General features: G+C 72.8%; 48 protein-coding genes (2 of these 48 cut by a window edge). 18 read left to right on the top strand and 30 right to left on the bottom strand.

Going from position 1 to position 57,671, the window contains the following annotated elements:
- Positions 1-207, bottom strand: the beginning of a protein-coding gene (locus tag ACIA3K_RS15575; protein ID WP_396801647.1) for a 3-isopropylmalate dehydrogenase. The gene continues 825 nt to the left of window position 1, outside the view; 207 of the gene's 1,032 nt are visible here — the first part of the coding sequence; the start codon lies at positions 205-207; its stop codon lies beyond the left edge, outside the window.
- A 224-nt stretch (positions 208-431) separates the two neighbouring features.
- On the opposite strand from ACIA3K_RS15575, the gene ACIA3K_RS15570 reads away from it, so the two are divergent.
- Positions 432-1,274: an FAD:protein FMN transferase gene (locus ACIA3K_RS15570; protein ID WP_396801646.1), complete on the top strand. Its 843-nt coding sequence runs from the start codon at positions 432-434 to the stop codon at positions 1,272-1,274.
- A gap of 5 nt (positions 1,275-1,279) precedes the next feature.
- On the opposite strand, the gene ACIA3K_RS15565 is transcribed toward ACIA3K_RS15570, so the two are convergent.
- Positions 1,280-2,227, bottom strand: a complete 948-nt coding sequence (locus ACIA3K_RS15565; protein ID WP_396801645.1) for a hypothetical protein — start codon at positions 2,225-2,227, stop codon at positions 1,280-1,282.
- Positions 2,228-2,651: 424 nt separating this feature from the next.
- Here ACIA3K_RS15565 and ACIA3K_RS15560 point away from each other — a divergent pair, with 424 nt between their 5' ends.
- Entirely contained in the window at positions 2,652-3,008 is a 357-nt protein-coding gene (locus ACIA3K_RS15560) for a hypothetical protein (RefSeq protein ID WP_357127353.1), read from the top strand.
- Between the two features lie 113 nt (positions 3,009-3,121).
- Here the strand turns inward: ACIA3K_RS15560 and serA are convergent, their stop codons facing one another.
- From serA to ACIA3K_RS15535, 5 genes are all read right to left on the bottom strand, one after another.
- Positions 3,122-4,720: a phosphoglycerate dehydrogenase gene (gene serA, locus ACIA3K_RS15555; protein WP_396801644.1), complete on the bottom strand. Its 1,599-nt coding sequence runs from the start codon at positions 4,718-4,720 to the stop codon at positions 3,122-3,124.
- 398 nt (positions 4,721-5,118) lie between these two features.
- Positions 5,119-6,132, bottom strand: a complete 1,014-nt coding sequence (gene ilvC, locus ACIA3K_RS15550) for a ketol-acid reductoisomerase (RefSeq protein ID WP_355052171.1) — start codon at positions 6,130-6,132, stop codon at positions 5,119-5,121.
- A 56-nt stretch (positions 6,133-6,188) separates the two neighbouring features.
- Positions 6,189-6,704: an acetolactate synthase small subunit gene (ilvN, locus tag ACIA3K_RS15545; protein WP_355052170.1), complete on the bottom strand. Its 516-nt coding sequence runs from the start codon at positions 6,702-6,704 to the stop codon at positions 6,189-6,191.
- A 67-nt stretch (positions 6,705-6,771) separates the two neighbouring features.
- A complete protein-coding gene (locus tag ACIA3K_RS15540) occupies positions 6,772-8,652 on the bottom strand; it encodes an acetolactate synthase large subunit (protein WP_396801641.1) in 1,881 nt (626 codons plus the stop codon).
- Between the two features lie 188 nt (positions 8,653-8,840).
- A complete protein-coding gene (locus tag ACIA3K_RS15535) occupies positions 8,841-11,195 on the bottom strand; it encodes a putative bifunctional diguanylate cyclase/phosphodiesterase (RefSeq protein WP_396801761.1) in 2,355 nt (784 codons plus the stop codon).
- Positions 11,196-11,325: 130 nt separating this feature from the next.
- Here ACIA3K_RS15535 and ilvD point away from each other — a divergent pair, with 130 nt between their 5' ends.
- On the top strand, positions 11,326-13,173 hold the full coding sequence (gene ilvD / locus ACIA3K_RS15530) for a dihydroxy-acid dehydratase (RefSeq protein WP_396801640.1): 1,848 nt from the start codon (positions 11,326-11,328) through the stop codon (positions 13,171-13,173).
- Positions 13,174-13,495: 322 nt separating this feature from the next.
- On the opposite strand, the gene ACIA3K_RS15525 is transcribed toward ilvD, so the two are convergent.
- A complete protein-coding gene (locus ACIA3K_RS15525; RefSeq protein ID WP_396801760.1) occupies positions 13,496-15,925 on the bottom strand; it encodes a glycoside hydrolase family 2 protein in 2,430 nt (809 codons plus the stop codon).
- A 152-nt stretch (positions 15,926-16,077) separates the two neighbouring features.
- Here ACIA3K_RS15525 and ACIA3K_RS15520 point away from each other — a divergent pair, with 152 nt between their 5' ends.
- Entirely contained in the window at positions 16,078-17,097 is a 1,020-nt protein-coding gene (locus tag ACIA3K_RS15520) for a LacI family DNA-binding transcriptional regulator (protein ID WP_396801638.1), read from the top strand.
- A 9-nt stretch (positions 17,098-17,106) separates the two neighbouring features.
- Here ACIA3K_RS15520 and ACIA3K_RS15515 read toward each other — a convergent pair whose 3' ends face one another.
- On the bottom strand, positions 17,107-19,452 hold the full coding sequence (locus tag ACIA3K_RS15515; protein WP_396801637.1) for an EAL domain-containing protein: 2,346 nt from the start codon (positions 19,450-19,452) through the stop codon (positions 17,107-17,109).
- 243 nt (positions 19,453-19,695) lie between these two features.
- On the opposite strand from ACIA3K_RS15515, the gene ACIA3K_RS15510 reads away from it, so the two are divergent.
- A complete protein-coding gene (locus ACIA3K_RS15510; RefSeq protein ID WP_396801635.1) occupies positions 19,696-20,088 on the top strand; it encodes a PH domain-containing protein in 393 nt (130 codons plus the stop codon).
- Between the two features lie 22 nt (positions 20,089-20,110).
- Here ACIA3K_RS15510 and ACIA3K_RS15505 read toward each other — a convergent pair whose 3' ends face one another.
- On the bottom strand, positions 20,111-21,037 hold the full coding sequence (locus ACIA3K_RS15505) for a 2-hydroxyacid dehydrogenase (protein ID WP_396801633.1): 927 nt from the start codon (positions 21,035-21,037) through the stop codon (positions 20,111-20,113).
- A 159-nt stretch (positions 21,038-21,196) separates the two neighbouring features.
- Between ACIA3K_RS15505 and ACIA3K_RS15500 the strand changes: the two genes are divergently transcribed.
- The 3 genes from ACIA3K_RS15500 (at position 21,197) to ACIA3K_RS15490 (ending at position 25,867) form a co-directional block, all read left to right on the top strand.
- On the top strand, positions 21,197-23,014 hold the full coding sequence (locus ACIA3K_RS15500) for a SpoIIE family protein phosphatase (RefSeq protein WP_396801631.1): 1,818 nt from the start codon (positions 21,197-21,199) through the stop codon (positions 23,012-23,014).
- A 47-nt stretch (positions 23,015-23,061) separates the two neighbouring features.
- Positions 23,062-24,234 carry a PQQ-dependent sugar dehydrogenase gene (locus ACIA3K_RS15495; RefSeq protein ID WP_396801630.1) on the top strand — a complete coding sequence of 391 codons (1,173 nt, stop codon included), beginning with the start codon at positions 23,062-23,064 and terminating at the stop codon, positions 24,232-24,234.
- Positions 24,235-24,295: 61 nt separating this feature from the next.
- Positions 24,296-25,867 (top strand): metallophosphoesterase, encoded by a 1,572-nt coding sequence (locus ACIA3K_RS15490; protein WP_396801628.1) that lies wholly within the window; start codon positions 24,296-24,298, stop codon positions 25,865-25,867.
- Positions 25,868-26,280: 413 nt separating this feature from the next.
- On the opposite strand, the gene ACIA3K_RS15485 is transcribed toward ACIA3K_RS15490, so the two are convergent.
- The 6 genes from ACIA3K_RS15485 to ligA all read right to left on the bottom strand — a co-directional run bounded on the left by ACIA3K_RS15485 (position 26,281) and on the right by ligA (position 37,270).
- Complete coding sequence (locus ACIA3K_RS15485) at positions 26,281-28,638, bottom strand: transketolase-like TK C-terminal-containing protein (protein WP_396801627.1); 2,358 nt, start codon at positions 28,636-28,638, stop codon at positions 26,281-26,283.
- Between the two features lie 123 nt (positions 28,639-28,761).
- Positions 28,762-30,261 carry an Asp-tRNA(Asn)/Glu-tRNA(Gln) amidotransferase subunit GatB gene (gene gatB, locus ACIA3K_RS15480; RefSeq protein WP_396801626.1) on the bottom strand — a complete coding sequence of 500 codons (1,500 nt, stop codon included), beginning with the start codon at positions 30,259-30,261 and terminating at the stop codon, positions 28,762-28,764.
- A gap of 13 nt (positions 30,262-30,274) precedes the next feature.
- Entirely contained in the window at positions 30,275-31,750 is a 1,476-nt protein-coding gene (gene gatA / locus ACIA3K_RS15475) for an Asp-tRNA(Asn)/Glu-tRNA(Gln) amidotransferase subunit GatA (protein ID WP_396801624.1), read from the bottom strand.
- Positions 31,747-32,052: an Asp-tRNA(Asn)/Glu-tRNA(Gln) amidotransferase subunit GatC gene (gene gatC, locus ACIA3K_RS15470; protein WP_355052147.1), complete on the bottom strand. Its 306-nt coding sequence runs from the start codon at positions 32,050-32,052 to the stop codon at positions 31,747-31,749. Before gatC ends, gatA begins: the two co-directional genes overlap by 4 nt.
- A 123-nt stretch (positions 32,053-32,175) precedes the next feature.
- Positions 32,176-34,980: an EAL domain-containing protein gene (locus ACIA3K_RS15465; RefSeq protein WP_396801622.1), complete on the bottom strand. Its 2,805-nt coding sequence runs from the start codon at positions 34,978-34,980 to the stop codon at positions 32,176-32,178.
- A 154-nt stretch (positions 34,981-35,134) separates the two neighbouring features.
- Complete coding sequence (gene ligA, locus ACIA3K_RS15460) at positions 35,135-37,270, bottom strand: NAD-dependent DNA ligase LigA (RefSeq protein WP_396801621.1); 2,136 nt, start codon at positions 37,268-37,270, stop codon at positions 35,135-35,137.
- A gap of 699 nt (positions 37,271-37,969) precedes the next feature.
- On the opposite strand from ligA, the gene ACIA3K_RS15455 reads away from it, so the two are divergent.
- Positions 37,970-38,515 (top strand): type II toxin-antitoxin system PemK/MazF family toxin, encoded by a 546-nt coding sequence (locus ACIA3K_RS15455; protein ID WP_396801620.1) that lies wholly within the window; start codon positions 37,970-37,972, stop codon positions 38,513-38,515.
- Positions 38,516-38,662: 147 nt separating this feature from the next.
- On the opposite strand, the gene ACIA3K_RS15450 is transcribed toward ACIA3K_RS15455, so the two are convergent.
- The 7 genes from ACIA3K_RS15450 to ACIA3K_RS15420 all read right to left on the bottom strand — a co-directional run bounded on the left by ACIA3K_RS15450 (position 38,663) and on the right by ACIA3K_RS15420 (position 45,369).
- Complete coding sequence (locus ACIA3K_RS15450) at positions 38,663-39,673, bottom strand: ADP-ribosylglycohydrolase family protein (protein ID WP_396801758.1); 1,011 nt, start codon at positions 39,671-39,673, stop codon at positions 38,663-38,665.
- Positions 39,674-39,782: 109 nt separating this feature from the next.
- Positions 39,783-40,151 (bottom strand): VOC family protein, encoded by a 369-nt coding sequence (locus ACIA3K_RS15445; RefSeq protein ID WP_396801618.1) that lies wholly within the window; start codon positions 40,149-40,151, stop codon positions 39,783-39,785.
- Between the two features lie 37 nt (positions 40,152-40,188).
- On the bottom strand, positions 40,189-41,193 hold the full coding sequence (locus ACIA3K_RS15440; protein ID WP_396801617.1) for a methionine synthase: 1,005 nt from the start codon (positions 41,191-41,193) through the stop codon (positions 40,189-40,191).
- A gap of 143 nt (positions 41,194-41,336) precedes the next feature.
- A complete protein-coding gene (gene mnmA, locus ACIA3K_RS15435) occupies positions 41,337-42,410 on the bottom strand; it encodes a tRNA 2-thiouridine(34) synthase MnmA (protein ID WP_396801615.1) in 1,074 nt (357 codons plus the stop codon).
- A gap of 198 nt (positions 42,411-42,608) precedes the next feature.
- Complete coding sequence (locus ACIA3K_RS15430; RefSeq protein WP_396801613.1) at positions 42,609-43,784, bottom strand: cysteine desulfurase family protein; 1,176 nt, start codon at positions 43,782-43,784, stop codon at positions 42,609-42,611.
- Positions 43,785-43,891: 107 nt separating this feature from the next.
- Complete coding sequence (locus ACIA3K_RS15425; protein WP_396801612.1) at positions 43,892-44,542, bottom strand: class F sortase; 651 nt, start codon at positions 44,540-44,542, stop codon at positions 43,892-43,894.
- Positions 44,539-45,369 (bottom strand): DUF4397 domain-containing protein, encoded by an 831-nt coding sequence (locus ACIA3K_RS15420; RefSeq protein ID WP_396801611.1) that lies wholly within the window; start codon positions 45,367-45,369, stop codon positions 44,539-44,541. The genes ACIA3K_RS15425 and ACIA3K_RS15420 overlap by 4 nt, the downstream gene beginning before the upstream one ends.
- A 230-nt stretch (positions 45,370-45,599) precedes the next feature.
- Between ACIA3K_RS15420 and ACIA3K_RS15415 the strand changes: the two genes are divergently transcribed.
- Entirely contained in the window at positions 45,600-46,202 is a 603-nt protein-coding gene (locus ACIA3K_RS15415; protein ID WP_396801610.1) for an RNA polymerase sigma factor, read from the top strand.
- Positions 46,156-46,956 carry an anti-sigma factor gene (locus ACIA3K_RS15410; protein WP_396801757.1) on the top strand — a complete coding sequence of 267 codons (801 nt, stop codon included), beginning with the start codon at positions 46,156-46,158 and terminating at the stop codon, positions 46,954-46,956. The genes ACIA3K_RS15415 and ACIA3K_RS15410 overlap by 47 nt, the downstream gene beginning before the upstream one ends.
- A gap of 95 nt (positions 46,957-47,051) precedes the next feature.
- Here the strand turns inward: ACIA3K_RS15410 and ACIA3K_RS15405 are convergent, their stop codons facing one another.
- The 4 genes from ACIA3K_RS15405 to ACIA3K_RS15390 all read right to left on the bottom strand — a co-directional run bounded on the left by ACIA3K_RS15405 (position 47,052) and on the right by ACIA3K_RS15390 (position 50,201).
- A complete protein-coding gene (locus tag ACIA3K_RS15405; RefSeq protein ID WP_396801609.1) occupies positions 47,052-48,011 on the bottom strand; it encodes an electron transfer flavoprotein subunit alpha/FixB family protein in 960 nt (319 codons plus the stop codon).
- Between the two features lie 15 nt (positions 48,012-48,026).
- Positions 48,027-48,806 (bottom strand): electron transfer flavoprotein subunit beta/FixA family protein, encoded by a 780-nt coding sequence (locus tag ACIA3K_RS15400; RefSeq protein WP_396801607.1) that lies wholly within the window; start codon positions 48,804-48,806, stop codon positions 48,027-48,029.
- Between the two features lie 187 nt (positions 48,807-48,993).
- A complete protein-coding gene (locus tag ACIA3K_RS15395; protein WP_396801606.1) occupies positions 48,994-49,407 on the bottom strand; it encodes a hypothetical protein in 414 nt (137 codons plus the stop codon).
- Positions 49,404-50,201 carry a GNAT family N-acetyltransferase gene (locus ACIA3K_RS15390; protein WP_396801605.1) on the bottom strand — a complete coding sequence of 266 codons (798 nt, stop codon included), beginning with the start codon at positions 50,199-50,201 and terminating at the stop codon, positions 49,404-49,406. Before ACIA3K_RS15390 ends, ACIA3K_RS15395 begins: the two co-directional genes overlap by 4 nt.
- A 42-nt stretch (positions 50,202-50,243) precedes the next feature.
- Between ACIA3K_RS15390 and ACIA3K_RS15385 the strand changes: the two genes are divergently transcribed.
- From ACIA3K_RS15385 to ACIA3K_RS15375, 3 genes are read left to right on the top strand one after another with little or no spacing between them, the layout of a single operon-like run.
- The gene (locus ACIA3K_RS15385) at positions 50,244-50,636 is read left to right on the top strand and encodes a YidH family protein (protein ID WP_396801604.1); all 393 of its coding nucleotides are present in this window, start codon (positions 50,244-50,246) and stop codon (positions 50,634-50,636) included.
- A complete protein-coding gene (locus ACIA3K_RS15380; RefSeq protein WP_396801603.1) occupies positions 50,633-50,938 on the top strand; it encodes a DUF202 domain-containing protein in 306 nt (101 codons plus the stop codon). The genes ACIA3K_RS15385 and ACIA3K_RS15380 overlap by 4 nt, the downstream gene beginning before the upstream one ends.
- 27 nt (positions 50,939-50,965) lie before the next feature.
- The gene (locus ACIA3K_RS15375; protein ID WP_396801602.1) at positions 50,966-51,382 is read left to right on the top strand and encodes a PLD nuclease N-terminal domain-containing protein; all 417 of its coding nucleotides are present in this window, start codon (positions 50,966-50,968) and stop codon (positions 51,380-51,382) included.
- Positions 51,383-51,433: 51 nt separating this feature from the next.
- On the opposite strand, the gene ACIA3K_RS15370 is transcribed toward ACIA3K_RS15375, so the two are convergent.
- Complete coding sequence (locus tag ACIA3K_RS15370) at positions 51,434-53,056, bottom strand: acetolactate synthase (protein WP_396801601.1); 1,623 nt, start codon at positions 53,054-53,056, stop codon at positions 51,434-51,436.
- Positions 53,057-53,149: 93 nt separating this feature from the next.
- Positions 53,150-53,923 (bottom strand): enoyl-CoA hydratase/isomerase family protein, encoded by a 774-nt coding sequence (locus tag ACIA3K_RS15365; RefSeq protein ID WP_396801600.1) that lies wholly within the window; start codon positions 53,921-53,923, stop codon positions 53,150-53,152.
- 98 nt (positions 53,924-54,021) lie between these two features.
- On the opposite strand from ACIA3K_RS15365, the gene ACIA3K_RS15360 reads away from it, so the two are divergent.
- The 3 genes from ACIA3K_RS15360 to ACIA3K_RS15350 all read left to right on the top strand — a co-directional run bounded on the left by ACIA3K_RS15360 (position 54,022) and on the right by ACIA3K_RS15350 (position 55,509).
- Entirely contained in the window at positions 54,022-54,501 is a 480-nt protein-coding gene (locus ACIA3K_RS15360; RefSeq protein WP_396801599.1) for a DUF6232 family protein, read from the top strand.
- Positions 54,502-54,658: 157 nt separating this feature from the next.
- Positions 54,659-55,141 carry a DUF6232 family protein gene (locus tag ACIA3K_RS15355; protein ID WP_355052125.1) on the top strand — a complete coding sequence of 161 codons (483 nt, stop codon included), beginning with the start codon at positions 54,659-54,661 and terminating at the stop codon, positions 55,139-55,141.
- Complete coding sequence (locus tag ACIA3K_RS15350; protein ID WP_396801598.1) at positions 55,138-55,509, top strand: hypothetical protein; 372 nt, start codon at positions 55,138-55,140, stop codon at positions 55,507-55,509. Before ACIA3K_RS15355 ends, ACIA3K_RS15350 begins: the two co-directional genes overlap by 4 nt.
- Before the next feature lie 12 nt (positions 55,510-55,521).
- Here the strand turns inward: ACIA3K_RS15350 and ACIA3K_RS15345 are convergent, their stop codons facing one another.
- Positions 55,522-57,048, bottom strand: coding sequence for an alpha/beta hydrolase (locus ACIA3K_RS15345; protein ID WP_396801597.1), 1,527 nt, complete (start codon positions 57,046-57,048; stop codon positions 55,522-55,524).
- A gap of 90 nt (positions 57,049-57,138) precedes the next feature.
- Between ACIA3K_RS15345 and ACIA3K_RS15340 the strand changes: the two genes are divergently transcribed.
- Positions 57,139-57,671, top strand: the 5' portion of a protein-coding gene (locus tag ACIA3K_RS15340; RefSeq protein ID WP_357127484.1) for a hypothetical protein. Its footprint extends 196 nt past the window's final position; 533 of the gene's 729 nt are visible here — the first part of the coding sequence; it begins with the start codon at positions 57,139-57,141; its stop codon lies beyond the right edge, outside the window.

The following is a 57,671-nucleotide window of genomic DNA, read 5'->3' as shown; positions in this document are numbered from 1 at the left end:
CACCGCGCCGAGCAGGATTGCGTCGTGCCCGGCCAGCTCGGTCAGCACCGAGTCGGGCAGGACCTCTCCGGTACGGTGCCAGCGGGCGGCGCCGAGGTCGTACTCGGTGGCCTGCACACCGGGAAGCACCGCGTCGAGGACCTTGCGAGCCTGCGCGACCACCTCGGGCCCGATGCCGTCCCCGGCCACCACCGCGATCCGCGCCACGCCCGCTCTCCCCACGCTCGACTGCCCTGTCCGGCAACGGTACGTCGCCGTCCCGACTCCCGGTACGAAGCTTCCAGAATCTGAGACGAGAGGATGCACAGGCGTCTCTCAGCTGGGATTCATGTAGCGATCATGTGCGCTGCCTACGGTAAGGGACAGCGGGTCAGGGGGCCCGCGAACGGTGGTCGTGACGACGCGACGTCAACTGCGAGGGGGCAGGCGCCATGCGCATCGACGAGCAGCCTCGGACCCGCTGGCCGGACCTGTCGGCGTTCCGGCACCGCCGGCCCGACCTCCGCCTCGGCAGCCGCCGTCGCCGCTTCGACCCGGCCGCCGCCACCCAGGGCCGCATCGCCGTGCAGCACACCGTCCGCACCGCCACGGCGGAGTACACCCTGCTGCTCAACGCCCCCGAGTGGCTCGGCCGCCGGGGCGTCGGCGAGGCGCTGCGGGACAGCGTCGCCGAACTGCGCGCAATCGACCTGACCTACGGCCCGAACCGCCCGGAGAGCCTGGTCTCCAGGCTGCGCCGGGGCGAGATCAGCCCCGGGTCGTACGCCCCGCTGGCCGACCTGGTGGACCGTTGCACGGCCATGCGCGCCGCCACCGACGGCTGGTTCGACGCCTGGGCGGTGCCCGGCGGCTTCGACCCGGGCGGCCTGCTGGGCGGCTGGGCCGTGGAACGCGTCGCCGCCCGGCTGCGCGCGGCGGGCGTGCACGACTACGCCGTACTCACCGGCGCCGACCTCGTGGTCCGGGGCCGCGCGCCGCACGGCGGACCGTGGCGGGTCGCCGTACACCACCCGACGGCGCCGGACCGCGCGCCACTGATGCTGGAGATGACCTCGGGCGCGGTCGGCACCTCCGGGGTGTCCGGACGGCGGGGACACGTCGTCGACCCGCACACCGGTGAGCCGGCCAACCACCTCGTCGCCGCGACCGTCGTCGGCCCCGACCTGACGGTCGCCGACGCGTACGCCACCGCGCTCTACGCCGCTGGCCCCACCGGCCTGGCCTGGTTCCGGGGTGGTTCCGAGTATCGGGCGCTCTTCGCCCACCGGCGCTGAAGGCCCTAGCGTCCCGTGCTGGGGTCCGGCACGGTCACCCGCGCCGGGGTCCGTGCCCCGAAGACGGTGGCGACCAGATCGCTCACCGCGTGCACCCCAACATCGATCCCCTTGCCGGGTGGCAGTTGGTACATGATGGCGACGACGTAGCGCTGGTCGTCGCCGGCGAACCCCACGGTGTTGGTGACCCAGTGCTCCCCGCCCGGGTCCGGCTCGATCGACCAGCCGTCCTTGGTGCCGGGGTGCATGCCGGTGCCGGCCGCCCAGACACCCCAACGCTGGATCGAGCCGACCGAACGCATCGCGCCGACGAGGTAGGCCCGGTCGGTCGGGTCGAGGTCGTCCAGCACGTACGACATCAACCGCTGCAGATCCTCGGCCGTGCACTTGAGGTGACCCCAGAAGCGCGCGTAACCGGCGACGGTGGTCAGCCCGGTCATGCCGTAGCGCTGCTGGAAGCGTTTGAGCTGTCCGTCACGGCCGTAGCGGTTCCACAGCGCGGTGGCCGCGTCGTCGGACGAGAAGTTCAGCATGTCGGCGATCTGTCGACGCGCGACGCTGTCGAGCGTGATCTCGCCCGCACGTGAGCGCTCCAGCAGCCCGACGGCCATCGCGAGCTTGATGGTGGAGGCCGTCCAGATCGGATGGTCGGTGGTCCCCGCCCGCCAGGAAGTGCCGGTGCGCCGGTCCCGTACCAGGATTCCGAGGACCCCCGGCTTGCTCTTCAGGAGGGTGGCCGCCGCCGCGAAACGGCGGCGTTGGGCCTCGTCCGCGCTGACCGTGCCCGGTTGCCGGCCCCCGGCCGGGCCCAGCCCACTCGTCGACCGCGGCTCGGTGGCCCCCGGAGACGACGGCGAGTCGCGCGAAGCGGGCGAGCCGGTCGGATCGGGCGAACAGCCGGCCAGCACGAGCACCGCCACCAGGGCCGCGAGGAGCCGCGCCGACGATCCCACCGCTCGTCGTGGCGGCGCAGGTCGCCGCGGCCGGGCGAACCGGCGGCCATTCTGGGCGCTTGTCACGGCGGCCGATCATAGCCGGGTCGCACGTCAGAGGGGGCGACCCGCAGAGCGCCTGAATTGCGATCGGCCCCCACGGCCTCGGCAACGGCTGTGGGGGCCGATCAGCGACGAGTGCGCGTGGCTCGCACAATCGAGGGGTGCGGGACCGGTCGGGCCGGACGTCGGCCGCGCCACCCGAAGACGGGCCGGCGCCACGGCCTGGCGGCCAGTAACCGCAGTCGTACGCTAGCGAATCGACGCAACTCGACGCAAGAGTCTCCACAGCGGACGCCTTCGGACGACACCCGCACGGGTTCGGCGATTGGCCTGCGGCGAGGCAGTTTCGACATGGTGAACGACGGATGGCACGCTGTCCGCCGTGAGTTTCGATCTGAGTGTGTGGGCCCTGGAGGACGGGGCGACGCCCGAGGACGTGCGGGCAGCGGTCGAGGGTTGCCGGCAGGGGCGGCACGTCGACCGATACCCGGACCCGCGCGTCGTCGGCTTCTACCGGGCGATCACCGCGTCCTATCCGGACCGTCACCCCGGCCCGGACAGCCCGTGGGCGGTCGCGCCGCTGCACGCCGCCCACGACCACGTCGAGCTGAACCTGCACCCGACCTGCCCGGACCAGGTGCTGCTCGACATCGAGCGGCTGGCCGGCGAGCACGGGCTGATGCTCTTCGACGCCCAGGACGGTTCGGTCTACCCGCCCCCGGTCCGGCTGCCGAACTGACCGCTCCCCCGGGCGGAACACCTCCCGGCGTACGACGAAGGGGCCCGGCGCTGTCGCCGGGCCCCCCGTGGTGCTGTCGTCAGTGCCGCCACCTGTCGCGTGGCGGCCGCCCGCTACTCGTCGCGCAGGTCGGCCGCGCTGGCGGCGGTCGCGCCGATCGAGTCGGCCGCCGAGGTCAGCAGATCGGCGCCGAGCGCCTGGTCGACGGTGAGGGTCATCAGCGTCTCGCCGCCCGCCTCGCGCCGGGCCACCTGCATCGCGGCGATGTTGATGCCCGACTCGCCGAGCAGCGTACCGACGGTGCCGACGACGCCCGGGCGGTCCGCGTACCGCAGGAACAGCAGGATGCCCTCCGCGGCGATCTCCACGTCGAAGCCGTCCACTTCGGTCAGCCGCGGGACGTCGCGGCTGCCCGCGTGGGTGACCGTCCCGGAGACGCTCACCGCCCGGCCGTCCGGCAGGGCACCGCGCACCGTGACCAGGAGAGGCTGGTCGGCGGTCTCGACCTGACTGTCCAGGGTGACCTCGACGCCGCGCTCGGCGGCCAGGTGCGGGGCGTTGACGTAGGTGACCTGATCCTCGACCACCGAGCTGAACAGGCCCTTCGTCGCGGCCAGCTTGAGCACCGACACGTCGTGGCCGACGACCTCACCGCGAACCTCGACGGTGACGCTGGCCGCGACCCCACCGGCGACGGCGGTGAAGGCCCGGCCCAGCTTCTCGGCCAGCGGCAGCAGCGGGCGGACGTCCTCGGCGACCACGCCGCCGGCCTGGACGTTCACGGCATCCGGCACGAACTCGCCCTGCAGCGCCAGCTTCACGCTCTTGGCAACCGCCAGACCGGCCTTGTCCTGCGCCTCGTGGGTCGAGGCGCCCAGGTGCGGGGTGGCCACCACGTTATCGAAGGCGAAGAGCGGCGAGGAGGTGCAGGGCTCCTTGGAGTACACGTCGACGCCGGCACCGGCGACCCGTCCCTCGGCGATGGCGTCGGCGAGCGCCTGCTCGTCGACCAGGCCACCACGGGCGGCGTTCACGATGCGGACGCTGGGCTTGACGAGCGCCAGCTCCTTCTCACCGATCAGACCGACCGTCTCCGGCGTCTTCGGGAGGTGGATCGAGATGAAGTCGCTCTCGCGCAGCAACTCCTCCAGCCCGACCAGCCGTACGCCGAGCTGCGCCGCCCGAGCCGGCTGGATGTACGGGTCGTACGCGATCAGCCGGGTGCCGAACGCGGCGATGCGCTGCGCGAAGAGCACCCCGATACGGCCGAGCCCAACCACACCGACGGTCTTGCCCTGCACCTCGACGCCCGTGTACTTGGACCGCTTCCACTCGCCCGCCTTGAGCGCCGCGCTGGCGCTGGCGGTGTTGCGGGCGACGGCGAGCAGCAGTGCGACGGCCTGCTCGGCGGCGGAGACGATGTTCGACGTGGGTGCGTTGACGACCATCACGCCCCGCGCGGTGGCCGCCGGCACCTCGACGTTGTCGAGCCCGACGCCCGCACGGGCGACCACCTTGAGTCGCGGCGCGGCGGCGACCGCCTCGGCGTCGATCTGGGTCGCGCTGCGCACGATGACGGCGTCGGCCTCGGAGAGCGCCGAGAGCAGGGCCGGACGGTCGGTGCCGTCGACGTGACGGACGTCGAAGTCGTGGGCGAGCACCTCGATGGCGGCGGGGGCGAGTTCTTCGGCGATCAGTACGACAGGATTCATCGGTCCTCGTAGAGGTCGTGTTTGCGATCGGCGCGGGTGGCGGGGCGCCGCACTGCACCCCGTGCTGATCCGTGCCGTGGCCGTCAGGTGCCGGCTCAGCGCACCTACCCGCGATCGTAGGGGCCGCGCTGGCCGGCGTGTTCCGGTCTGCGGGGTGAGTGCCCTCACACGCCCGGACAAGCGACCGACATCAACCGTTCACCACCCCGAAACCCCACCCACCCCGCTCCTCTCCGCCCCTCCATCCCCGCGATCTTGCACTTTCTGCTGTGACGTACGGGGCCAACCCCCACAAATCGCCATCCGAAAGTGCAAGATCGACGAGGGCGGGCGCGGGCGCGGGCATGAGCGGGCCCCGGGCGCGCGCTGGGGAGCGCGCGTCCGGGGCTTCGGGGTGGTCAGGCGGTTTCGGTGATCGGGCGGTCGACCCAGCTCATCATGCCGCGCAGCTTCCTACCGGTCTCCTCGATCGGGTGCGCCGCACCCTCGGCCTGCCACTTGGTGAAGTTGGGGCGGCCGGCCTCGTCCTCGGCGACCCACTCGCGGGCGAACTCGCCGGACTGGATCTCGCCCAGGATCTTGCGCATCTCATCCTTGACCCGGGAGTCGATGATGCGCGAGCCCCGGGAGAGGTCGCCGTACTCGGCGGTGTCGGAGATGCTGTACCGCATCTTCGCGATGCCGCCCTCGTACATCAGGTCGACGATCAGCTTCAGCTCGTGCAGGCACTCGAAGTAGGCGACCTCCGGGGCGTAGCCCGCCTCGGTGAGCACCTCGAAACCGGTCTGCACCAGCGCCGAGGCACCGCCGCAGAGCACCGCCTGCTCGCCGAAGAGGTCGGTCTCGGTCTCCTCGGTGAAGGTGGTCTTGATCGCGCCGGCCCGGGTGCCGCCGATCCCCTTGGCGTACGCGAGGGCGAGGGCGAACGCGGTGCCGGTGGCGTCCTGCTCGACGGCGACCAGACAGGGCACGCCCTTGCCGTCGACGTACTGGCGACGCACCAGGTGGCCGGGGCCCTTGGGGGCGACCATGGCAACGTCCACCTCGGCCGGCGGCTTGATCAGGCCGTACCGGATGTTGAAGCCGTGGCCGAAGAAGATCGCCTTGCCGGGGGCCAGGTGCGGCTCGATCGACTCGGCGTAGATCTTGCGCTGGGCGGTGTCCGGCGCAAGCACCATGATCACGTCCGCCTCGGCCGAGGCCTCGGCCGGCGTGAGCACCCGAAGGCCCTGCTCCTCGGCCTTGGGACGGCTCTTCGAGCCCTCCGGCAGACCGATCACCACGTCGACGCCGGAATCACGCAGCGACAGCGCGTGGGCGTGACCCTGGCTGCCGTAGCCGATCACCGCGACCTTCTTGGCCTGGATCAGGCCGAGGTCGGCATCGTCGTCGTAGTACACCTCAACGCTCATGAGAACTTCCCTTTCGTACGACGGCCTGAGTGCCCGTCGTGGTCTTTGCGGATGGGTCAGGCGGCCCGCAGCGCGGGACCGGCGGTGATCGAACGCGAGCCGCGCCCGATGGCCACCAGCCCGGACTGGACCATTTCCTTGATGCCGAAGGGCTCGAGGTCGCGCAGCAGCGCGTCGAGCTTGTCCGGCGTGCCGGTGGCCTCGATGGTCAGCGTGTCCGGTGCGACGTCCACCACCCGGGCACGGAACAGGTTGACGGTCTCCAGCACCTGGGACCGGGCGGCCCGGTCGGCGCGGACCTTCACCAGCAGCAGCTCCCGGGCGACCGAGACCTGCGGATCCAACTCAACGATCTTGAGTACGTTGACCAGCTTGTTGAGCTGCTTGGTGACCTGCTCCAGCGGGGACGAGTCCGCGTTCACCACGATGGTGATCCGGGAGACGTCCGGGTTCTCGGTCTCGCCGACGGCGAGGCTGTCGATGTTGAAACCGCGGCGGGAGAACAGGCCGGACACCCGGGCGAGAACGCCCGGCTTGTTCTCCACGAGCACGGACAGAGTGTGCATGGTCATGCCACGACCTCGCTTCGCTCGGTCGGGGCACCGGCCTTGATGATTCGTTCGCTGCGCTCACTCATGATCAGATGTCATCCTCGTCGAAGACCGGGCGGACGCCGCGGGCGAACATGATCTCGTCGTTACTGGTGCCGGCGGCGACCATCGGCCAGACCATGGCGTCCTTGCCGACCACGAAGTCGATCACCACCGGGACGTCGTTGATCTCCATGGCGGCGGCGATGGTCTTGTCCACGTCCTCGGCGGTCTCGCAGCGCAGCCCGACACAGCCCAGCGCCTCGGCGAGCTTGACGAAATCGGGGATGCGGTGCTTGTGCGTGCCCAGCTCGGTGTTGGAGTAGCGCTCGTTGTAGAAGAGCGTCTGCCACTGCCGGACCATGCCGAGGTTGCCGTTGTTGATGACGGCGATCTTGACCGGGATGCCCTCCAGCGCGCAGGTCGCCAACTCCTGGTTGGTCATCTGGAAGCAACCGTCGCCGTCGATCGCCCACACCACCGTGTCCGGCTTGCCGACCTTGGCGCCCATGGCCGCCGGCACCGCGTAGCCCATGGTGCCGAGGCCGCCGGAGTTCAACCAGGTGTACGGCTTCTCGTAGGAGATGAACTGCGACGCCCACATCTGGTGCTGCCCCACACCGGCCACGAAGATCGTGTCGGGGCCGACGATCTCCCCCAACCGCTTGATCACGTACTGCGGGGAGAGCGTGCCGTCGGCCGGCTCGTCGTAACCCAGCGGATAACGGTTACGCAGGTCGTCGAGCTGGGTCCACCAGTCGCCCAGGTCGGTGACGCGCCCCGCCGCGCGCTCGACGGTGACCGCCGCGATCAGCTCGTCGATGACGTGCTTGGCGTCACCGACGATCGGGACGTCCGCGTGCCGGTTCTTGCCGATCTCGGCGGGGTCGATGTCGGCGTGCACCACCGCCGCGTCCGGAGCGAACGAGTCGAGCTTGCCGGTGACCCGGTCGTCGAACCGCGCGCCCAGCGCGACGATCAGGTCGGCCTTCTGGAGGCCGTACACGGCGGCGACCGTGCCGTGCATGCCGGGCATGCCCAGGTGCTGCGGGTGCGAGTCGGGGAACGCGCCGAGCGCCATCAGCGTGGTGATGACCGGGATGCCGGTCAGGTCGGCGAGCCGACGCAGCCCCTCGGTGGCGCCGGCCTTGAGCACCCCGCCGCCCACGTAGAGCACCGGCCGCCGGGCGCCGGCCAGCAACCGGGCCGCCTCGCGGATCTGCTTGCCGTGCGGGTGCAGGGTGGGCCGGTAGCCGGGCAGGTCCAGCGTGGGCGGCCAGGTGAAGGTGGTCGACGCCTGGAGCACGTCCTTGGGGATGTCGACCAGCACCGGGCCGGGCCGGCCGGTGCTGGCGAGGTGGAACGCCTCGGCCAGCACCTGCGGGATCTCCTCGGCGGTCTGCACGAGGAAGTTGTGCTTGGTGATCGGCAGCGTGATGCCCTGGATGTCCGCCTCCTGGAAGGCGTCGGTGCCGATCGACGGGCGAGCCACCTGGCCGGTGATCGCCACCATCGCGACCGAGTCCATGTACGCGTCGGCGATCGGCGTCACCAGGTTGGTCGCGCCCGGGCCGGAGGTGGCGATGCAGACGCCGACCCTGCCGGTGGCCTGCGCGTACCCGGTCGCCGCGTGACCGGCGCCCTGCTCGTGGCGGACCAGGATGTGCCGGACGGTGGAGTCGTAGAGCGGGTCGTACGCCGGCAGGATCGCGCCGCCCGGGATGCCGAAGACGACGTCGACGCCGAGCGCCTCGAGAGACCGCACCAGCGAGCCGGCGCCGGAGACCTCTGCCGGGGCGGATGTCCGTACGGCCGGGACTGCCGGCGTGGCCGCGGCGCGGGTGGCGGGGTCGGCGGCGCCGGCCGGGTCGGCGGTCGCGCGGGCCCGCCGGGCGGTGTGGGCGAGGGTCTCGGGCGTTGGTCTCGTCATGGTGGTTCTGGCCTTCGGCTGGAGTGGCTGGGGCTTGTTCAGCGATGCGACGTGGGCGTGGGCCCGTCGCGACAGGTTCCGACGGCAATAAAAACGGCCCTCGTGCAGATGCACGGGGCCAGCGCACTCTCGACGGAGGAGAGTGCGCTCAGATAAGTACTCGCAGCGACCGGTACGACGACATGCGGCTAAGCCTGACGCATCTCACGCGATGAGTCAACTGATCCCACATGTTGGTTAACGGACGGCGGCGCGTCGGCCGACGCCGCGCCACCGCCAGGGGGCATGACCTGCCCGGACCCCCCGGGCGCGCGGCGCTGGACGGGCACCGGACCGGGCCGTGCGCCCGGCGAGGTGGCCGCCTCCAGCATCGCCTCCAGGTGCTCCGCGGGCACCCCCCAGCCGAACAGCGCTCCCTGACCGAACCGGCAGCCCGCGGCGACCACCGCGGCCAGCTCCGTCGGCGTGGTGACGCCCTCGGCGATGACCTCCATGCCCAACTGGTGGCCCAGCCGCATGACGATGTCGACCATGGGCGCGAAGGCCGGACCGTCCTTGCCCACCGGACGGACCGGCTCGTGCTCGGCCACCAGGCTGTGGTCGATCTTCAGGATGTCGATCGGCAGCCGGCGTAGCTGCCCCAGGGACGAGTACCCGGCGCCGAAGTCGTCCAGCGCGATCCGTACGCCGGTCAGCCGCAGCGCGGTCAACCGCCGGATCAGCTCGTCCAGATCGGTGGCGACCGCGTGCTCGGTGACCTCCAGCACCAGCCGCTGCGGCGGTACGTGGTGGGCGCGCAGGGCCTCGGCGACCTGGACCACGTACTCCGGGGCGTGCAGCTCGCGCGGCGAGACGTTCACCGAGACCCAGACGTCGTGCCCGTCGGCCAGCCAGCGGGAGAGCTGGTAGCAGGCCTGGTGCAGCACCCAGGCGCCGAGCGTGGAGATCATCCCGCACTCCTCGGCGAGGGGGATGAACTCGTCCGGGCGGACGTTGCCCAGCTCGGGGTGGTGCCAGCGGAGCAGCGCCTCGGCGCCGACCGGCCGGACCGACGGCAGCGACGCCACCGGTTGGAAGGCGAGCCGCAGCTCGTCTCGGTCGATCGCGCCCCGCAGCTCGTGCTCCACGGTGGTGCGGCGGCGCAGCAACTGGTCGTACGCCGCGTCGTAGCGCTCGATCCGGTTCTTGCCGCGTTGCTTGGCGTAGCGCAGCGCCAGGTCGGCGTGGCGCAGCAGCAACTCCACGTCCGGCTCGGCGGCCCACCCGGCCACGCCGATGCTCACGGACAGGAAGACCGGGCCCTCCGGCTGGTCGTACGGCCGGTTCAGCACCCCGAGCAGCCGCTCGGCCACGCGGTCCGCCTCTGCGGGCCGGGCTGGCATGAGCACCGCGAACTCGTCGCCGCCGAGCCGGGCCGCCACGTCGCCCGGACGCAGGTTGCCGCGCAGCCGGCGGCCCACCTCGGCCAGCACCGCGTCACCCACGTCGTGGCCGCGCATGTCGTTGACGTTCTTGAAGCCGTCCAGGTCCAGACCGAGCAGGACGCACGGCGTGCCCGCGGCTGCGCCGTCGTGCAACGCCCGCAGCAGTCCGCGCCGGTTGGCCAGCGACGTCAACGGGTCGGTGTGCGCCAGCTCACGGAAGTGCGCCTCCCGCTCGACCAGGCGGCCGGCGTAGTCGCGGACGTCTTTGAGGGTGAGGTACTGCCGCGCCACCAGGGCGAAGCCCTCCACGCTGCCGGCCAGGATGCCCGGCGCGGTGAAGCGGCCGTCCTGGAGCAGGTGGTACATCGCCGAGGCCGCCATCGCCAGCATCGGGGCGAGGGCGTACTCACCGTCCCGACCGATGAGGTCGAGCGCGACCTCCCCCGGCTGATCGGCCCGGCGTACCTCGAGCGCGACGGCCAGCAGGCCGGCCGACAGCAGCGCCGCGCCGGCGAGCGCCATGGTCGGCCCGGACTGGCAGAGCCCCGCGCTGAGGCCCAGTCCGCCGCAGCTCACCGCGGTGATGCCGGTCGCGAGCACGGCCAGCCGGCGACGCGGGGCGGCGGCCCGAAAGACGACGATCACGGCGAGGCCGGCCCCGAGCGCGGCGCTCACCGTCGTCACCAGGATCGCCGGGCAGGCCATCGGGGTGGCGGCGCCGAGCAGCCGGGTCGGCTCGGAGAAGAGCACCCAGCCGACGAACCACAGCGCCGCCGCCACGGTGACGCCGTCCAGCGCGAGCCGGGCGGTCCCCGCAGCGGTGGCGGCGACCCCCGGCAGCCGGAGCAGACCGGCCGCGAAGGCCAGCCCGGCCAGCGCCATACCGATCGCCGTGGCGGTGGCCCATCCCGTCCGCTGCCCCTGCTCGTGCGCCCAGTGGTCGCTCGCCGACAGCACCGCCACCACGCCCGCCAGCAGGCTGACCAGGGACATCCCGGCGGCGCCCGCGAGCAGCACGTGCGCCGGTCGACGCGGCCCGGTCCGCTGCCCGACGACCATGGTGAGCAGCGCGGTGGCCACGGCCGCGACCAACCCGCTCAGCGCCGCGACGGCGACCATGCCCGGGGGGAGATGCACGACAACAAGAGTGCCGGATGAGCGCACGTCGCGGGAGACCGGATGTGCATCTGTTGGGACACGGGCCCTCTACCGCGGGGTCCTGCGCGGCGGCGGTGTCATGCTGGTACGCATGCCTGAGCTGCGATCGAGGACGTCCACACACGGTCGGACGATGGCCGGCGCCCGGGCCCTCTGGCGGGCCACCGGGATGACCGACGACGACTTCGGCAAGCCGATCGTCGCCATCGCCAACAGTTTCACCCAGTTCGTGCCGGGTCACGTACACCTCAAGGACATGGGTGGCCTGGTCGCGGACGCGGTGGCCGAGGCCGGCGGCGTCGGTCGGGAGTTCAACACGATCGCGGTCGACGACGGCATCGCGATGGGGCACGGCGGCATGCTCTACTCCCTGCCCAGCCGCGAGCTGATCGCCGACGCGGTGGAGTACATGGTCAACGCGCACTGCGCGGACGCCCTGGTCTGCATCTCGAACTGCGACAAGATCACCCCAGGCATGCTGCTGGCCGCGCTGCGCCTCAACATCCCGACCGTCTTCGTCTCCGGCGGCCCGATGGAGGCCGGCAAGACGGCGGCGATCGAGGGCATCGTGCACAGCAAGATCGACCTGATCGACGCGATGATCGCGTCCTCGAACGAGGCGGTCACCGACGCGCAGCTCGGCGAGATCGAGCGCTCCGCCTGCCCCACCTGCGGCTCCTGCTCCGGCATGTTCACCGCCAACTCGATGAACTGCCTCACCGAGGCCATCGGGCTCGCGCTCCCCGGCAACGGTTCGACCCTCGCCACCCACGCCGCGCGCCGGTCGCTGTTCGTCGAGGCCGGCCGGACCGTCGTCGACATCGCCAAGCGGTGGTACGACGGCGACGACGAGTCGGTGCTCCCGCGCATCGTCGCGTCCAAGGCCGCCTTCGAGAACGCCGTCGCCCTCGACGTGGCCATGGGCGGCTCCACCAACACGGTGCTGCACCTGCTCGCCGCCGCCCGCGAGGCGGAACTCGACTTCGGCGTCGCCGACATCGACGCCATCTCCCGACGGGTGCCCTGCCTGGCGAAGGTGGCTCCGAACTCCCCGAAGTACCACATGGAGGACGTGCACCGCGCCGGTGGCATCCCCGCGATCCTCGGTGAGCTGGACCGGGCCGGCCAGCTCAACCGGAACGTGCACGCCGTGCACTCCCCCTCCCTGGCCCAGTGGCTGACCGACTGGGACGTGCGTGGTGGCTCGCCGACGCCGGAGGCGGTCGAGCTGTTCCACGCCGCGCCCGGCGGGGTGCGGACCGTGGAGCCCTTCTCCACCACCAACCGCTGGTCGTCACTCGACACCGACGCTGCCGAGGGGTGCATCCGCGACCGCGAGCACGCGTACTCCGCCGACGGCGGCCTGGCCATCCTGCACGGCAACCTGGCCCCGGAGGGCTCCGTCGTGAAGACCGCCGGCGTGCCGGACGACTGCCTGACGTTCCGCGGCCCGGCGAAGGTGTACGAGTCGCAGGACGACGCCGTCACCGCGATCCTCGCCAAGGAGGTCGTCGCCGGGGACGTCGTGGTGATCCGCTACGAGGGCCCCAAGGGCGGCCCCGGCATGCAGGAGATGCTCTACCCCACCTCGTTCCTCAAGGGTCGCGGGCTGGGGCGGTCCTGCGCGCTGCTCACCGACGGCCGTTTCTCCGGCGGCACGTCCGGCCTCTCCATCGGGCACGCCTCCCCCGAGGCCGCCTCCGGCGGGTTGATCGCCCTGGTCCGCGAGGGCGACGAGATCGTCATCGACATCCCGGCCCGGTCGATCGAGCTGAACGTGCCCGCCGACGAGCTGGAGGCGCGGCGGGTGGCCGAGGAGAAGCGCGACCGGCCGTACACCCCGACGGATCGCCAGCGACCGGTGTCGGCGGCGCTGCGCGCGTACGCCTCGATGGCCACCTCGGCCAGCGACGGCGCCTACCGCCGCGTCCCCGAGTAAGCCGCGCCGCGGCTCGGCCGTTCGACCGCTTGATCAACGCGACTTCGCCGATGTCGCGGTATCCCTGCCGACGGGATGCCACGACATCGGCGATCTCGTGTCGATCAAAATGCCAGCTCGGGCCGGCGCCAAGATCTGAGCAACTTCCCCGTTACTGCTGCATACGGCGTGCGGGAGGCAGCAACAACAGGGATGTTGCGCGGATCTTGCTGCGTGGACCACCACTCCTCGCGATCTTGCACTTTCGGTGGCGACACAAGGGATATCTCACCCCATGTCGACAACAGAAACCGCAAGATCGGCGGGAAGGTGGGGGTGGGGCTCAGGTCAGGTCGTTGACCGCGCGTAGCACCGGGCGCGTGGTCAACGGGACCGGGTCCAGCGCGACGTCGGACCGCACCGTGAACGTGGTTGTCTCGCCGGGCAGCAGGGTGACCAGCGCAGCGTCCACAGTGGCCGCCGGCTCCAGCCGGTCCGGGAAGAGGGTCAGGTCGCGCAGCACCGTGCGCGCGGTCACCCGGACCCGCTGGCCGCCGTCCACCGGCTCGACCGTCGCGTCCCACGCCGCCGTCGCCCACTCGACGTCCCGATCCTCGGCGAAGAACCACAACGCGCGCTCCGCGCTGCCGCCGGCCTCGGCGACCAGCAGCTCACGGCGGCTCTCGTCCGGCCGCGCCAGCTCCGCCGGCAGCGCCAGCGTCACCGAGGAGTACGCCGGGACGTCGAGGTCGACCGAGGTCTTCGCCCTCGGCTCCCCGGCGAGAGTCACCCGGGTGACTGTGGCCGGCACGGTCCACGCCTCGGCGGTCTCATTCACCGCGACCAACGCCAGTCCACCGCCACCAGCCAGCCCGGCACCCCGGGGCTGCAACGTGAGCAGGCGGTCGGCGTACGCGTGGCGCAGCGCGTACCACAGGGGTTTGCGGCGGCCGTCGCCGTCGACGGCCGACCAGGAGGTCACCGGCCAGCAGTCGTTGAGCTGCCAGACGATGGTGCCGGCGCAGACGTCGCGGTGGGAGCGGAAGTGCTCCACCCCGAGCTGGATGGCCCGCGCCTGGTTGAGCTGCGTGAGGTAGTGCCAGTCGTCGAAGTCGGCCGGAGCGGGCAGGTGGGCGTCCAGGCCCCGCTGGAGCTTGGCGTCACCGCCGGCTGCCTTCTGGTGGTGGGCCATGCCCGGCGAGTCGGGGGCCAGGGGTTCGTCGCTGAGCGCCCGCCGCAGCGTGGCGTACGCGGGTGGCGCCTGGTAGCCGAACTCGGCCACGAAGCGCGGCACGTACTCGCGGTACTTCGTGTAGTCGTCGGTGTTCCAGACGTCCCAGATGTGGGTGGTGCCGTGCGCCGGGTCGTTGGGGTGGATGGTCTCGCTTCCCGACCAGGGGCTGCCCGGCCAGTACGGGCGGGTCGGGTCCAGCTCGCCGACGATCTGCGGCAGCAGGTCGAGGTAGTAGCCGCGTCCCCAGGTGCGCCCGGCCAGGGCTTCCTGCCAGTCCCAGTCGTGCCAGCCCCAGATGTTCTCGTTGTTGCCGGTCCAGAGCACCAGCGACGGGTGCGGCGTCAGGCGGGTCACCTGCTCGCGGGCCTCGGCGGCCACCTCACCGCCGAGACCACCGAACGGCTCCTCCTCGGGGTACGCGGCGCAGGCGAAGAGGAAGTCCTGTTGGACGAGCAGGCCGCGTTCGTCGGCGAGGTCGTAGAAGTTCTCCGACTCGTACCGGCCGCCGCCCCAGACGCGCAGCAGGTTGACATTGGCGGCGGCGGCCTGGTCGAACCGCTCGGCGAGCCGGTCGCGGGTGATCCGGGTGGGGAACGTGTCGTCGGGGATCCAGTTGACGCCCCGGACGAAGACCGGCACGTCGTTGACGGAGAGCGCGAACGGGGTGCCGTGCTCGTCGGGGGTGGTGTCCAGCTTGACGGAGCGGAAGCCGATCCGTCGGGACCAGGTGTCCAGGCTGTCGCCCTCCGGCGCGTGCAGGGTCACCTCCAGCAGGTGGCGGGCCTGTTCGCCGTACCCCCGGGGCCACCAGAGCGTGGGCTCGCGGACGGCGAGGGTCAGCACGGCTGTGCGCTGGCCGGCCTCGACGACGGCCTCGGCGCGGACGCCGCCGACGGCGGCCCGGACGGTCAGCGGGACGTCCGCGACCCGCTCGACCTCGACGTGCACCTCGACCCGGCCGTCGCGGCCGTCGAGAGCGACCAACGGGCGGACGGTGGCCAGCCGGGCGGTGGACCAGGCGTGCAGGGCGATGTCCTGCCAGATCCCGGCGGTGACCAGCGTCGGTCCCCAGTCCCAGCCGAAGTTGCAGGCCATCTTGCGGACGAACTGGAAGGGCTCCGGGTACGCGTTGGGTCGGTCGCCGAGTCGGTCGCGCTGCGCCTCGGCGTAGCGGTACACGGAGTCGAACGCGACGGTCAGCTCGTTGTCGCCGGCCCGCAGCAGCGCGCGGACGTCGAACCGGTAGCCGCGGTGCATGTTCTCGGTGCGGCCGACCTCGACGCCGTTGACGCTGACGGTGGCGACGGTGTCCAGGCCGCCGCAGACCAGGTCGATGCGGTCGTGGGTGCCGGCCGGCGGACGGAAGGTCGTCCGGTAGCGCCAGTCGGCGCGGCCGATCCAGGCCAGCGACAGCTCGTTGTCGTCGAGGTACGGGTCGGGGATCAGCCCGGCGTCGAGCAGGTCGGTGTGGACACACCCGGGCACGGTCGCCGGTACGGTCCGGTCGGCGATCTCCACCGGCACGTCCACGTCGGACATCGCCCGCAGCGTCCAGCCGTCGTGCAGGGCCTGTCGGCTCACGATTCACCGCACCTTCGTGATCGAGACGTTAGCTGAACCGGATAAGCTCAGCCACCGTACGATCCGACCCCCGGGGTGTCAAAACCCCCGAACGGCCAAGGAGAACGCCGGTGAAGCGGCCGACCATCGCGGACGTCGCCCGGCGGGCGGGGGTGTCCAAGGGCGCCGTGTCGTACGCGTTGAACGGGCAGCCCGGCGTCTCCGAGGCCACCCGGCAGCGCATCCTCGCCATCGCCACCGAGATCGGGTTCAGTCCGAGCAGCGCCGCGCGGGCCCTGTCCGCCGCCACCGCCCGGGCCGTCGGCCTGGCCCTGTGCCGCCCCGCGCGGACGCTGGGCGTCGAACCGTTCTTCATGGCGCTGATCAGTGGTGTGGAGGCCGAACTGTCGGCCCGCTCGTACGCGCTGACGTTGCAGGTGGTGGCCGATCACGACGCCGAGATCGCCGTCTACCGGCGGTGGTGGGGCGAGCGCCGGGTGGACGGGGTCCTCGTCTGCGACCTGCGCACCGACGATGCGCGCATCCCCGCCCTGGAACAGCTGCGCCTGCCGGCCGTGGTCATCGGCGGCCCGGGCGGCACCGGGGAGCTGGCCAGCCTCTTCTCGGACGACGCGGCGGCGCTGACCGAGGCCGTGGAGTACCTGGTCGCGCTCGGGCACCGCCGGATCGCCCGGGTCGCCGGCCTGCCCGACCTGCGGCACACCGAGATCCGTACCGACGCCTTCGCGGCGGTGTGCCGGCGTCTCGGCCTCTCCGACACGGTCACCGTCTTCTCCGACTACACCGGCGAGGAGGGCGGGCGGGCCACGCGACGACTGCTCAGCGCCACCTCCCGGCCCACCGCGGTCATCTACGACAACGACGTGATGGCCATCGCGGGACTCTCGGTGGCCCAGGAGATGGGCCTGACCGTGCCGGCCGACCTGTCCATCGTGGCCTGGGACGACTCGCCGCTGTGCCGGCTGGTGCACCCGCCGTTGACGGCCCTGGGCCGCGACATCTCCGCGTACGGCGCGCACGCGGCCCGCCACCTGCTCGGCGTCATCGCGGGCGAGCCGGCGACCCGGTTGCGGGACGAGACACCGCAGTTGACCCCGCGTGGCAGCACGGCACCGCCCCGGGACAGGTGAACCGGTTCATCACCGGTACGCCGAGGGAAACTCCTCGAAGTACGCCTCGACGCGCTCGGCGGTCGCCGGACGGGACAGCGCGAAGCCCTGCCCGTAACGGCAGCCGGCCCGGTGGGCGCCCTCGACCTGGGTGGGCGACTCCAACCCCTCCGCGACGATCTCCACACCCAACCGCTCGCCGACGTTGACCACCACGTCGATCAGCGGCGGCTGCCCCGTGGGCTCGGCCCCGACCAGGTCGGGCCCCACCTTCAGCAGGTCGATCGGCAGCCGGCGCAGGTGGGCCAGCGAGGCGTGTTCGGGCCGGAAGTCGTCGAGCGCGGTGCGTACGCCCAACGACCGGAGACCCGCGAGCCGGGCCACCACCGTCGGCAGGTCGGCGGCGACCCTCGGCTCGGCCACCTCCACCACCAGGCGCTCGGGCGGCACCCCGTACGCGGCCAGGACCGCCGCGGCGCGCTGCACGAAGTCGGGCGTGGTCAGCTCCCGGGTGGTCACGTTGACGGCCATCCACAGCTCCCGAGGGCCCGCCGACCAGGCCGCCAACTGCCGGCAGGCCCGGTCCAGCACCCACCACTCCAGCTCGCCGACCAGATCCAGATCCTCGGCGACCGGCAGCAGCTCGGCCGGGAGCACCGTGCCGAGCACCGGGCTACGCCACCGCAGCAGCGCCTCGGCGCCCACCGGCTGACGGTCGGTCAGGTCGAGCACCGGTTGGTAGACCAGGTCCAGTTCGCCCCGGGCCACCGCGCCCGGCAGCTCGCGTTCCAGGTCGAGCCGACGGACCAGCTGCTCCTCCAGGAACGCGTCGTACCACTCGACCCGGTCTCGGCCCAGCTGCACCGCCCGCCGCCGGGCCAGCTCGGCCTGACGCAGCACGTCGGCCGGCCCCGCGCCACCCACCTCGGCCAGCCCGATGCTCGCCTGCACGCGCAGCACCGACCCGGCCAACCGGTACGGCGACGTGAGCGTGCTCAGCAGCCGGGTGCCCAGCGCGTACGCCAGCACGGGCCCCGCACCGGTGACCACCGCGAAACCGTGGCCGGCGCAGGCGGTCACCAGATCGCCGGGCGAGACGACCGCCCGCGCCCGCAGGGCGGCCTCGGCAAGCGCGTCCTCGCGGGCCACCGGCCCCAGCCCTTCGATGCCGTGCAGCTCCACCAGCAGCAGCGCACCGGTCGGGGCGGGCACGTCGCCGATCGCGGCGAGGGCGGCGAGCAGGGCCGCCCGGTCCCCCGGCCCCTCGCCGGCCGGGCCGAAACCATGGCGCGACCAGGAGACACCCGTGTCGGGCCAGGTCGCGTCAGCATCGGCCGCAGGAGTCCACGAATCGGTTGTCGGGGCCTGCCACGGCGGTTGCGACTCCCGGCGGCGGACCGAGTGGTCGGCGGCCCGACGGTGCGCGGCGGGCCGCTCGGGGACACCCCCGTCACCGCCGCGCAGCAGCTCCCGCAGGACCAGAGGTGGCACCGCCGCCAGGGCGAGCAACAGACTCGTCCGGTCCGGAGTGCGACCGGAGCCGAGGTGCAGGCCCGCCGCGAGCAGCAGCACCGACGCCGGGAGGACCGCCCGTGGCCAGGTCGTGGCCGCTGAACCGGACGGCGGCGTCGAGCTGGCCGACGTCACCGCCGATGTCGCGCCCAGGGCCGTCAGCAGCATGCCGAGCACCAGCGGCGGCACCGCCAGAAGCGGCGCGCGCCCCGACGACGTGGGCGGCAGGATCGTCAACAGCGCCAGACCGACCAGGGTGAGCAGGAGGCCTCCCCGGCAGATCCCGTGGCCCGAGCGCCGCCCTGCGCCCGTGAACGCGCCGAGCGCGGCGATGCCCAACCCGGCCAACACCAGCGCCGCGACCAGCCGGGCCGGAGCGGGGAGAGTGTCCACGGGCAGGAGCAACCACCCGGCAAGGGTCAGACCGATCGTCGGTCCCGTCGCCTCGACCAACTCCCGTAGTCGGGTCGGCGAGGGCGTCCGTGCCGGGAGCCCGCGTAGCCCGGCCACGGAGAGGGCCGCGACGGTGAGCGACCCGAGCAGCGCGACCGCGCGCTGCCGGGTGTCGACCAGCGGCAGCGCGGCCGCGACCCAGCCGGCGGCCACCACCGCCGCGTCGAGCAGGACCAGCCCCACCCGCCCCGAGGAGTCGCTCGACGGCGGCGCGGACCGACCGGCGGCCAGCCGGGAGAGTCGTACGCCGGCCAGGGTGGCGCCCGCGCCACCGGCCAACGCGATCACCACCGGGGTCGGGACCATCCCCGCCACACCGGCGAGGACGAGCAGCGCCACGGCCGTGGACACGGCGGCCTCCGGGGCCGCCCGGCGGGGGACGAGGAAACGGAACGGGTACGCGAGGAGCACGGCGGTCGCCTTCGTGAGGGGGCACGGGGCGGTGCGACGGTGCGGGTGGTGCGAATGCTGCTGCGGTGGCACGGGTGGCGGATGTTGCGAGGCCGCTGCCCAACACTGGGAAACGACCGGCGACCGGATTGGTTACGCGTCGGCCATCGGCACGAAGCAGTGACCCGTGTCACTGTACGCGTGCGGGCACCCGTGACACCGCCCGCCGCGACCCCGGCCGACCAGGGGTGGGATCATCGCGGGGTGAGTACGCCCGACACGGTCCGCTTCCGTTTCAACCAAGCCATCCTGGTCGCCTCGGTCATCGCCTTCATCGGTGCCCTGCCGCTGGCGAACGCCCGGGCGTACCTGCTGCCGGTGCTGCTCGTCCCGCTGGGCGTCGGGGTGTGGGCCTGGCGGTCCGGCACCGACGCCGACTCCCGGGAGCTGCGCCTACGGGCGCTGTTCGGGCAACGCCGGATCGGCTGGGACCACGTCGTCGAGTTCGCCACCGACGCACGCGGGCGGGCCGTCGCCCGACTCGACGACGGCCAGCAGGTCGTCCTGCCGGCGGTACGCGGCACCGACCTGCCCCGCCTGGTCTCGGCCACCGGCCAGAGGATGCCGGACGAGTCCGCCGAGACGCCCGGCGCGTAGGCGGCCGTTCCCGCCCGCCGGCTCAGTAGCCGTCGACCACGGTGTTGACGAGCGGTTCACCGGCGGCGAACCGCCGTACCTGCTCGCCGACCAGCCGGTACGCACGCGGCAGCAGACCCCGCACCGACCCCGCCACGTGCGGTGTGAGCAGCACGTTCGGCATCGTCCACAGAGGAGACTCGGCGGGCAACGGCTCCGGGTCGGTGACGTCCAGCGCGGCCGAGATCCGGCCGGTGGCCAGCTCGGCGACGAGCGCGTCGGTCCGGGCCACCGGGCCTCGGGCCGCGTTGACCAGCAGCGCCCCGTCGGGCATCGCGGCCAGGAAGTCCTTGTCGATCAGACCACGGGTCTGGTCGGTGAGCGGCACCAGCACCACCACCACGTCGGCGTCGGGCAGCAGTCTCGGCAGCTCCGCGACGGCGTGCACCGACTGCTCCGGCCGGGCGCTGCGGGCGACCAGGGTGAAGCTCACCCCGAACGGCGCGAGCCGGTCGCGCACCGCCGTGCCGATCGAGCCGGCCCCGACGATCAGCACCCGCTTGCCGGTCAGCTCGTCGGTCGGCGCGTTGCCGTCGTACGCCCACCGCCGCTGCCCCTGCGCGCGGGCGAAGGCGGGAAACGCCCGGAGCTGGGCCAGGATCGCGGTGACCACCCACTCGGCGGTGGAGGGATCGTGAACCCCCCGGGCGTCGCAGAGCGTGACCCCGTCGGGCACCCGGTCGACCCAGGCGTCCGCTCCGGCGGAGAGCAGTTGCACCACCGCCAGGTCGGGCAGCTCACCCAGCAGAGCGGTGGCGTCCGAACCGCTCAGGAACGGCGGCACCCAGAAACGGACGTCGGCCACGGCGGACGGCAGGCGGTCGGCGCGTTCGGCGACCTCCACCGTCACGCCCGACGGCAGCTCGCCAACGAGGTCCAGGCCAGCGTGGTGCGGAATCCATACCTTCACGTCCGCCGACGATAGCCGTCGCCACGACGGCCGGCGCGGGCACGGCGGAACCCGCGCCGCCGGGCGAGAGGCGACACACCGGTGTCCGGCCCGGCCGTGACGGGGTATAACCGAGAGTCGGAGGTCAGCTCCGCCTCCACCCCGGCAGACAGGCGCTCGATGACCGACGGCTCCCCCGCCCGCACGCGACGTTCGAGCACCCCACCTCCGGCGCTCGGCGACGCGGCGCGGCTGCGCGCGCTCGCCGACACCGGCCTGGACGCGACTCCGGACGAGGCGTTCGACCGGTTCGCCCGACTGGTCAGCGACCTGCTGGAGGTGCCGGTCGCGCTGGTCTCGCTGGTCTCCGCCGACCGGCAGTTCTTCCCGGGGGCGGTCGGTCTGCCGGAGCCGTGGTCGCAGCGGCGACAGACCCCGTTGAGCCATTCGTTCTGCCAGCACGTGGTGGACATCGAGGTGCCGATGGTGCTGCCGGACGCCCGGCTCTACCCCCGTGTACGCGAGAACCTCGCCATCGACGACCTCGGCGTCGTCGCGTACGCCGGGATGCCGTTGACCGACCTCTCCGGCCGGGTGCTCGGTTCGCTGTGCGCCATCGACAACAAGCCCCGGGCGTGGACAGCCCGACAACTGCGGACCCTGTCCGACCTGGCGGCGGCCTGCTCGTCGGAGTTGCGCCTGCGGATCGCGCTGGACGGGGCCCAGGAGGCGGGTCGTCGGGTGGTGCAGGCGCACGAGCGCCTGGAACTGCTGGCCGGAGTGAGCGAGACCCTGGCCGGCACGTTGGACGTGGGCACGTCGCTGCGCCGGCTCGCCGACGCCATGGTGCCGGTGCTCGCCGACTGGTGCCTGCTCATCCTCGCCGGGCCCACCGGACAGCCCCGGGAGGTCGTCGCGGCGCACCAGGACCAGGCCCGGACGCCGGACGTCGACCGCTTCGCCGCGCTGCTGCGGACCGGCCTGAACCAGGAGTCGGTGATCCGCGCGGTGCTGCGGACCGGCCAGCCCCGGCTCGGCGGGGTGGCGTCGCCGGCCGACGTGGCCCGGGGCACCACGGATCCGGAGCTGTCGGTGATCGCCGAGCGGCTGGGCATCGCGTCGTACCTCAGCGTGCCGGTGCGGGCCGCCGGGGGCACCGTGCTGGGCGCCATCACCCTGGTCAACAGCCCGGGCCGCCAACAGTTCGACGACCGCGACCTGCTCACCGCCGTGGACATCGGCCGCCGCGCGGGGCAGGCCATCGGCAACAGCTCGATGTACGGGGAGCAGCGGCACGTCGCCGAGGTTTTGCAACACAGCATGCTGCCGCGTCTACCGCACGTGCCGGAGCTGGAGCTGGCGGCCCGCTACCAGCCGGCCGCCGACCGGGTCGAGGTCGGCGGCGACTGGTACGACGCCTTCGTGCAGCCCGACGGCGACGTGATCGCGGCGATCGGGGACGTGGCCGGGCACGACATCGAGGCCGCCGCGACCATGGGTCAGCTCCGCAACCTGGTACGCGGCAACGCGTTCGGCCGGCACGACGAGGTCGGGGCGTTGGTGAGCCACCTGGACGACGCGATCCGGGGTCTGCGGCTGCCCATCGCGGCCACCGCCACGCTGGTGCGGATCGGCCCGGAGCGCTCCGGTGTCCGTGAGCTGACGTGGTGCAACGCCGGGCACCCACCGGCCCTGGTGGTCCGCGCCGGCGGTGCCGTGGAAGTCCTCGACGCGACGCCGGAGCCGCTGCTCGGCCTGGCCCGGCCCACGCCGCGGACCAGCCACTCGGCCGGCCTGACCACCGGAGACACGCTGCTGCTCTACACCGACGGGCTGATCGAGCGTCGGGACCGGTCCATCGACGACGGGCTCGCCGAGCTGGTGGGCCGGCTGGCCGGCACCGACACGATGCCCCTGGACGATCTGTGCGACCTGCTGCTCGCGTCGATCCACCACCGCGAGGACGATACGGCGCTGCTGGCGGTCCGAGCCCGCTGAGTGCGGAGGACCCCGGCCAGCCCGGCCGGCGGGCTACCCTGGGCCGGGTGAGAGCCCGTCCCCCGTACCCTCGCGTCCGCCGCCTCCGGGCGGTCCTCGCGGCGTCCTGCGCGGCGCTGCTGTTCGCCTCGGGTTGCAGCTTCGGCGAGCCGGACCCCGATCCGGCGGGCGAGCCACCCAACCTGCCGACCCCGTCGGCGTCGCCGAACGCGGGCGGCGCGGGCCAACAGGCGGTGACCACCGTGCTGGCCAAGGGACTGCGGGTGCCGTGGGCCATCGCGTTCCTGCCGGACGGCGGCGCGCTGGTCACCGAGCGGGACACCGGCCGGATTCTGCAGGTGGGCCCGGAGTCCGGTCCGGACGGGCTGCGGGTCCGGGTCGTGCAGACGATCGACGACGTGGCGGCGGCGGGTGAGGGCGGCCTGCTCGGCATCGCCGTGTCCCCCGGCTACGCCCAGGACCGGACGGTCTTCGTCTACTACACGGCCGAGCAGGACAACCGGGTCGCCCGCCTGCAGATCGGCGGGCAACCCACCCCGATCCTCACCGGTATCCCGAAGGCGAACGTGCACAACGGCGGCGGGCTGGGGTTCGGGCCGGACGGGCAGCTCTACGTCAGCACCGGTGACGCGGGAGAGCGGCCCAACGCGCAGGACACCAAGAGCCTCGGCGGCAAGATCCTGCGGATCACCGCCGACGGCAAGCCCGCGCCGGGCAACCCGTTCCCCGGTTCGCCGGTGTGGTCGTTCGGCCACCGCAACGTGCAGGGTTTCGCCTGGGACGCGGCCAAGCGCATGTACGCCGTCGAGTTCGGCCAGAACACCTGGGACGAGATCAACCAGATCACCAAGGGCGGTAACTACGGCTGGCCGGAGGTCGAGGGGCGGGCCGGCGACAAGCGCTACACCGACCCGATCACGCAGTGGGCCACGGCCGACGCGTCCTGCTCCGGGCTCGCCGCGACGGACCGGCTGCTCGTCACCGGCTGCCTGCGTGGGAAGCGACTGTGGGTGATGGAGCTGACCGACACCGGCACACTGCTGGGGCAGCCGAGCGAGCTGCTGACCAACCGGTACGGGCGGCTACGTGCCGTGGCCGCCGCGCCCGACGGCTCGCTCTGGGTGAGCACCTCCAACCACGACGGGCGGGGTGACCCGGCGGCCGACGACGACCGCCTCCTGCGGGTGGTCTTCGCCGGCGGCGACGGCGGCCGCAGCTGACCTGCGTCACCTTCCGCCCAGGTTTGCCAAGATCCTTCGACGGGCAGGTCAGAATCTCAGCATGGACGGGCAACGCGACGAGCAGCACGGCGACGCCGAGGGCCGGGACGACCCGGTGACCGGCGGCGAGCCGTCGCGCCCGGCCCGCCGACGGATCGGCCGCCCCGGCGGGCCGGTGCGGCGCACTGGCATGATCCTCGCCGTGCTGGTGGTGGCCCTGGCCGGGGCGGCGCTCGGCGTGCTGGCCGGCGGTCGGGTGAACACCGACATCGGGCCGTTCCGGGCCAACCTCACGCTCTCCCCGGCCAGCGACGGCGGGACGACGATCGACGTGCCGCCGCTGGGCGCGCTGCTGATCGACAGCCACAGCGGGCCGACGCACCTCACGGTACGACTCGGCGCACTCGACCAGGGGCGCACCGAAGCGCTGCTCGACGACCCCGCGAGCATCAGTCGGGCCAGCCAGAGCGCCGTGGAGGACGTTCGCTCCGGGGTGATGCGGCTCGGTCTGCGTACCCTCGCCTCGGCGGTGCTGGTCACCCTCATCCTGGCCGCGTTGGTCTTCCGGGACGTGCGCCGTACGGCCTGGGCCGGCGGGTTGGCGCTGCTGGTCACCGCCGGCAGCCTCGGCACGGCCGCCGCAACGCTGCGCCCGCAGGCGATCGAGGAGCCGCGCTACGAGGGTCTGCTGGTCAACGCGCCGGCGATCGTCGGCGACGCCCGCCGGATCGCCAACGACTACACGAAGTACGCCGAGCAGCTGCAACGCATCGTCGGCAACGTCAGTCAGCTCTACACGACGGTGTCGGCGTTGCCGGTGCTCGATCCCGCGCCGGGTACCACCCGGGTCCTGCACGTCTCCGACATGCACCTCAACCCGACGGGCTGGCAGCTGATCCGCACGGTGGTGGAGCAGTTCGGCATCGACGTGGTCATCGACACCGGCGACATCACCGACTGGGGCAGCGAGCCGGAGGCGTCGTTCGTCGGCTCGATCAGCCTGCTCAAGAAGCCGTACGTGTTCATCCGGGGTAACCACGACTCGGGCAAGACCGGCGCAGCGGTGGCTCGCCAGCCGAACGCGATCGTGCTGAACAATTCGACGACCACGGTCGCGGGCCTGACCATCGCCGGCATCGGCGACCCGCGCTTCACCCCGGACAAGAACACCTCACCGGCCGGCAGCGGGCTCACCCAGGAGGTGGCCGACCAGGTGATCGGCGCGGGTGACCAGCTCGCCGCGACGATCCGCAACTCGCCGCGGCCGGTCAACATCGCCCTCGTGCACGACCCGGCGTCGTCCGGGCCGCTCGCCGGCACCTGCCCGCTGGTGCTGGCCGGGCACACGCACGCCCGGCAGGTCTCCAAGTTGCCGCAGGCCCCCGGCCAGCAGCCGACGGCCCTGTTCGTGGAGGGCTCCACGGGCGGGGCCGGGCTGCGCGGTCTGGAGGGCGAGAAGCCCACCCCGCTGTCGATGACGGTGCTCTACTTCGACCAGCAGAAGATGCTCCAGGCGTACGACGACATCACCGTCGGCGGCACCGGTCAGGCCCAGGTCAACCTGGAGCGCCACATCGTGCAGGACCCGAGCGCCGGCGCACCCGCCTCGGTCACCCCCACCCCGACCCGCTGAGCGCGGGCTACCACCCGCCGACCCGCCGACCCGCCGACCTGGCGGTGCCCGCCCGCCTCCCGCGCGGGGCCCGCACCGGAGCCAAAGCCGGCGCCCGAGCCCGAGGGGTGTCTGCGCAGCCTTTGCTCTGCTTCAACGGAGGCAACAGTTACGTCGGGTTACTCCGCTCCCGCTGCGTACACCCGAATTTCTGCAGCTCAGGGCTGGTGTTGCGCATATTGAAGCAGAGCAAAGGGCGCAGAGAACCCGGCAGGCAGGCGGACGCTCCCCACTCTCAGTGACGGCCGCAGTGAGACACGAAGGCCGGTGCACGCGAACCGGCAGGCGGGCAGGCGGGCGGGCAGGCAGGCAGGCAGGCAGGCAGGCAGGCAGGCGAAGCCAATCCCCACGGGCGAGATCAGCGCAGGGTGAGATCAGCGCAGGGCGAGGGCGGCCAGGGCCGCGTTGACGATGCTGCCGGGCAGCAGGTCGTGCAGCTCGTACAGGTCGGCCACGCTGCCGGACTGGCCGAACTCGTCCACCCCGAGCGGCACCGCCGGCGCGCCGAGCGCCGACCCGAGCCAGGCCATGGCGTGCGAGGCCGCGTCGTGCACGGTCACCACCGGCACCCGGTCGGCGAACGCGGACCGCAGCGCGCCGGGCACGCTCGGCACGGTGGCGGTGCGTACGCCCTGTCGCAGGGTGCGCTGCCAGGCCCGGTAGAGCCGGTCGAGGCTGGTCACGTCCAGCACGTGCGCGGCGATGCCCTCCTCGGCCAGTTCGGCGGCGGCGGCCAACACCTCGGGCAGCACCGCGCCGGAGCCGGCGAGCTGCACCACCGGCGCGTCGGCCAGGTGTGGGTACGCCTGGTGCGCGTCGACGAGCCGGTACGCCCCGGCGACCACCTGCCGGCGCAGCACCGCGTCACCGAGCCGGGCCCGGGCCGCCTCGAACGGCGCCTGGTCCAGCGGACGGGTGCTGAGGCGGAAGTAGTACGCGCCGTCCTCGGCGGGGGCGGCGGTCACGGCCGGGGTCGCCCCGCCGGCGATCTGCCCCAGCGCGTCGCAGAGCAGCCAGTCGAGGCTGCCCGCGTACGCCGGCTCGACGAACGTCACGCCGGGCAGCTCCAAGCCGACCGACGCGGTGATCGTGGACTGGTGGGCGCCGCCCTCGGGGGCCAGGGTGATGCCGGACGGCGTGCCGGCCACCACGAACCGCGAGCCGGAGTACGTGCCGTAGAGGAACGCGTCGAGGCCCCGCAGCACGAACGGGTCGTAGACCGTGCCCACCGGCAGCAGCGGCTGACCGGACAGGTCCCAGGAGAGGCCGAGCTGACCGAGCAGCAGGAACAGGTTCATCTCCGAGATGCCCAGCTCGATGTGCTGCCCGGTGGGGCTCTCGGTCCAGCGCAGCATCCGGTCCTCGGTCCAGGAACGCTGCTCGGTGGGCGCGAACACGCCAGTCTTGTTGATGAATCCGGCGAGGTTGGTGGAGGTGGCCACGTCCGGGGCGGTGGTGACCAGGTAACGGCCGACCTCCCGGTCCCGCGCCAGGTCCACCAGCACCCGACCGAACACCTCCTGGGTGGAGATGGGCTTGTTGGCGCGTACTCCCGTGCTCTCCGGAACGGTGACCCCCAGCGCGCGCTCGCGCGGCGCGCGGGACAGCGCCTCCCGGCGGGCGCCGGCCCGGACGCCGGCCGGGGACGCCGGGTCGAGGCGGTCCCACTCGGTCTCGGCGGTCAACCCGTGCGCGGCGCGCAGCGTGTCGACCTGCTCGGTGCTGAGCAGCGCGGAATGGTTACGCGGGTTGCCGGCGATGGGCAACCCCCAACCCTTGACGGTGTACGCGAAGACGACGCTCGGCCGGTCGGTCACCGCGTCGCACTGGGCGTAGGCGTCGAGCATCGCCTGAAGGTCGTGCCCGCCCAGGTCGGTGACGAGCGGGCCGAGGTCCTCGTCGGTGATGCCCTCGATCAGCTCGGCGATGCCGGCCGGCGCGCCGTCCAGGAACTGCTTGCGCAACGTGTCGCCGGCCAGCCCGAACAGCGACTGGTACTGCTCGTTGGGCATCGCGTCGATCCAGTCGCGCAGCGCCTCGCCACCCGGCCGGGCGTACGCCTCGGCGAGCTTGCGGCCGTACTTGACCTCCACGACGTGCCAGCCGGCCGCCTCGAACTGGCCGCGCCACTGGTTGATCCGGATGCCGGGGACCACCCGGTCCAGCGACTGCCGGTTGAAGTCGACGAGCCACATGACGTTGCCCAGACCGGTCGTCGCCGGGTCAGCCACCGCCTCCCAGATGTTGCCCTCGTCCAGCTCGGCGTCGCCGATCAGCGCCACGAACCGGGAGTGCGGCCGGGCGCCGAAGTGCGCGTCGACGTAGCGCCGGGTCGCGGCGGCGAAGAGCGGCGCCGCCGCGCCCAGACCGACCGAGCCGGTGGAGAAGTCCACCTCGTCCGGGTCCTTGGTGCGCGACGGGTACGACTGGAGGCCGCCCCGTGCCCGCAGCCGGGGCAGGTACGACCGGTCCAGGTTGCCCAGCAGGTACTGGATGGCGTGGAACACCGGGGAGGCGTGCGGCTTGACGGCCACCCGGTCCTCGGCGTCCAGGTGGGCGAACCAGAGCGCGGTCATCGCCGTGACGAGCGAGGCGCTGGACGCCTGGTGGCCGCCGACCTTCACACCGTCGCCGGTGACCCGGTCGTGGTTGGCGGCGTCCACGATGCGGGTGGAGAGCCACAGCACCCGCCGCTGGATCTCGTCGAGGACGTCAAGGTCGTGCTGGGTCACGGTGGCTCCATTCGGGCGTCGCCGTCGACGCCCTCGACGAGGGGTGCGGGGTGGCCGCGTGGTCGACAGGGGATGACGGAAGGCCGCCGCCGGGTCGCGGCGGCGGCCTGTCCGGGCGGGGTCTCAGCCCTGGACGCCGAGGCGCTCCAGGACCAGCGTGCGGACGGCGGCGGCGTCGGCCTGACCACGGGTCGACTTCATCACCGCGCCGACGAGCGCGCCGGCCGCCGCGACCTTGCCGCTGCGGATCTTGTCGGCGATGCCCGGGTTGGCGGCGATGGCCTCGTCCACGGCGGCGGTGAGCGCGCCGGTGTCCGAGACGACCTCCAGGCCCCGGCTGGTCATGATCTCGGTGGGCGAGCCCTCACCGTCGACCACGCCCTCCAGCACCGTGCGGGCCATCTTGTCGTTGAGCTTGCCGGCGTCGACCAGGCCCTGCAGCTCGGCGACCTGCGCCGGGGTCGCGCCGATGTCGGCCAACTCCACACCACTCTCGTTGGCCCGGCGGGACAACTCGCCCAACCACCACTTGCGGGCCGCCGCCGGCGTGGTGCCGGCGGCCACGGTGGCCTCGATCAGCTCGACCGCGCCGGCGTTGAGCACCGACTGCATGTCCAGGTCGGACAGGCCCCACTGCTGCTGAAGCCGACGCCGGTGCACCCGGGGCAGCTCCGGCAGGGCGGCCTTCAGCTCGGCGACCCAGGCCGGGTCCGGGGCGACCGGCACCAGGTCCGGCTCCGGGAAGTACCGGTAGTCGGTCGCCGTCTCCTTCGAGCGGCCCGGCGTGGTGTCGCCGCTGTCCTCGTGGAAGTGCCGGGTCTCCTGGGTGATCCGGCCACCCGCGTCGAGCACCGCCGCCTGCCGCAGCATCTCCGAGCGGACCGCCCGTTCCACCGACCGCAGCGAGTTGACGTTCTTCGTCTCGGTACGCGTGCCCCACTCCTGCCCCGGCAGGTTGAGCGAGGTGTTCACGTCGCAGCGCAGCGAACCCTCCTCCATCCGCACGTCCGAGACGCCGAGGGTACGGATCACGTCACGCAGCTCGGCGACGTACGCCCGGGCCACGTCGGGGGCGAGCGCGGCGGTGCCCACGACGGGCTTGGTGACGATCTCGACCAGCGGGATGCCGGCACGGTTGTAGTCGACGAGCGACTCCGTCGCACCGTGGATCCGCCCGGTGGCGCCGCCGACGTGCAGCGTCTTGCCGGTGTCCTCCTCCAGGTGCACCCGCTCGATCTCGATCCGGACGGTCTCGCCGTTCACCTCGACGTCCAGGTAACCGTCGACGCAGATCGGCTCGTCGTACTGGCTGATCTGGAAGTTCTTCGGCATGTCCGGATAGAAGTAGTTCTTGCGGGCGAACCGGCACCACTCGGCGATCGAGCAGTTCAACGCCAGGCCGATCCGGATGATCGCCTCGATGGCGGCCTTGTTGGCCACCGGCAGCGACCCGGGCAGGCCCAGGCACACCGGGCAGACCCGGGTGTTCGGCTCGCCACCGAAGTCGGTCGGGCAGCCGCACCACATCTTGGTGTTCGTGCCCAACTCGACGTGGGTCTCCAGGCCGATCACCGGTTCGTAGCGCGCGACGACCTCGTCGTACGCGGGCAGCGTCGTCGTCATCTGGGCTCCTGCCTCACAGTGCCGGTGGGGTGAACGTGCCGACCGCGGACTCCAGCGCGGCCGCGACCCGGTACATCCGGTCGTCGGCCATCGTCGGGGCCATCACCTGCAGGCCCACGGGCAGCCCCTCGGAGAGACCACAGGGCACCGAGATGCCCGGGCCGCCGTACAGGTTGGTCGGGATGGTGAACAGGTCGGCCAGGTACATCTGGTACGGGTCGGCGGTGCGCGCGCCGATCGGGAAGGCCGTGAACGGGGTCGTCGGCGAGATCAGCGCGTCGACCCGCTCGAACGCGGCGTTGAAGTCCCGCGTGATCAGCGTACGGACCTTCTGCGCCTGCCCGTAGTACGCGTCGTAGTAGCCCGACGACAGCGCGTACGTGCCGATCATGATCCGGCGCTTCACCTCGGGGCCGAAGCCGGCCTCGCGGGTCAGCGACATGACCTCCTCCAGCGACCGGTTGCCGTCGTCGCCGACCCGCAGGCCGAACCGGACGCCGTCGAACCGGGCCAGGTTGGAGGAGCACTCGCTCGGGGCGATCAGGTAGTACGCCGGCAGCGCGTACGCGAACGTCGGGCAGGAGACCTCGACGATCTCCGCGCCCATCTTCGCGAGCGCGTCCACGGACTCGCGGAACGCGGTCATCACACCCGGCTCGGCGCCCTCGCCGACGAACTCGCTGACGATGCCGAGCCGTACGCCGGTCAGGTCGCCGGTCGCGCCGAGCTTCGCCGCCGCCACCACATCCGGCACCGGCTGCGGGATCGAGGTCGAGTCCCGGGGGTCGTGCCCGCCGATCACCTGGTGCAGCAGGGCGGCGTCGAGCACGTTGCGGGCGCACGGGCCGGGAGTGTCCAGCGACGAGGAGAACGCCACCAGGCCGTACCGGGAGGTGCCGCCGTAGGTGGGCTTCGCGCCCACGGTGCCGGTGACCGCGCCGGGCTGGCGGATCGAGCCACCGGTGTCCGAGCCGATCGCCAGCGGCGCCTCGTACGCGGCCAGCGCGGCGGCGCTGCCACCACCCGAACCACCCGGGATGCGGCTCAGGTCCCACGGGTTGTGCGTCGGGCCGTACGCCGAGTACTCGGTGGAGGAGCCCATCGCGAACTCGTCCATGTTCGTCTTGCCCAGCATCACCGTGCCGGCGTCACGCAGCCGCTGCACGATCGTCGCGTCGTACGGCGGGCGCCAGCCTTCGAGGATCTTCGAGCCGACGGTGGTCGGCACGCCACGGGTGGCGAGCACGTCCTTCACCGCGACCGGCACGCCCGCGAGCGGGCCCAACTCCTCACCGGCGGTGCGGCGCTCGTCCACGGCCCGGGCGGCGGCGAGCGCGCCCTCGCTGTCCACGTGCAGGAACGCGTGCACCCGGTCGTCGACCGCGGCGATCCGGTCCAGGTGCGCCTGGGTCACCTCGACGGCGGAGGTCTCCCCGCCGGCGACCAGGGCGGCGATCTCCGTCGCGGTCATTCTGGTCAAATCGCTCATGACGCCACGTCCTCGCTCAGAATCCGGGGTACGCGGAACCGCTGCTCCTCGGCGTCGGGCGCACCGGACAGCACCTCCTCGGGGGTCAGGCACGGCGTGACGACGTCCTCGCGGAAGACGTTTGTCAGCGGCACCGAGTGTGAGGTCGGCGGGATGTCCGCGGCGGCGACCTCGCCGACCTGGGCGACCGCCTGGAGGATCACGTCGAGCTGGCCGGCGAACGTGTCCAGCTCCTCCTCGGTGACGGCGAGCCGCGACAGGCGCGCCAGGTGCGCGACCTCCTCGCGGGAGATGGCGGCCATCCGTGCCCCCTTCTGATGTCCTGCTGGTCGGGCGGTGTGCCGGCCGCGCGACGGGTGCAGCGTGACGCGCGGTGACCGGAGCGAGTCTATTGTTCCGCGCCCCGCGCCGGCTGCTCGGGTGGGTCAGCGCGTGAGCCGGCGGCCGGCGTCCGTCTCCGGGCCGCCGCTGGGGCGCACCGGCCGGTAGCGGGCCAGCCACGTGACCAGCTCCTCGGCGGGCATCGGACGGGCGTAGAACCACCCCTGGGCCGCGTCGCAGCCGGCCGCGTACAGCATCCGCCAGGTCCGCTCGTCCTCCACACCCTCCGCGACCACCCGCAGGCCCAACGCTCCCGCCAGCTCGATCGTCGAGCGGACGATCGCCGCGTCGTCGGCGTCCTCGGCCATGCCCAGCACGAACGAACGGTCCACCTTCACCTCGGACAGCGGCAGCCGCCGCAGGTGCTGCAAGGACGAGTAGCCGGTGCCGAAGTCGTCGAGCGCGATGGCCACCCCGATCTGGTGCAACCGGGTGATCGTCGCCAGCACCCGACGCGGATCGGCCATCAGGGCGCCCTCGGTGATCTCCAGTTGCAGCCGCTCGGCCGGCACCCCGTAGCGGGCCAGCCGGTCGGCGATCTGGTCGGCGATCTCGCCGGTGTGCAGGTCGCGCACGCTCACGTTGAGCGCCGCGCGCAACCCGATGCCGGCCGCCGACCACTTGGCGAGCTGCTCCACCACATCGTCCACGACCCGGCGGGTGAGCAGCCGCATCACCGCGCTCTGCTCGGCGACCCGGATCAGCTCCTCCGGGTCGACCATGCCTCGGCGGGGATGCCGCCAGCGCAGCAGCGCCTCGACGCCGACCACCTCGCCCGTCGCGATGGCGATCTGCGGTTGGTAGTACATGGTGATCTCACCGGCGTCGTCGACCGGCTCACCGTCGCGTGCCCACCCGGTCGGCCCGATCGTCGGCCCGATCGTCCGCCCGCCCGTAGCGGACCCGCCGTCGCGCCCCGGACGGCGGTCGCCCGCCGTCGACGGCGCGCCACCGTTCGGCGAGCGCCGCCCGCGGCCGCCGGCACGCCGGTCCCGGCTCGGACCAGGACGGCTCCCGGGAATCGTCGCGCGGCTGTTGCGGCCCCGGATCGGATCGGCCCCGGTGGCGATCCGATTGATCAACTCATCGGCGTGCGCCACCTCCTCGCCGGCACGCCGACGGAGACCCCACCACCGCCCGCCGGTCACCTGCGGCGCGGCGATCACCGGCGCGGCCCCGGCCGGCAGCGCGGCGCCGTCACCGCCGCGCACCTCGGCCTCCACCGCGAGGGGTACGTCTGCCGTCCGCTCCGAACCACCCCGCTCGGCGTGCCGGGCAGGCGCGGTCTCGCCCGCCGGTACGGCCTGCGCGGCGTCCACGTCGTGCCCCGCCCCGTCGGCGTGATCCGAACTGTCGGCGTGATCTGCCTCGACGGCGTGGCTGGCGTCGGCCGCGTGACCCGCCTCGACCGCGTGGCTCGCCTCGACCGCGTGACCCGCCTCGACGGCGTGGCTCGCGTCGGCCGCGTGACCCGCCTCGACCGCGTGACCCGCCTCGACGGCGTGGCTCGCGTCGGCCGCGTGATCCGCCTCGACGGCGGGTGAGCCGGATTCGAGCACCCGTCGGAGGTCGGCGAGGAGCCCGAGACGCTCGGCCGAGTTGTGGTCGGACTCCGGGGCGTATACGGCGACCGTGTCGTTACGGTGCTTGGCGTCGTACATCGCCACGTCCGCGTGCCGCATCAGGGTGGCGAAGTCCTCACCGTGCTCGGGGAAGAGGGCGATCCCGATGGAGCCGCCGACGTCGAGCGGCAACCCGTCCAACGGCACCGGCTCGGCCAGCGCCCCGACCACCCGGTCAGCCAGCTCACGCGCCTGACCGACGTCGGACAGCCCGGTCATCACGATGGCGAACTCGTCCCCACCCAGCCGGGCGATCATCTGCGGTCGGGGTTCCACGTCCGCGAGTCGGGCACTGACCTCGACCAGCAGCCGGTCTCCCACCGCGTGCCCGAGCGCGTCGTTGACGTTCTTGAAGCGGTCCAGGTCGATGAGCAGCAGCGCCAGATGTCCGCCGGGCTCGCCCCGGGCGGTCCGCTCGGCGTGCAGGTGGACCTGCTCCGCCACCTCAGCCAGCAGCGCCTTGCGGTTCGGCAGACCGGTCAGCGGGTCGGCGGCGGCGAGGTGCTGCTGTTCGACGGTCAACCGGGCCATCCGGTACACGGCGAACAGCGGCACCAGCACCAGCGGGATCAGCGCCGCACTGAGCCGGGCGGCGGCGACGAGCACCGGCGCGAGCAGCAGCAGCGAGCCGGTGGAGAGCAGTTCGAAACCGACGCCCTGGCGGACGGTGGGCCACCAGCGGCCGCCGAAACGCAGTCGTACGGCCCAGCTCACCAGCCCGTAGTTCACCGAGAACCAGGCGAGCGTCGCGCCGCCGACGGCGACCACGTCGGTCCAGTGCAGGCGTCCCCCGGAGAAGATGGTGCCCGGCCCGAGCTGGACGACCCCGTACGCCGCGGCGAGCGCGCAGGCGTACTGGCCGACGTTGAACGCCGTCCGCCAGGCGGCGTTGCCCATCCGCCAGCCGGAGACGATCACCCCGAGGGCCTGTACCGCCACCGCCGGGCCGGGCCCCCAACCGAGCAGGATCGCGAAGGTGAAACAGGTGGACGGGAAGACCGCCGAGGTCTGCCGTCGCCCGGGCGGGACGAACGGGCGCGCGTCGCAGATCACCGCGAGCGCGGCCATCGTCCAGAACGCCACCGGCAGCCGGGACAGCTCCCCGGGAAGCGTCGCGAGTGGACCAGCGGCGGTCAGCGCCGCCACCACCAGGATGCCGACGACGAAGGTGGCGAACGGCGCCACCCGCCCAGGTGGGAGGGAGTTGCGCGGGTCGGCGACCTCCATCACACCTCCCGAGGAACCGTCGACGTGTCGGTGAGCACGCCGTGACCCAATGAAACGCCCTCGGCCCCGAGTTTCCCGGTATGACAGTCACGAATCGGTAGTAGTCGTAATTAAGTTGGTATACGCGGCGGCCCACCTCGGCGACGTGGCGGCGTCAGCCCTCGACTCGGGCGACCTCCCGCGCGGCGTCCGGGCCCGCGTCCAGCAGCAGCCGGAACCCGTCCTCGTCCAGCACCGGCACCTTGAGGCTGGCGGCCTTGTCGGCCTTGGAACCCGGGTTGTCCCCCACCACGACGAAGCTCGTCTTCTTGGAGACCGACCCGCTGACCTTGCCGCCCCTGGTCTGCACGGCCTCGGCGGCCTGGTCCCGGGAGAAGCCGGCGAGGGTGCCGGTCACCACGACGGTCAACCCCTCCAGCGGACGCGGGCCCTCGTCGACCGCCTCCTCGGCCATTCGTACGCCCGCGTCGGCCCACTTGCGGACCACCTCGCGGTGCCAGTCCACGGCGAACCACTCGCGGATGCTGGCCGCGATGGTCGGCCCGACGCCGTCGACCGAGGACAGCTCCTCCTCGCTGGCCGCGTCGATGGCCTCCATCGATCGGAAGTGCCGGGCCAGCGCCTGGGCGGCGGTGGGGCCGACGTGCCGGATGGAGAGCGCCACCAGCACCCGCCACAGGTCACGTTCCCGGGCGACGGCCAGGTTGTCGAGCAGCTTGACCGCGTTACTGCCGAGGCTGCCGTCCTTGTTGACGAAGAACGGCGAACGAGACAGTTGGTCGGCGTCGAGCTGGAAGAGGTCACCCTCGTCGGCGATGATCTCCGCGTCGAGCAGCGCCCCCGCGCCCTTGTAGCCGAGCACCTCGATGTCGAACGCGCCACGGCCGGCGAGGTGGAACACCCGCTCGCGGAGTTGGGCCGGGCAGCTGCGGGTGTTGGGGCAGCGGATGTCGACGTCCCCCTCCTTGGAGGGCGCGAGCGGGGTGCCGCAGGACGGACAGGTGGTCGGCATGACGAACGGGCGGGCGTCGGCGGGCCGCAGGTCGACCACCGGACCGAGCACCTCGGGGATCACGTCGCCGGCCTTGCGCAGCACCACCGTGTCGCCGATCAGCACACCCTTGCGCTCCACCTCGCGGGCGTTGTGCAGGGTGGCGAGCGCGACCGTGGAGCCGGCCACCCGCACCGGCTCGAGCACGGCGAACGGGGTGACCCGACCGGTACGCCCCACGTTGACGTCGATGTCGAGGAGCTTGGTGGTGACCTCCTCCGGCGGGTACTTGAAGGCGATCGCCCAGCGCGGGGCTCGACTGGTCGAGCCCAGACGGCCCTGGATGGAGACCGGGTCGACCTTGACCACCACACCGTCGATCTCGTGCTCGACGTCGTGCCGGTGCTCGGCGTAGTAGGCGATGTATTCCGCGACGCCGGACAGGTCGGGCACGACCCTCCACCGGTCACTGGTCGGCAGCCCCCACGCCTTCAGCGCCGCGTACGACTCGGACTGCGCGGCGGGCTGGAACCCCCGACGCGCGCCGATGCCGTGCACCACGAGACGCAGCGGCCGGGAGGCGGTGACCCGCGGATCCTTCTGCCGCAGGCTGCCGGCAGCGGCGTTGCGCGGGTTGGCGAACGGCGCGCGCCCCTGCTCGACCAGGCCCGCGTTGAGGTCGGCGAATGCGGCGACCGGGAAGTAGATCTCGCCCCGGACCTCCAGCAGCTCGGGGATCGTCGGGAACTCGGCGGACGGCGCGAGCTGGCCGGGCACGTCCCGGATGCTGCGCACGTTGGCGGTGACGTCCTCGCCGGTGCGGCCGTCGCCCCGGGTGGCGGCCCGGACCAGCCGACCGGCCTCGTACGTCAGGTTGATCGCCAGACCGTCGACCTTCAACTCGCAGAGGTAGGGCACCGGCCCCCCGGCGTCCCGTTCGACCCGCTCGGCCCAGGCCGCCAGCTCCTCGTCGGCGAAGGCGTTGTCGAGCGAGAGCATCCGCTCTGCGTGCGTGACCGGGGTGAAGTCGGTGGAGAACGTGCCGCCCACCCGTTGGGTCGGCGAATCCGGCGTACGCAACGCGGGAAACTCCTGCTCCAACGCCTCCAGCTCGCGCAGCTGCTTGTCGAACTCGGCGTCGGTGACGATCGGCGAATCCAGCACGTAGTAGCGGTACTGATGCTCGGTCAGCTCGCCACTCAGCGTGGCGTGCCGCTCCCGCGCCTGCGGCGTCGGCTCCGCGCCGGCCGCCGCCTCCTGAGCCGGGCTGACCTGCTGACCGATCTGCTCCTCGGACACCCCGCCACCTTCGGACACGCCTGCGACCTCCCTGATCACGCTACTAAGGCACGGTATCGGTCCGGGCTGACAATCCGCCGCCCACCCGCGCCGACGGTGACACCCCCACGCGCCCGACCCCAAGGCCCCGCCGCACGTAACCTCCGAACCCGCCCGCCCCTCCCCTCCCTCCCTCCCTCCCTCCCCCTCCCGACCCCCCCCGTTGATCATGAAGTTATTGCTCCGACACGCCGGGCCGGGTGGCAAAAACTTCATGATCAACGGAGTCGCGGAGTGGGGGCCGGGGGGGGGTGGGGGGGCGACGCCGGCCTCGTGGGGTCGCCGGCGCGCGTCGACGGCGGTGTCCCCGCGAGGCCGAGGCGGGCCCGTCGTCGGACTCCCGCCGATCTTGCAGTTTCGGTCGTCGATACGGGTGGGATGCCCGGGATGTCGCAGCAGAAAGTGCAAGATCGGCGGGGGTGAGGGTCGGCGGGCGCGGGCGGGGGGCGCGGGCGGGGGCGCGGGTGCGGCGCGGGTGCGGGTGCGGGGCGCGGGTGCGGGGCGGGGGATGGCTGCTGACTGGGGGCGGTTCCGACCGTTCCGGACGGTGGGGAAACCCTGCGGCACTAGCGGCGGTGTCGTCGACGGGCGGCGGGGGCGGTGACGTGCGAGGATCGCCGCACGAAGCGGCCGGTGTGCCGCGTGGGCGCGGAGGTGGCGATGAACAAGACGCTGCTCTGGGCGGCGGCGATCCTGCTCGCGGTGGCCGCCGGTTGGGCGTGGAACAGTTGGCGGCACCGGGCGGCCACGCGCCGACCGTCCGACCGAACCGGTCCGGGTGCCACGACCCACGCGGGTGGGCGTCGTCCCGCGCCTCCGAGGCCGCGGGGCACCGATCGGCCGGGCTCGACGCCCCGCTCCCGTGACACCGATCGGGCGACCGACGCTCCGGCGGCGGGCGAGATCTGGTGGGCCGACGTCCCGTACGCCGACGGCAGCGGCTCGAAGATCCGCCCCTGCCTGGTGCTACGCGCCGACTCGCGGGGCGCCGACGTCCTGAAGATCACCAGCCAGGACAAGAGCGACCGCGACGACCACGTCCGAATTCCGACCCGGGACTGGGATCCCGGTGCCGAGCACGACAGCTACCTCAGCCTGACCGAGCCGGTCCGGATCAGCTCGGCCGATTTCGCCGACCGCGCCGGCCGCTGCGACGCCGACCTGTGGCGCAAGGTCCGCAGCCTGCGCCACCTGCCCACCAGCTGAGCCGAAGGCGCCCCCACCTCACGCCATGATCCACTCGACTTCCAGGAAAACGGCCCGTCCACCCGCGAGTAGCACCCCGACTTCCAGGAACCCGAGTCGATCACCGCACTCAGGCCGCGCGAGGCCGGCCCGCGCCAGGCCGGACGGTCAGTCCCAGCTCTCGCCGAGGGTGGCGAGCTGATCGGCGTACTCGATGCGCTCGGCCCATTCGGACGGCCAGGCGGCCATGCCCGCTGCCGCGCCCACGAAGGCGCCGGCCAGGGCGGCGATCGAGTCGGAGTCGCCGACCGTGGTCGCGCCCCGGGCCAGCGCCGCGACCGGATCGTCGGCATGGCGTACGGCGCAGAACAGCGCGGTGGCCAGCGCCTCCTCTGCCACCCAACCCTGCCCGGTGGCCCGGCACGGGTCGCCGCCGTCGTCCGGCGTGCGCAGGGCGGTCGTCAGCCGGCGCAGCGCCGTCAGGCACTCGTCCCAACCGTGGGCGATGAACTCCTCCGGCGTGTCGACCCCCGGGCGTCGCCAGAGGTCGCCCAGCCAGTCGTGCCGGTAGACCCGGCGTTGGGATCGCGCCCGTTCGGTGAGGATCGCGGGCAGCTCGGGCAGCGTGACGCCACCGCGCAGGGCGACGACCGCGTACGCGGTGAGTTCGCTGGCGGCCAGACCGGTGGCGTGGCCGTGGGTCAGCCCGGCCTGCAACTGGGCCAGACCGGCCATCGTGTCGAGGTCGACGTCCAGGAGGCCCACCGGTGTGACTCGCATGTTCGCGCCGCAGCCCTTCGAACCGGCGACCGTCGCCTGCTGCCAGCGCAGCCCCCGATCCAGGTCGGCGCAGGCGCGTAGGCAGGTCATCCCGGGGGCGCGGTTGTTGTCCGGGCTGACCGACCAGGCCACGAAGCGGCGTCGCAGCAGCGGCTCCACCGCGTCTGGGGTGAACGTCGGGGCCTCGTGCAGCGCCCAGCCCACCGCCAACGCCATCTGCGTGTCGTCCGTGACCAGCGCCGGGACACCGGTCAACTCACGTGGGCCGGCCGGACCGTAGCGGCGTTCGATGTCGGCGACGGTCAGGAACTCGGTGGGCTTGCCCAGCGCGTCGCCGTAGGCGAGACCGAAGAGCGAACCGGAGGCGCGCAGCGCGGTGGCGGAGGTCACGGCGGCCATCATGCCCGGCCGCCGCGACCGCCGTCGGGCGCGGGCAGTCCCCGCAAAGGCAGAAGCGGGCAGTCCCCGCAAAGGCAGAAGCGGGCAGCCCCCGCAAAGGCAGAAGCGGTCAGTCCCAGCAGAGGCAGAACGGGTGGCCGACCGGATCCGCGTAGACCCGGAAACCCTCGCCTTCGCCGGGCAGCCGCCGCGCACCGAGCGCGAGCGCCGCCTTCTCCGCGCTCTCGATGTCGTCCACGGTCACGTCCAGGTGGAACTGCTGCGGACGCTCCGGGTCCGGCCAGGCCGGCGTACGCAGGCCGAGCGCCCGCTGGAAGGCCAGTCGCGGCTGGTGACCGGGCGAACCACCGAGCACCACCCAGTCGTCGTCCTCGGAGGCGGCCTCGGCGAAGGGGATGCCGAGCAGCTCGGAGTAGAACGCGGCCAGCGCCCGAGGATCGGGGCAGTCGATCACCACTGAACGTAGCTGTCCAATCATGACGGTCATCCTGCCCAGCGGGTACGACAGAAAAACCTCACTCCTCGGCGAACCGGCGGCCGGCGTCCCGGCAGGCCGCGAGCACCGCCCGGGCGTACCGCGGGGTGGCCCCGGCCAGGCCACACGCCGGGGTGACGACCACCTGCTGGGCGAGCTGCCGGCGGGGAAAGCCGAGGCGGTCCCAGATGTGGCGTACCCGATCGGCGATCTGCCCGGAGGTCGGCGCGCCCCCGGCCGACGGCGGCCGGGTCGGCGCGGCGCCGGCCAACAGCCCGAGGCCGGCGTCGATCGCCTCGCCCAGCGGATCCAGGTCGGTGACGAGATCGAGGTCGAGGGCGACCGCGACGGCCCCGGTGGAGCGGATCAGCTCCAACGGCACGTCCGGGGCGCAGCAGTGCACCACCGTGGGTACGGCCACCGCGTCGACGACCGTGCGGAGCAGGGCCGCCGCGTCGACCGAGTCCACCGCCCGGTACGCGCCGAGCCCGCTCTCGGTCGGCACCCGCCCGGCCAGCACGGTCGGCAGCGACGGCTCGTCCAGTTGCAGCAGCACCGACGCCTGCGGCAGTCGTCGCGCGACCGCCGCCACGTGCTCGCGCAGCCCTTCGGCGAGCGAGCCGGTGAGGTCGCGCACGGCACCGGGATCGCGCAGCAGCCGGCCACCGATCGGCAGCTCCAGCGCGGCGGCCAGGGTGAACGGACCGCCGGCCTGCACCTTGATCGGGCCGGCGTACCCCTCGGCCTGCTCGGCGAGCTGGTCCAGGTCACGCTCCATCAGGTCCCGGGCCCGGCGCAGGTCACGGCCGGCGCGGGGGGCGACCCGCCAACGCCCGGTGTACAGCTCGACGGGCAGCTCGACCAGCAGCCCGGCGCTGCGCCCGATGAGGTCGGCTCCGGGGCCTCGGGCCGGCAGCTCGGGCAGGTGCGGCAGGTCGGGAAGCTCGCCGAGGACCACCCGCTGAGCCTCGGCGATGTCGGTGCCGGGCAGCGAACCGATGCCGGTCGCCGCGCCCGCCGGCCAGGGCCACGCCTGATCTGTCACGGCCGAAGGCTATCCCGGCGCCCCTGCCGGCCGGGCGACGACCGTCCGACCTGCACGCCGCGCCGACGACCAGCAGACGTGCACGCCGATCAGCCGGGCGCTGTGCCGATCCCGACGTCGGTCGCCGGCCAGCAGCCGCCCGCTCAGCCGGCGATCGTGGCCGAGCCGAGGACGATGTCGCCGGCCGGGTCCGGTCGGTAGGCCACCAGGGCCTGGCCGGCGGCGACGCCGCGGACCGGCCGGCGCAGCTCGGCGTGCAGCGCGTCGCCGTCGAGGTCGACGGTCGCCGGCACCACGTCGCCGTGCGCGCGGAGCTGCACCTCGCACTCGACCGGCGCGTCCGGGCGCGGACCGCCGGTCCAGACCGGGCGGACGGCTCGGACCTGGGACACCTCCAGCGCCTCGGCCGGGCCGACCGTCACGGTGTTGGTCTTGGGTGTGATGGAGAGCACGTAACGCGGCCGACCGTCGGGGGCGGGCCGGTCCAGGTGCAGGCCGCGACGCTGGCCCACCGTGTACGCGTACGCCCCGGTGTGGCTACCGACGACCGCGCCGGTGCTCGCGTCGACGACGTCGCCGGGCGCCTCGCCGAGCCGGCCGGCGAGGAAGCCACGGGTGTCACCGTCGGCGATGAAGCAGATGTCGTGGGAGTCCGGCTTGTCGGCCACCGCCAGGCCGCGCTCGGCGGCCTCCGCGCGTACCTGCGCCTTGGTCGAGTCGCCGAGCGGGAACATCGAGCGGTCCAGCTGCTCGCGGGTGAGGACCGCCAGCACGTACGACTGGTCCTTGGCGATGTCGACGCTGCGGCGCAACAGGCCATCCGGGCCGAGGCGGGCGTGGTGACCGGTGACCACCGCGTCGAAGCCCAGCGCGATCGCCCGGTCCAGCACCGCCGCGAACTTGATCTTCTCATTGCACCGGAGACACGGATTGGGCGTACGACCGGCGGCGTACTCGGCGACGAAGTCGTCCACCACGTCCTCGTGGAACCGGTCCGCCATGTCCCACACGTAGAACGGGATGCCGATGACGTCGGCGGCCCGGCGGGCGTCCCGGGAGTCCTCAAGCGTGCAGCAGCCGCGCGCCCCGGTCCGGTACGTCTGCGGGTTACGGGCCAACGCCAGGTGCACGCCGGTCACGTCGTGCCCGGCCGCCACCGCCCGCGCCGCCGCCACGGCCGAGTCAACCCCGCCCGACATCGCCGCCAGAACTCTCACCAGCGAACCCCCTTCCCCACCCACCAACCCTAACCACCACCCCGACCCACCCCCCACCCCCAACCCACCCCGCCCACGCCCCCCACCGCCAACACCCCCGTTGATCATGAAGTTATTGCCACGACACGCCGATCGGCAGGGCAATAACTTCATGATCAACGGGGACAGGGCGGGGGGCCGAGGGGGCCGGGAAGGGGTTTAGCGGGGGGTTCGGGGGGCGGCGGCTCTGCGGGCTCGCTCGACCGCTGCGGGGAGGGCCGACACCAGGGCGTCGATCTCCGCCTGGGTGCTGGTGTGGCCGAGGGTGAAGCGCAGCGACGATCGGGCGCGGTCGTCGTCGGCGCCCATCGCCAGCAGCACGTGCGAGGGCTGGGCGACGCCGGCCGAGCAGGCCGAGCCCGTCGAGCACGCGATGCCCTGGGCGTCGAGCAGGAGCAGCAGGGCATCGCCCTCGCAACCCGGGAAGGAGAAGTGCGCGTTGCCGGGGAGCCGGTCGGTCGGGTCCCCGTTGTAGATCACTTCGGGCACCGCCCGGCGGACCCGCTCGATCAGGTCGTCGCGCAGGGCGGCCACCCGGGCCGCGTACTCCTGCTGGCCCTTGACCGCCGTCTCGACGGCGACCGCGAAGGCGACGATGCCGGCGGTGTCCAGCGTGCCGGAACGGACGTCGCGCTCCTGACCGCCGCCGTGCAGCAGCGGTACGGCGGCCACGTCCCGGCCGAGCAGCAGGGCGCCCACCCCGATCGGGCCGCCCAGCTTGTGACCGGTGACGGTCAGCGCGGAGGCCCCGCTGGCGGCGAAGTCGACCGGCACCTGGCCGACGGCCTGGACGGCGTCGGTGTGGAACGGCACACCGTGCTCGGCGGCGACGGCGGCCAGCTCGGCCACCGGCTGCACGGTACCGACCTCGTTGTTGGCCCACATCGCGGTGACCAGGGCCACCCGGTCGGCGTGCGCGCTGAGCTCGGCGCGCAGGTCATCCGCGTCGAGCCGGCCGGTGGCGTCCACCGGCAGCGAGCCGACCTCGGCGTTCTCGTGCTCGGCCAGCCAGTCGACCGAGTCGAGCACGGCGTGGTGTTCGACGGCGCTGGAGACGACCCGCCGACGGTCGGCGACGGCGTCCCGGCGGGCCCAGAAGATGCCCTTGACCGCCAGGTTGTCGCTCTCCGTGCCACCGCCTGTGAAGATCACTTCGGACGGCCGGGCGCCAAGCACCGCGGCCACCCGTTCGCGCGACTCCTCGACCCGGCGACGGGCATGACGACCGGCCGCGTGCAGGGAGGACGCGTTGCCGACCTCGCGGGCGGTGACGACGTACGCCTCCAGTGCCTCGTCGAGCATGGGGGTGGTAGCCGCGTGATCCAGGTAAGCCATCGCCCTTCAGCGTACGGCCGACCGGCCGGAGACCCGAGGGCGGAGTGGACTCCGCGCGACGTGCCGGGGTGTGACGGCCACCCCGGCACGAAGCGGACGCGGACCGCTCAGGCGGGCACCGCCGTGACGACGATGTTGTCCCGGTACCTACGGGCCTTGGCGTCGAACGGCCCACCGCAGGTGATGAGGGTCAGCCGCGGCTTGCCGTCCCGGGCGAAGTAGCGGTCCAACGGAATCTTGGTCTTGGCGTACTCCTCCCGGGCGACGACCCGGTACCGCCGTGCCGTGCCGTCGCTGCCGGTCGCGGTCAGGGTGTCGCCCTGGTCCAGCTCGCGCAGCCGGTAGAACGCGCCCTTGCCCTGTCTGGCGCTGTCCACGTGCCCGGCGATGACCACCGATCCGGCGTCCGCCTCCAGGCCGGGGCCGTAGCGGTACCAGCCGATCTCGTCGACGCTCGGCGGCACCTCGAACTCGTTGGTGCGCTCGTTGATGCCGACCGCGTTGACCGTGGCGGTGACGCCGATCTCCGGAATGACCAGCCGGACCGGCGGGACGGCCTCGGCGCCGGCGGGCAGGTCGCCGACGGTCACCGGCACCGACGGGACGGCCACGGTCGGGGTGGGGCTGGCCAGCGCGGTCGCCTCTTCGGTCCCCACGTTTCCGGCCGGCTGCGAGTTGCACGCCACCAGGGTGGCGACGGTGAGCGCGGCAGCGCCGGCGGCCAGGGCCGCCAGCGCGCCGCGGTTGCGCACCGTCACTTGCGGCCGGTCCGCGCGGTCGCCATCCGCGCCCCACCACCGACCAGCAGGAGTACGCCGGCGCCGGTGAGCGCGTACCACCAGGCGCCCACGCCGGTACCCGCCTGACCACCGTCACCGCTCGGCACGCCGCCCGGTGCGGAGTGCAGGCCAGTGATCGTCTGGGCCACCACGTCGAGAGTCTTGCCCTCGGCGGAGCCGATGGCGTAGACGATCGTCGCGGTGCCCTCGGAGAGGTTCAGGTCCGCCGGGCCGATGGCCACGGTGTCGGTGCCCGCCAGCACCACGTCCGCCTTCACCGCGCCGGCGTCGACGTCGCCCTTGGCCTCGTTCGGGTTGGTCAGGCCCTTGAAGACCGGGGTGCCGCCGGCCCGTACGTCGACCGCCGGGGCGGCCGCCGTGTGCCGGACGATCAGGCGGGCCTTGCCGGCGTCGACCTTGGAGACGTCGTTCACGAACGGCGTGATCGTCGGCTTGCCGGCGGCGTCGAGGTGTGCGGCGATGCTGATGTTCGCCCCGCCCGGCACCTTGGCGTCGTCGGCCTTGAGGATCGCGCTGCCGACCGGCTCGCCGGGCTTGGTGAGGGCGATGTCGTACTCCCCCTCGGCCAGGTTCAACGGACCGGCGACGTCGCCGGGCTTGAAGTTGTCAAGCGTCTTCTTGCCGTTGACGTAGACGTCGACCGGGGTGTCCGGGATGCCGTGGACGACGGAGACCTTCGACGTGGCGGCGTACGCGGGGGTGGCGGTGAACGCGCCGACACCGGCGAAGGCGAGCGCGGCGACCGCGCCGCCCGCGGCGACCCGACGGAAGTACGAGAGCTGCATGTCTGCCTCCTGGTGATTGGTGCTGATTCGTCAGGCCTGGCTTGCAGAACGGGTTACGCCGGCTCCGCGACGGGCGGATGCGCTCTCGACGCGTTTCTTTTTCTCGGTTCCGACCGCATCCAGATCACCGTCGGTGGCCGAAGAGCAGGTGAGATGACTTTGACCGGGAGAGTGGGGCGAGGGCTGTGGCAGCTACAGTCGGGCATGCCCCATCGAAGGCGGGCCGCCCCGTGACGGCGCTGCCACCGCAACCGGACCCACCGGCGGACGACCTCGCGGCCCGGTTCCGGGCCGGCGACGAGGCGGCCCTGCGTGCGGCGTACGAGCGCTACGGCCGCGCCGTCCTGCACCTGGCGACCACCATGCTGGCCAACCGGGCCGACGCCGAGGACGTGACCCAGGCGACGTTCGTGGGCGCGTGGCTGGGCCGGGAGACCTTCGACCCGGCCAAGGGTTCGTTGGTCGGCTGGCTGCTCGGCATCGGCCGTCGCAAGGTGATCGACCGCCTGCGCGCCGCGGCGCGGGAGACGCGGGTGGTGGAGACGGTCCGGCAACTGCCCGAGCCCGCGCAGACCGGGCCGGACCCGGACCGGGTGGTGGATCGGCTGGTGATCGCCGACGAGCTGGCACGCCTCCCGGACGACCAGCGGCGCATGCTGGAGTTGGCCTTCTACGACGACCTGACACACCAGCAGATCGCCGCGGTGACCGGGGTGCCGCTGGGCACCGTGAAGAGTCACATCCGGCGCGGCATGGCGAGCTTGAAACGCAGATGGGAGGTGGATGGTGCAGCACCTGGAGCACGAGCGGCTGGTCTTTCTGGCGCTCGGTGAGAGCGAGGCGGACGACGGGGAGCGCACCCACCTCGACACCTGCGCGCACTGCCGGACGGAGCTGACGACCCTGCGGCAGGTGGCCGGGCTCGGCGCCGAGACGCAGGGCCTCGGCGACCTGCCCGACCCGCCGGAGCACCTCTGGCAGGGCATCGAAGCCCAGATCAGGGCGGCCGAGGGCACCGAGGTCCACGCACCCGTGGCGGTGCTGACCGGCGTCGATCGGCAGCAGGTGCCCGCGCAGACCCGTGCGACGGCGACCGAGGCGGTCACCCGGCTGGACCCGACGCGCCGGTCCCCCCGGGGTCGTGGCTGGTCCCGTTGGGCGGCCACGGCGGTGACCGCCGTCGCGGCGGCGGCGATCGGTGTGGTGGGCACGGTCACGGTGCTGCGGCCGACGGATCCGACGCCTGCGGAGACGCCGACGGTGCTGGCCAGCGCGCCACTGGCGGCCTTCGGCTCGACGCCGAAGTCGGCCCAGGGCGACGCGCGCGTCCTGCAGGGCGGTCAACTACATCTGCATGTGGCGAATCTCCCGCGCGTGCCGGGGTACTACGAGGTCTGGCTCATCAACCCGACGACCATGGAGATGTTCTCGATCGGCACCCTCGGTGGCGACGCGGACGCTCTACTGCCCCTGCCCCCGAACGTCGATCTCAAGAGCTATTCGGTGGTCGACGTGTCCGCCGAGCAGTACGACAACAACACCCGCCACTCCGGCGACAGCCTGTTGAGGGGCACCCTGACGGGCTGATCGGCGGGCCGGCTCAGCTCCCCGGCCCGCCGATCAGCTCCCGCAAAGAAAGTGGCCGCCCGTCACGACGGGCGGCCACTTTCTGCGACAGACACTTACTTGCGCTTGCGGATCTCCTCGGCGGCCTGCGGGACGATCTTGAACAGGTCGCCCACCACGCCGAAGTCGGCCAGCTCGAAGATCGGCGCCTCGCCGTCCTTGTTGACGGCGACGATCGTCTTCGAGGTCTGCATGCCGGCCCGGTGCTGGATGGCGCCGGAGATGCCCAGCGCCACGTAGAGCTGCGGGGAGACGGTCTTGCCGGTCTGACCCACCTGGAACTGGTGCGGGTAGAAGCCGGAGTCGACGGCCGCGCGGGACGCGCCGACGGCGCCACCGAGCAGGTCGGCCAGCTCCTCGACCAGCTTGAAGTTGTCGGCGTTGCCGACGCCACGACCGCCGGAGACGACAATGCCGGCCTCGGTCAGCTCGGGGCGGGAGCCCTTCTGCTCGGCGACCCGCTCGACGACCCGGGCCAGCTTGTCGGTGTCGGTGACCGACACGGCGAGCTGCTCGATCGTCGGGGTGGCCGCCGCCGGGGCGGGGGTGACCGAGTTCGGCCGCACGGTGACCAGCGGCAGGCCCTTGGTGACCTTGGACTTGACGATGGTGGAGCCGGCGAAGGCGACCTGGGTGGCGGTGCCGTCGGCGTCCAGGCCGACCACATCGGTCAGGATGCCGTTGTCGAGCTTGACGGCGAGCCGGGCGGCGATCTCCTTGCCCTCCTGGGCCGACGCCAGCAGCACGGCGGCCGGCTGCACCCGCTGGACCAGCTCGGCCAGCACGCTCGCCTTGGGGGCGACCAGGTAGCCGTCGATGTCGTCACCCTCGGCGGCGTAGATCTTCTGGGCGCCGTACTCGCCCAGCTTGGCGCTCAGCGCCTCGGCGGCCCCGGGTCCACCGAGCACCACGGCGGTCGGAGTGCCCAGCTCACGGGCGAGGGTGAGCATCTCGAGGGTGACCTTCTTGACGCCGAATTCCTTGGTGGCTTCGACGACGACGAGAACCTCAGACATGTCTCAAAGCCCCTCTCACACGAACTTCTCGGTGGCGAGGAACTCGACCAGCTTGACGCCGCCCTCGCCCTCGTCGGTGATCTTGGCGCCGCCGGAACGCGCCGGGCGCTTGGTGTGCTCGACGACGGCGCTGGTCGCGCCGTCGAAGCCCACCTCGGTCGGCGCGACACCCAGGTCGGCCAGGGAGTACGTCTGCACCGGCTTCTTCTTCGCGGCCATGATGCCCTTGAAGGAGGGGTAGCGCGGCTCGTTGATGGTGTCCCAGACCGAGACGACGGCCGGGGTGGCGGCCGTGACGACCTCGTACCCCTCCTCGGTCTGCCGCTCGACGGTCAGCGTCGTGCCGTCGACGGTGAGCTTGCGCGCGCCGGTGAGCGCCGCGACGCCGAGCCGCTCGGCGATCATGTGCGGCAGGACCTGCACCCGGCCGTCGGTGGACTCCGCCCCGCAGATCACCAGATCGGCGTTGAGCTGCCCGAGGGCGGCGGCGAGCACCTTGGACGTCGCCACCGCGCAGGAACCGTGCAGGGCGTCGTCCACCACGTGCACGGCCTTGTCGGGACCCATGGAGAGCGCCTTGCGGATCGACTCGGTCGCCCGGTCCGGACCCATGGTCAGGATGGTGACCTCGCCGCCGTGCGCCTCCTTGATCTTCAGCGCCTCCTCGATGGCGTACTCGTCCATCTCGTTGATCACGTTGTTCGCCGAACCGCGGTCGACGGTGTTGTCGTCATTGCGCAGGTTGCGGTCCGCGCCCGAATCAGGCACCTGCTTGACGAGTACGACGATATTCATCGCGCTTCGACGACCCTCCTGTGTGGTGTTGCGATTGGCTCGCCCGGTCTGGGCCGCAGCCTCGCGTGTCGGTCGACGCCCGGTCAACCGAGGGCTGCTGTGCAGTTGCCCACGCGGCAATGTTACCTGCCAGTAGGTTACCGCTGCCGGGCACGCAGAGTGACACAGGTCACCGGCGTGGCGCAGGTCAGACGGACTCCGCCAGCGCGCCCCGGATCTGCTCGATGGCGGCGGCCTCGGCGGGGGCCACCCCGTCGTGCGCGCGGGCCACCCGATCCGCGGCGGACAGCACCACCGACCGGTACGCCTCGACGTCGGCCGGCGACTTCTCCCGCAGGATCCGTACCGCCCGACCGAGCGCCGGCAGCACCACCGACTCGATCTCCAACTGGGAGTCCCGGGGCAGGCGGGGCAGCGGGCCGGTGGTCAGGGCCTCCTTGACCACGCCACTCGCGTCGGCCAGCGCGCCCGAGGCGGCCACGCTCTCGCGGATCACGCCCAGCATCCCCGGGTCGGCGTTCGAGACCAGGAAGACCGCGCCGAACGCGCCCGTCTTGAGGGTCAGGCGCTCCTCGTCCGTCAACCGCTGCTCCATGATCATGGAGTGTAGACGTACGGCGTGGTGGTGGTGACGGCTACGAGTCCGAGTCGCTGGAGGATCGGCCGGCTGTCCTCGGAACAGTCGACCTGCACGAGCGTCCGACCCCGCTGCTCGGCCAGCCGCGCCCGGTAGTTGACCAACGCCCGGTAGATGCCCCTGCGCCGCCACTGCGGCAGGGTCGAGCCGCCCCAGAGGGTGGCGAAGCCGGTGTTCGCCAGGTACCGCACCCAGCCGGCGCTCACCACCACCCCGTCCGCCTCGGCCACCACCACCGTGATCGAGTTCGGGTCGGCGTCGATCTCCTTGGCCAGACCCCACACCAGGTGCGAGCGGTCCTCCTGCCAGACCTCCTCCTCCATACCGGCGATCCGCTCCAGGTCCTCCCGGCTGGTCACCTCACGCAGGCGTACCCCCTCGGGAACCACCGGCAGCGCGGCGGCGAGCGGCGCGACCGGCCCGACCACGACGGTCTCCCGGTCTTCCGGCACGAACCCGGCGGCGCGGAGGCGGTCCGCCAGGTCGGCGGGCTCGTCGTGCTCGTTGAGCTTCCACTCGACCGACATGCCGCGCTCGCGGAAGTACCGCACCTGCCGGGCGATCAGCTCGTCCAGCGCGTCGCCGGTCAAGCCGCCCAGGTCGCGGTATGTGAGGAAACCGCCCGCGTCGAGCCCGATGATGCGGACGAGCGGACCGTCGCGCTCCACGGTCACCCCGGCCGGGACCGGGTCGGGGATCTCCGGGCGGATCTGGTTGTCGTAGGCGTCACGCAGGGTGTTCACATCAAGATCGGTCACCAGACCAGGCTACGGTCCGGGGGAAACGGATAATCTGCCCACGTGTGGGAAGCGATCAGGCGATGGTTCGACCCGGCGGAGGCGCGCACCGTCGGTGAGAGACCGGACTACCGGTTCTCCCTCGCCAATGAGCGGACCTTCCTCGCCTGGCTGCGCACCGGTCTCGCGCTGGTCGGCGGCGGGCTGGCCGCCGCGCAGTTCCTGCCGCCGCTGCCGATGAGCCACCTGCGGGAGGTCATCGCGGTCGCGCTGCTGCTGCTCGGTGGCGCCGTCGCCATCCGCGCCGTCGACCACTGGGCGCGTACCGAACGGGCCATCCGGCTCGGTCAGGAGCTGCCCGCCTCCCGCTTCCCCGCCATCCTCGCCCTCGCCGTGGGCGCGGGGGCGATCCTGCTGGTGCTCGCGGTCCTGGCCCGGGCGATCGGGGAACGGTGAACGCCGTACGCGACCCGGGGCTGCAACCGGAGCGGACCCGGCTGGCCTGGCGGCGCACCCTGCTGACGCTGACCGTGGTGACCGCGCTGGCCGTCCGGCTGGCGTCGAACGGCGGCCTGTTCGGCGCGCTCGTCGTCGGCGCGGCCGTGCTCGTCTGGGGCGGCCTGCTCGTGCTCTGCTGGCCGCGCGCCACCGGCGTCGGCGGGGCCCGTACCGGCGGCCGGACGCTGCCGCTGGTCGCGCTGGGCACGGTCGGGCTCGCGCTGCTCGGCGTGCTGCTGACGGTTCGCGGACTACGCTGACGGGACGCCGTGCGCCATGATGGGTGCATGGCCCGGCTGTACGTTCTCCTCTTCCTGGCGCAGATCGTCCTCGCCGTCTGCGCGCTGATCAGTTGCCTGTCCGCCGAGGAGGGTCAGATCCGTGCCCTGCCCCGGATCGCCTGGGTGCTGATCATCCTGTTCTTCCCCCTGGTCGGGTCGATCGCCTGGTTCGTCGCCGGGCGCGAGCCCGGCACCGCGAGCCGCACGGTGTGGCCGGGTGGCCCGAGCGCCGCCGAGCGGAAGCCGCGCCGTCCACTCGCTCCCGACGACGACCCGGAGTTCCTCCGCTCGGTGCAGGACCGCGCCAAGCAGCAGGACCAGGAACTCTTCCGCCGCTGGGAGGAGGACCTGCGCCGGCGTGAGGACGACCTGCGCCGGCGCGACGGTGAGCCGCCCCGCGACGGCGACCGGCCGGAGGTCTAGTGCCGGGCCGCCGTCGCCCCGCGCGGGACGACGGCGGCTACCGGCTCGGACTCAGGCCAGGTTCGACGAGCGGGGGTACGCGTCGGTCGGGTCGGTGAGCACGTTGACCAGGTACGGCACGCCGGAGTCGAAGGCCCGTTGCAGCGCCGGCGCAAGGTCGGCGGCCTTCGCGACCGTCTCCCCCGCGCCGCCCAGCGCCCTGACCACCGAGTCGTAGCGCAGCTCCGGCTGGAGGTCGGCGGCCACGTCGTAGCCGTACATGGCCCGCATCGGGTGCTTCTCCAACCCCCAGATGCCGTTGTTGCCGACGACGATCACCACCGGCAGCTTCTGGCGGACCAGCGACTCGACGTCCATCAGCGAGAAGCCGGCCGCGCCGTCACCCATCAGCACGCAGATCTGCCGGTCCGGGTGGCTGACCCGGGCCCCCATCGCGTAGCCCATGCCGGTGCCCAGGCAGCCGTACGGGCCCGGGTCCAGCCAGGTGCCGGGCTGCGACGGCTCCAGGTAGCGCCCGGCGTACGAGACGAAGTCACCGCCGTCGCCGATGGTGATGGCGTCCGGGGCGAGCGCCCGGCGCAGCTCGCCGTAGATCCGGGCCGGCCGGATCGGGTCGGTCTCGGCGGCCATCTCGGCGGCGTCCCGGGCCTTCGCCGCGTCCTCGGCGACCCGCAGGTCGGCGATCCAGTCGGCGTGGTCGGCCCGGTCGCCGGCGTGGTCGGCCAGCGCCGAGAGGATCAGGCGCAGGTCGCCGGCGGGGGCCACGGCCGGCTGCACGTGCGTGGCGCGCTGGCTCGGCGCGTCGACGATGTGCACGACCTTGGCGTCACCGAAGTCGCCGAAGCTGAGCCGGAAGTCCAGCGGCGTGCCGACCACCACGACGACGTCGGCGCCGGAGAGCGCGGCGCGGCGGGCCTTGGCGAAGGCGAGCGGGTGCTCCGGCGGCAGCGAGCCGCGGCCCATCCCGTTGGTGAACACCGGCACCTGCAACGCCTCGGCAGCCTCGCGCAGCGCGGCCACGGCGTTACCGGCGTACACGTCCGAGCCGGCGATGATGACCGGGCGCTGCGCGCCGGCGATCAGGGTGGCGGCGCGGCTCACCTCGTCCGGGTCCGGCTCGACCGCGTCGACGCCGGCCGGCGTGGGCAGGTCCGCGTCGGCGACCGAGAAGACCGTCTCCAGCGGGAAGTCGAGGAAGACCGGGCCCCGGTGCGGGGTGAGCGCGGCGGTGAGGGCGGCCCCGACCGCGCGCGGGATGTCGTCGGTGCTGAACACCGTCTCGGCGTGCTTGGTTACCGGGGCGACCAGCGGCAGGTGGTCCATCTCCTGGAGGCTGCCCGAGCCCCACCGGAAGGCGGGCGCGCGACCACCGAGCACCAGCACCGGGGAGGCGTTGAAGAACGCGCTGGTCATGCCGGAGATGCCGTTGGTGACACCGGGACCGGCGGTGAGCACGGCGAGGCCGGGTCGGCGCTGGAGCTTCGCCACGGCCTCGGCCGCGAAGACCGCCGACTGCTCGTGCCGGACGTCGTAGATCGGGAAGTCGGCCTTGTGCGCGGCGTCGTAGAGCGGAAAGACGTGGCCACCGGAGAGGGTGAACATCTCCCGCACCCCGTGCGCCCGCAACGCCGCGAGCGCCAGTTCCCCGCCGTGACCTTCGATCCGCTCCGTCATCGCCGCTCCTTTGGTCGCAGATGGCCGACGTCACACGTTACTGGCCGGTAGGCAGAATGTGAACCGTTCTCGGTTCGCCGTCGGCCCGACCGGTCAGCGGCCGGTGAAGTCCGGCTTGCGCTTCTCGACGAACGCGGTCATCCCCTCGCGCCGGTCGTCGGTCGCGAACAGCGCCGCGAAAAGCTGACTCTCCCAGGCCAGGCCCGAGTTGAGGTCCATGTCGAGGCCGCCGTCGACCGCCAGCTTCGCGGCGCGCAGGGCCTGCACAGGACCCTTGAGGTACGGCGTGACGAGCGCGACGGCCGCGTCGTACACCTCCGCGGCCGGTACGACCCGGTCGGCGAGACCGATCCGCAGCGCCTCCTGGGCGTCCACCATCCGCCCGGACATGATCAGATCCTTCGCCCGCGCCGGACCCACGAGACGGGCCAGCCGCTGCGTACCGCCCGCGCCGGGAATGATGCCCAGCTTGATCTCCGGCTGGCCGAGCTTGGCATCCTCGGCGACCACCCGCCAGTCGCACGCCAACGCCAGCTCACAGCCGCCGCCGAGCGCGTACCCGGTGATCGCTGCCACCACCGGCTTCGGAATGCGGGCGATCGCGCCGAGCGCGCTGGACAGCGCCGCAGCCCGGTCGGCCATGTCCACGTAGGACATGTCGGCCATCTGCTTGATGTCCGCACCGGCGGCGAAGACCTTCTCCCCGCCGTACACGATGACGGCACGGACCTCGGGATCGGCGGTGGCCTCCGTGGCGGCGGCGCGCAACTCCTCCTGCACCTGCGTGTTGAGCGCGTTCATCGGCGGCCGCTCCAGCCGGATGGTGCCGATGCCGTCCCTGGTCTCCAGCCGAACGAAATCGCCCACGCTGCCCTCACTTCCTCGTCGAAGTCGCGTGCCAACCTTACGACCCGGGTCGTTGGGGTAAGTAGTGTGGTGTCAGCCCCGCGGGCGGGAGTCCAGCCATGATCACTTTCTACGACGACAGGTCGGTACGGGTCACCTCCACCGCCGTCCAGGTCGACGGGCGCAACTATCCCCTGGCCGAGATCACCATGGTCTGGCACCGCCGTGGCAGCCGCTCCTGGCGGGTGCTCGCCGGGCGGGGCGCGATCGGTGCCGCCCTGGCCGGCCCGCTGGTCGCTGCGGTGATCGGCATCGGCGTGGCCGTCTGGATGCACCGCTCACCCACCGTCACGATCGCGATCGTGGGCGCCTCGGTGCTGGTCGGACTGGCCGTCGGTCCGGTCGCCGACTTCCTCTTCGAGCACCTGGACCGTTCGTACGCCAGGGGCAGCCGCCAACTGGAGATCTGGGCCCGCTGGCGGGGCCAGCCGGTGCGTTTGCTGCACACCCGCGACGCGCTGCGCTTCGGCCAGATCTACCGGGCGGTCCAGCGCGCCATGGAGGCGACGCAACCCGCCCGCCCCGCCGCCCGCCGCTAGCCCGCCCCACCCCCGCCCCCACCCCGTCGATCTTGCACTTTCTGTTGCCAGTAGGGGCGGCTATGCCCCTTATGTCGCAGCAGAAAGTGCAAGATCGACGGGGCAGGGAACGCGGGGCAGAGAGCGCGGGGTTGCCTTGCGGTGGTTAGGCTTAGTGATGACCCTCTATTACCGGGACGACGCGGTGCAGGTGACATCCGAGTCGATCCGGGCGGGCGGTCAGGTGATCGCCCTGCCCGACGTGACGTTCGTCTGGCACCAACGGGGGCCGAAGACGCTCGCCGTACGCGGCCGGGTGCTGGGTCGCGGTGTGCTGGTCCTGCTGCTGTCGCTGCCGCCCCTCGTCGCGCTGGTCTGCGTGGTGTCGCTGGCGTGGTCGGCCCAGGACCGGGGCAACTGGCAGTTGGCGCTGATCATCCTCGCCGCCTGCGCGGTGGGGGCGCTGGCGTTGGCGCCCTTCCTGGAGATCCCCCTCGGCTGGCTGGACCGCTCCTACGAGCGCGGCAGCCACGTGCACGAACTGTGGGTGCAGCACCACGGTCAGGAGCACATGCTCCTGCGTACGCCGGACGCGCTACGGTTCGGGCAGATCTACCGGGCCGTGCAGCGTGCCGTCGAACAGCAGGGGGACCATCGATGACCAGCCGACGCGGCGAGGCCGTCGCCCTGGCCGGGCTGCTCGCCGCGGCGGGCGTCACCCATCTGCTCCGCCCCCGCTACTACGACCCGATCGTGCCTCGTACGCTGCCCGGTCCGGCCCGCCTCTGGACGTACGCGAGCGGGGTCGCCGAACTGGCGGTGGCAGCGGCGGTAGCGCGCCCGGCCAGCCGGCGGGCCGGCGGTCGAGCCGCCGCCGCGCTGTTCGTCGCCGTCCTGCCGGCCAACGTGAAGATGGCGGTGGACTGGCGACACCGTCGGCCGACGAGGCGCGCGATCGCCTACGGCCGGGTGCCCCTGCAGGTCCCACTGATCTGGTGGGCGCTGCGCGTCGCACGCGCCAGTCGGTAGAACCGCCGCCGGTCAGGTCAACGGCAGGGTGGTGGCGATCGGCCAGCCCAGCAGGGCGGCGCCGACGACGGCCGGCAGCCAGCGCGGTGGCGAGTACCGGCGCAGCACGGCGGCCCACCCGACGTGCCAGCCGAGCAGTACCGCGAACAGCGGCACCACCAGCAGCACGAACCCGGGCGCCAGGCCGACCACCGCCGCCGTGCTCAGCACGACCACGGTGACCGCGACGACCAGCGCGCGACGCCACGTCCGGCCGGCCGCGACCTGCTCCACGCCCAGCAGGAACAGCAGGCACGCACCCACCACCAGCGGAAGCAGCCACCAGCGGGCACCGACCGGCCGCGCCGAGGTCAGGCCGAGGTGGATCGGCAGCGCCACAGCGAGAATCGCGTACGCCGTCAGCGCCACCGCCGCGACGGCGACCCGCGCCGGTGTCCGTCTGCCGACCTGCGCGTCGACGGGCATCCGTGTACCGGCCGGCAGCCAGCGTTGCCCGCCGATCGTCAGGAGGCCGGTGAGCAGCAGGAATCCGCTGACATAGCCGCCGACCGCAAGCGGGAGACGGTTGGTCGGCAGGATGGCCGCGACGGCCGTGGCGAGACCGCTCGCGAGCACGACCAACCCGAGCAGGACGGGACCCCGCAGCGACGGCTCCACGCCAGCCCGCCGGCGGGCAGCGGGCGTCACGGCGGCCCGCCGGCCCAGCAGCAGCGCCGCAAGCGGTACCAGTCCGACGGCGAACGCGACCACGAGCAGCGCCGCGCCGGTGAGACGGGCGAACGGACTGGGCGGGCCGTCCCCGTCCACGCTGGGCAGCCAGCGGGCGATCTCCTCGTGGGTACGCGGGGCGAAGAGCACCGAGATGTGCTCCACTCCCGGCACCACGACGGCGGGCCGGCGACCCACCGTCGCGCCCCGCCGTGCGGCGTCGTCGGCTGCCCGCCGGAACCCCGGGAACTCCGCGCCGCCCACGATGAGCAGCAGGTCGGTCGGCCGACCGGGGGGCAGCTCGCCGGCCTCGGGCAGCGAGATCGCCACGGTCCGGGCGATCTCGGGATGCCCGGCCGCGTAGCGGGTCACCGCGCCGGCGCCCATCGAGTGGCCGACCAGCATGATCTGGGTCGGGTCCACGTCCGGTTGGGCGCGCAGGTGTCCGACGGCGATGTCCAGGTCGGCGGCGAGCGTCGGCGTCGACGTGTCGGTACCGAGCCGGGCCGGGTTGCCGCCGTGCCCCGCGAAGTCGAACACCAGCGCGACCGCTCCGCGACGGGCGACGGTGTCGGCGATCGGACGCATCAGCCGCGCCGAGCCGGCGAAGCCGTGTGCGATGACCACGCCGGGTCGCCGGACGTCCGGCTTCGGTGGGCCGGCGCGTACCTCGGTCATCGGCACGCCGTCGACGGTGATCTGCCGCACGCTGAGGCCGGCGTCGGCGCGTACCAGCACCGTCGTGCCGAGCGCGGCGGTGACCGCCGCGAGCACGGCGAGCAGGACGGCGATCCGGGTGCTCGGTGGGTGGCGCGGCGGTACGGCCGACATGCCGGCACCCTACCGCCGAGCACCCCGTACCGGACCGGGCCGACAGCCGCGAACGAGCGGTTGTGGCAGGACCGACGCACACTTGGTCCCATGGCGCTTCCCCTCCCCACACCAACCGCCGTGGTCGGCCTGACCCGCTCCGCCCTCGACCAGGCGCTCGGCTCGGCCGCCTCGTTCGCCGCCGTGCCCGCCCGCGCGTTCGCGGTTCTGGACGGGGTGGAAGCGCTGCTGGCCAGGATCAACGGCGTGGTCGATCGGATCGAGACGACCCTGGACCGGACCGATGGGGTGCTCACCGACGCCGAGACGGCGGTCCGTGAGGTGGCGGTGATCAGCGCCGCCGCGACCACCGCCGTCGACACGGCCACCGAGGTGGCCGCGGCCGCCGCCGTGGTGGTGAACGAGGCCGACAAGGTCGCGCGCCTCGCGGGCACGGTGGTCACCGGGGCCGACGCGGTGGCCGGCAACGCCGCGGTCACCGTGGACACGGCCGCGCGGGCCGCGGCCACGGCGGCCGAACTGCTGGCGGCGTACGAGCCGGCGCTGCGCCGGGCCGCGCCGATGGCCGACAGGTTCGTGGCGGAGTTGAGCCACGAGGAGATCACGGCGGCGATCCACCTGAT

The organism is Micromonospora sp. NPDC051543 (assembly GCF_044454415.1).
GTDB lineage: Bacteria > Actinomycetota > Actinomycetes > Mycobacteriales > Micromonosporaceae > Micromonospora.
This window is presented reverse-complemented; position numbering and strand designations above follow the sequence as displayed.

What these genes read in the sequence shown, in the direction of transcription:
- ACIA3K_RS15535 (WP_396801761.1), bottom strand. Translation starts at nt 11,195, where the DNA reads ATGGTCGCCGTCGCGGCGCTGAGCGGGTTGGTCGCGGCCGTGGCCACC.
- ACIA3K_RS15370 (WP_396801601.1), bottom strand. Translation starts at nt 53,056, where the DNA reads ATGACGGAGCGGATCGAAGGTCACGGCGGGGAACTGGCGCTCGCGGCG.
- ACIA3K_RS15430 (WP_396801613.1), bottom strand. Translation starts at nt 43,784, where the DNA reads ATGGCTTACCTGGATCACGCGGCTACCACCCCCATGCTCGACGAGGCA.
- serA (WP_396801644.1), bottom strand. Translation starts at nt 4,720, where the DNA reads ATGAATCCTGTCGTACTGATCGCCGAAGAACTCGCCCCCGCCGCCATC.
- ACIA3K_RS15445 (WP_396801618.1), bottom strand. Translation starts at nt 40,151, where the DNA reads ATGATTGGACAGCTACGTTCAGTGGTGATCGACTGCCCCGATCCTCGG.
- ACIA3K_RS15420 (WP_396801611.1), bottom strand. Translation starts at nt 45,369, where the DNA reads ATGCAGCTCTCGTACTTCCGTCGGGTCGCCGCGGGCGGCGCGGTCGCC.
- gatC (WP_355052147.1), bottom strand. Translation starts at nt 32,052, where the DNA reads ATGGCCGCCATCTCCCGCGAGGAGGTCGCGCACCTGGCGCGCCTGTCG.
- ACIA3K_RS15570 (WP_396801646.1), top strand. Translation starts at nt 432, where the DNA reads ATGCGCATCGACGAGCAGCCTCGGACCCGCTGGCCGGACCTGTCGGCG.
- ACIA3K_RS15465 (WP_396801622.1), bottom strand. Translation starts at nt 34,980, where the DNA reads ATGGAGGTCGCCGACCCGCGCAACTCCCTCCCACCTGGGCGGGTGGCG.
- ACIA3K_RS15450 (WP_396801758.1), bottom strand. Translation starts at nt 39,673, where the DNA reads ATGGCCGCCGTGACCTCCGCCACCGCGCTGCGCGCCTCCGGTTCGCTC.
- ACIA3K_RS15525 (WP_396801760.1), bottom strand. Translation starts at nt 15,925, where the DNA reads ATGTCCGACGTGGACGTGCCGGTGGAGATCGCCGACCGGACCGTACCG.
- ACIA3K_RS15400 (WP_396801607.1), bottom strand. Translation starts at nt 48,806, where the DNA reads ATGAATATCGTCGTACTCGTCAAGCAGGTGCCTGATTCGGGCGCGGAC.
- ACIA3K_RS15375 (WP_396801602.1), top strand. Translation starts at nt 50,966, where the DNA reads ATGGCCCGGCTGTACGTTCTCCTCTTCCTGGCGCAGATCGTCCTCGCC.
- ilvC (WP_355052171.1), bottom strand. Translation starts at nt 6,132, where the DNA reads ATGAGCGTTGAGGTGTACTACGACGACGATGCCGACCTCGGCCTGATC.
- ACIA3K_RS15350 (WP_396801598.1), top strand. Translation starts at nt 55,138, where the DNA reads ATGACCAGCCGACGCGGCGAGGCCGTCGCCCTGGCCGGGCTGCTCGCC.
- ACIA3K_RS15345 (WP_396801597.1), bottom strand. Translation starts at nt 57,048, where the DNA reads ATGTCGGCCGTACCGCCGCGCCACCCACCGAGCACCCGGATCGCCGTC.
- ACIA3K_RS15405 (WP_396801609.1), bottom strand. Translation starts at nt 48,011, where the DNA reads ATGTCTGAGGTTCTCGTCGTCGTCGAAGCCACCAAGGAATTCGGCGTC.
- ACIA3K_RS15500 (WP_396801631.1), top strand. Translation starts at nt 21,197, where the DNA reads ATGACCGACGGCTCCCCCGCCCGCACGCGACGTTCGAGCACCCCACCT.
- gatA (WP_396801624.1), bottom strand. Translation starts at nt 31,750, where the DNA reads ATGAGCGATTTGACCAGAATGACCGCGACGGAGATCGCCGCCCTGGTC.
- ACIA3K_RS15455 (WP_396801620.1), top strand. Translation starts at nt 37,970, where the DNA reads ATGAACAAGACGCTGCTCTGGGCGGCGGCGATCCTGCTCGCGGTGGCC.
- ACIA3K_RS15360 (WP_396801599.1), top strand. Translation starts at nt 54,022, where the DNA reads ATGATCACTTTCTACGACGACAGGTCGGTACGGGTCACCTCCACCGCC.
- ACIA3K_RS15355 (WP_355052125.1), top strand. Translation starts at nt 54,659, where the DNA reads ATGACCCTCTATTACCGGGACGACGCGGTGCAGGTGACATCCGAGTCG.
- ilvN (WP_355052170.1), bottom strand. Translation starts at nt 6,704, where the DNA reads ATGACCATGCACACTCTGTCCGTGCTCGTGGAGAACAAGCCGGGCGTT.
- ilvD (WP_396801640.1), top strand. Translation starts at nt 11,326, where the DNA reads ATGCCTGAGCTGCGATCGAGGACGTCCACACACGGTCGGACGATGGCC.
- ACIA3K_RS15540 (WP_396801641.1), bottom strand. Translation starts at nt 8,652, where the DNA reads ATGACGAGACCAACGCCCGAGACCCTCGCCCACACCGCCCGGCGGGCC.
- ACIA3K_RS15395 (WP_396801606.1), bottom strand. Translation starts at nt 49,407, where the DNA reads ATGATCATGGAGCAGCGGTTGACGGACGAGGAGCGCCTGACCCTCAAG.
- gatB (WP_396801626.1), bottom strand. Translation starts at nt 30,261, where the DNA reads ATGACGACGACGCTGCCCGCGTACGACGAGGTCGTCGCGCGCTACGAA.
- ACIA3K_RS15490 (WP_396801628.1), top strand. Translation starts at nt 24,296, where the DNA reads ATGGACGGGCAACGCGACGAGCAGCACGGCGACGCCGAGGGCCGGGAC.